Raw genomic sequence first — 57,671 nt, forward strand, 5'->3', positions numbered from 1 at the left:
CCCCGAATGGCGATGGCTTCCATGATACCTGGAACATCATCGGGCTGCAGGACACCGGATCGGTCATCTACATCTTTGACCGTTATGGTAAACTGATCAAGCAGATCAGCCCTGACAGTGATGGATGGGATGGTACCTTCAACGGTACACCGGTACCGGCAACCGACTACTGGTTTACGGTAACCTACCCGGAATATGATGGTACAACAACCGTGATACGTGAATTTAAATCGCATTTCTCACTGAAGAGATAATATAAAATAATCAAAATTATAGTAAGGCCCTGTTTTTATAAAAAGACAGGGCTTTATAATTTTTTATAGAAAAATGACGTTTTAAAAATAATTTTGGCAGGATTTGTGTGGTGTATGGTTTTATATAATATGTTTGCATATTGAAATGAAGTTTAATAAAGTACATATAGGTCATAGAATATTATGGTTAATGATGGCATTGCATATCCTTAACTTTAGTATTGATAACCCGCATACGCTTTTTGAACACAATAAGGTTGATGCAGACTTTGATGAAATTGATAGTGTTGTAGAGCTTGTTGTTGAAGATGTACTTAATATAGACGATGCCATACCGGAGCATCATTCAAAAACTCCGATGTCTCATAAATTCATGGCTAAAAAAATGATTTGGTTATTTGAAGAGCAGATGACCTTAGTTTTTAGTGAACCCACTACAATAAATTTCAGGATTGTGCAATCAAATATTCATTATGCCAATCCAATATATAATTCACCATTGGTGAATATATTTTCTCCGCCTCCTCAGGTTTAAATACTATAACTTTTCCCGGCATAGCAATATATATTTCTATGATTTTTTACATGCTCATTTTTGAGGTAAATCCGGTATATCTATGTTTTGCCCCTCAAGAGGCACAACTAATCCATATATAGTATTTAAACAATTTTATCATGGAATTTAAAAGTAAATTCTTTGTCTGGATAGCAGTTTTGTTCATCCAGACAGTAGGCATGGCACAAACTCCTGAGCCGGTTACGCTTACTATAAAACAGGCTGAAGAATTATTCTTCAAAAACAACTTTATGCTGTTGGCTCAACAATATAATATTGGCAAGGCAGATGCCGCAATCATTCAATCAAAAGTATATCCTAATCCTGAAGTAACGGCAGATATGATTGCTTATCAGGCTCAGGACAATTTATATTTTCCAACAGGTAACAAGGGAAATTTCGCAGCAGGTATTGAGCAGCTTATCATTTTAGGAGGCAAACGTCGTAAAGAAATTGAAATGGCTAAACTTGATAAAAAGATTGCTGAGACCGAACTTACCGATATGACCCGAACCCTTCAATTACAGATATGGGAATCTTTTTATACACTTCACCATCAACAAAAGGTAATTGAGAAATATAACAAGCTTCTGGATAGGCTACAATCTCTAATTACAAGTTATGAGATTCAGGTAGCTAAAAATAATATTGCGCTTAAAGATTTGGTTCGTTTAAAATCGGTTTATGTAAAAATCAATAATGACAAATCAGAAGAGAGTAAGATATTAATAGACGAACAGCAAAAACTGAATATTCTTTTGGGATTAACATCTACAACTCAGACTATTTATACTGCCGGTGATGCTGACCTTTACGCCGGAAAGCCTTTGTTTTATGATAAGTTATTAAACGAATCGCTTGAAAGCAGACCGGATATGAATCAGGCAAAACTGGAAATCGAATCCGCAAAGCTTAATGTTTCGTTGCAGAAAAGAACGGTCATTCCGGATATTACATTGAGAGGTGGCTACAACCAGCAGGGAGATGCTTTTATGAATCAGTACAATGTTGGCCTTAGCATACCTCTTCCAATATTTGACAGGAATCGTGGTAACATTCAGGCAGCAAAAGTTAATCAGGAGCAACAGACTACAAATGCTTCTTATAAAGAGCTTGAAATAAAGAATCAGGTTTTGGCCGCATGGCAAAATTATACCCGAAGCGTAGAGGAGTACAAGCACATTGGTTTACTTATAAACAATGATTTTGATTCGGTTTATAACGGGATGACTTCAAATTTTGAGAAAGGCAATGTTTCAATGATTGAATTTGCCGATTTTTTTGAAGCTTATAATGAAGCGCAAACAGAAGTGGAAAGGGTTAAAAAACAACTTGCTCTTGCTGCAGCCCAGATTAATTATGTAACAGGAACCAACAATTTTTAGAAATGAAAGCATTTAAATATATATACCCAATAATAATATTTACTACAGCATTTGTAAGCTGTTCAAAAAAGGAAGAAGCTCCTGCAGATGAGAAGAAAAAGTTTGTGATGAGTGAAACTATGTTTAATACAAGCACTTTTGCCGATGCTAAGATGGAAGATGCTCAAAATGAAATCAGGCTGTTTGGTAAGGTAACTGCAGAAAACAACAATATGGCACAGGTGTTTCCTGTTGTTGGAGGAAGCGTACTTACCATTAAAGCTGAACTTGGTGATTATGTTAAACAGGGACAGTTACTTGCCAGTATTCAGAGTAGTGAGGTGGCAGGATTTCAGAGCCAGACCAGTGATGCCGATGCCGATGTTAGTATAGCAGAACGTAACCTGCAAAGTGTTAAAGATATGTATGATGGGAAACTAGCGTCTGAAAAAGATCTGGTGATGGCTAAAAAAGAGCTTGAAAAGGCACGTGCTGAAAAGGAAAGAATGACAGAGGTAAATAAGATCTATCGTTTAAAGAGCGGTTCGGTTTATAATATGTATGCACCTATAAGCGGATATGTGGTAGCTAAGGACATCAGTCCTAATGAGATGCTTAGCAACAACAGGGATGAAGCTGTTTTCACTATTGCAAAACTTGATAATGTTTGGGTTTTGGCAAATGTAAATGAAAGCGATCTTGGAAGGATAAAACAAGGGCAGGATGTGAGCATCCAGACAATTGCTTATCCGGACAGGAAAATAACAGGTAAAATAGATAAGATATTTAATGTTATCGATCCTCAGACAAGAGCGGCTAAAGCACTTATAAAAGTTCCTAACAGTGATGGTTCACTTAAACCGGAGATGAACGCAACGGTTACCGTACATTATTTGGATAATGATAAATATATAGCGGTACCATCAGCAGCTGTAGTGTTTGATAAAAATAAAAATTTTGTGATGGTTTACAAGTCGAAAGATGATGTAGAAACACGAGAGGTTAGTGTTTACAGAGCTCTTGATGATAAGACATATCTTAAAGGAGGATTGAAGGAAGGTGAGAAGGTAATTGTGAAAGGCAATTTACTTATATACGACGCTATAAACGACTAAATAAAACAGCATGAACAAGTTAATAAAAGGCATAATAGGGTTTTCCCTACGCAATAAGCTGTTTACCTTTTTCTGGGTAGGTTTAGTGGTTATTGCGGGCATTATAAGCTATAAAAACATTCCGGTTGAAGCATTTCCGGATGTGACTAATACTCAGATAATAATTGTAACGCAATGGCCGGGACGCAGTGCTGAAGAGGTTGAGCGTTTTGTTACTTCACCCGTAGAGATTGCGATGAACTCGGTGCAGAAAAAAGAAAATGTGCGTAGTGTAACCATGTTCGGGCTTTCTGTAATCAAAATTATTTTTGATGATGATGTAGATGATTTTTTTGCAAGACAACAGGTAAATAATCAACTGAAGAATGTACAGCTTCCTGATGACGTTGATCCTGAAGTTCAGCCTCCGTACGGACCTACAGGTGAAATCTTCAGGTACACTTTAAATAGTAAGGAAAAAGATACGAGAGAACTACTTACGATACAAAACTGGGTAATTGACCGCCAACTTAGAGCCGTACCGGGAATTGCCGATGTTGTAGCTTTCGGAGGGCGTGAAAAAACGTATGAAGTAGAAATAGACCCTATTTTATTACAAAAGTATGAGCTTACATCTCCTGAAGTTTATGAGGCGATTAGTAAAGCTAATGTAAATGTGGGTGGCGATATTATTGAGAAAAATGGTCAGGCTTATGTTGTGCGTGGTGTAGGCTTACTGGACTCTCGTGCTGATATTGAAAATACTATTGTAGCCCAGTCTGAAGGAAACCCTATACTTATTAAGAATATTGCCAAGGTTACCGAATCTAATATTCCAAGAGTAGGGCAGGCGGGACTTAATGGTAATGATGATGTGGTAGAAGGTATTGTTGTAATGCGTAAGAATGAAAACCCGTCTGAAGTACTGGCACGCCTTAAAGAGAAAATTGCATACGTTCAGGAAAATGTTTTGCCTAAGGATGTAAAAATGGAAACATTTTATGATCGTGACAGGCTTATGGAATATTGTACACATACAGTAACTCATAACCTGGTTGAGGGTATAATTCTGGTTACCGTGATAGTGTTTTTATTTATGGCCGACTGGCGTACTACGGTAATTGTATCCATAATTATTCCTTTGGCATTATTGTTCGCGTTCCTCTGTCTGAAACTGAAGGGTATGAGTGCAAACCTGCTGTCCCTGGGTGCTGTTGACTTTGGTATCATTATCGATGGTGCTGTCGTTATGGTCGAAGGGCTCTTTGTAACCTTAGACCAACTCCAGCATAAGATAGGTGCCGAACGCTATAATAAGCTTTCTAAACTGGGATTAATTAGAAAATCGGGTACTAAATTAGGGATAGCGATCTTTTTTAGTAAACTGATTATTATTTCGGCATTACTGCCAATTTTCTCATTTGAGAAGGTTGAAGGTAAAATGTTCTCTCCCTTGGCATGGACTTTAGGTTTTGCTCTACTGGGGGCATTGATATTTACTTTGACGCTGGTACCTGTATTGTGTTCGATATTACTGAATAAAAACGTAAAAGAGAAACACAATGTATTTGTTGAATTCTTTAATAAGATAGTATCAAAAGGGCTTAATGTAACCTTTAAAAATAAAAGGATATCTATAATCATTTCTATGGTTATATTAGGTTTAACCTTGTTCTCAACCCGTTTTTTAGGGTCTGAATTCCTTCCTCCGCTTAATGAGGGTGCGCTTTGGGTTACGGCTGAATTACCTATAAGTAATTCGCTTACCGAAAGTGTAAAAATGGCAAAGATTATCCGTAAGGAATTAAAAGAATTTCCGGAGGTAGATGATGTGTTATCCCAAACCGGGCGTAGTAATGATGGTACCGATCCTAATGGGTTTGGTTTCCTTCAGTTTCAGGTAGACCTTAAACCAAAAGACGAATGGAAAAGGGGAGTTACCCAGGATGAGCTTATTGAAGAAATGAACCATAAGTTAAGCCGTTACCAGGGTATTACCTGGAATTACTCGCAGCCGGTCGTTGATAACGTTGCGGAAGCTGTGGCCGGATTTAAAGCATCTAACGCTGTAAAGATATATGGTGATGATCTTGAAACCCTTGACAAACTTGCTAATGAAGTAATGGAGAAGATAAAACATGTTGAAGGCGTTAAAGATGTCGGAGTGCTCCGTAATCTTGGACAACCCGGAATAAGCGTGAAATTTGATGAAGAAAAAATGGCCTTATATGGTGTTCAGAAACAAGACGCCCAAAGTATTATAGAAATGGCGATAGGTGGTAAAACTGCTACCCAGAAATACGAAGGAGAGAAGAAGTTTGACATAAGGCTACGTTATCAAAAGGATTATAGAAAAGATGAGCAGGATATTATGAACTTAATGGTGCCTACACTGAGAGGGACAAAAGTGCCTCTTAAGGAAATAGCAGAACTGACTACCGAAACAGGTCCGGCGCTTATTTACAGAGATAATACCAAACGTTTTATTGGAGTTAAATTCTCAGTTCGTGACCGTGATCTTGGAAGTACGATTGCAGATGCTCAGGCAAAAGTTAAAACCCTTAAAGTTCCAGAAGGATATTCAGTAGGGTGGACAGGAGAGTATGAAAACCAGATAAGGGCAAGTGCGAAACTAGCTCAGGTAGTGCCAATTTCACTAGTGTTGATATTTGTGCTGCTATTCATAATGTTTGCTAACATTAAGGATTCATTACTGGTTCTTGTAAATGTACCTTTTGCAGTTATAGGAGGAATACTTGCTCTTCATGTAACGGGAATTAATTTTGGTATATCAGCAGGTGTTGGCTTTATTGCTTTATTGGGTATTTGTATTCAGAATGGAGTAATACTCGTCTCAGAGTTCCATAGCAATCTTAAGATGAAGATGTCATTGACAGATGCTATCATTAATGGGGTAAAAACAAGAACAAGGCCGGTTATTATGACTGCCCTTATGGCCGCTATAGGCCTTCTGCCTGCAGCCTTATCTACTGGTATTGGTTCAGAATCGCAGAAACCACTTGCAGTATCAATCATTGGCGGACTTGTTACCGCTACAGTATTTACATTGTTAGTATTCCCTAATTTCTTTTATTGGGCAATGCGAAAAAAACATCAGAACCTGATGGAATAAGAAAGTTTTAGTTGATTGGTTAATTTGGAATCGTCCGGAGCACTATGTTTCGGGCGATTTTTTCATTGCCTTATCCATTGTTTCATTTTAGGAAATGAATATTCATCATAAAAAGCGTCATCTTTTGAATATGCCATTCCAAACCATTGTAATAGGGGTAAGCCTATATAATTTTGATTTGTGAAGTTTTCAATATACCAATCCGAATGTCCTTTGTATCCATCTTTATGAAAAACGAATTCACATGGTAGATCTAAATGTTTTAAAGCAGCATAAGACCATAGAATAGCAGCTATTTCATCTCCTTGTGAAGGCCAGTTCTCAGGTATTTGATTCGTTCCGATAAGTGTTCTTTCATTAGATCCTGTGACAGCAATATGTCCTGCTTCATGTAGGATATCACCGGGATATTTTATCTTACTGTGGTCTATGTAAATGGTATTGCTGCCAAGTAAAAGACCGGGAAGAAAACAGGTGTCATCTAATTCTTTTTCGATTACTTTAATACCTATACTTTCAAGAAACTGTATACATTTTTGAAGATATTCTGTGCTATATTTCATGAATTAAGGGCTGTTAATTTGTTCGTTTTCAAAATTAAGATGTAAAACATTTTGAAAAACAGGTGTTTTTACGCATATTTTGAACTACTCAAATATTTAATTTAGTCCTGACAAAAGTGAACCTTACCACTTAAATCAAAGGGGCGGTATCTGAAAAGCCAATGAGTAAGAAACAACTAAAAAAACTTTAATATTATGAGTACAGCTACAGCAGAAAAAGCAACAAGCAAGTTAATTGGTGCTTATCTAGTGAACGGAACAATGGGTAATGTTGGGATGCCTGGTGCACCTATAATGCATTTCTCTTTAGTAGTAGTTCCATCTACTAACAGTGTATCGGGAACTGTTGAAATTACACAAGCTATCCTTGGAGGAGACATTGTAGTAAGAAATGTAACAGGAACAATTCGTGCAACCGGTTATGGAAACGTAACTCAGGTTGTTGCTCTTGAAGGGCAGTATGTACAATCTGTGCCACCACCGGCAATAGGTTCTTACCTTGCAGAGTTCTCTGCTCACATGGCTATCGATAATAACTGGAACGGAAAAGGCGGTTTCAGCTATGGTAACCACAACGTAGAAAATGTTGATGTTAGAAAAGCGTAAATATCACTTTACTTACTATTACAGAAATCCTCACTAAGTGAGGATTTTTTGTTTTATAGCAATAACTGTAGGAGGAAGATAATATTTTGGCTAAATTTCACGAATAATATTTTCATATGGAAAACAAAACTTTTACATACAAACTAACGATCAAAGAATTTCATCTTGACACATTTGGGCATGTAAATAATGCTACTTATTTACAGATATATGAAGAGGCGCGTTGGGAATTTATAACCCAAAATGGTTATGGGCTTGACAAAATCAGATCTACTGGAAAGGGGCCGGTGATTCTGGAAATAAATATACGTTTTATAAAAGAGCTGGGCTTAAGGGAAAACATAACTATATATTCACAAACAGGAGAATATGAAGGTAAAGTAGGTAAGATCAGACAATGGATTGTTGATGAGCAAGGCACTGTATGTTCTGAGGTTGAGATGAAAATAGGCTTGTTCGATACAAAATTACGCAAACTTGTTGCACCGACTGAAGACTGGATGGCGGCGATTAAATAATTTTATAGTGCTAGAAGCAAAGATTATTTCCCCTTCAATAAATTAATACTGACAGTAGCTATATCAGCATCCGGAAAGCGTTTAAAAATTGTGGGATCAGGAAATAGTCCGGCTTCTGCAGCAACAGCATTGAAAACATCAATCTCGACAATATACTGATCCGAAAAACCATGGGTGGCATCATAAGCCGTAGCCGGTGTCTTGCCTAAATTATTGGCTGTGAGTTTAGGGTCAATAGTATGTAATTCAATTAATAACAATCCGAATTTACGAACATAGGGAGACCATTTTTGAAGATGTTCAAGCAGATTGTCTTCAACCAGATTATTGCTGATTCTTTTTCCTCTATAAGCAAAGGCTCCGGTAGATTTACTGATCCTGTTTTGGTTTATGTGTTTAGGATCTTCCCAAATTCTGTTATGATCTAAAAAAGTCCTGACGTTAAGTAAATCTTTCAGATCAATGTTGTAATTCTCTTTTAAGTCCTCAGAAAGTAAGTGGGGTTGTCCGATATCTCCCCAAATTACTTTTGCCCAGATATCAGCCTTAATTAAGTTGGCTCTGGTTACTTTTAACGCTGCTTCATTATAATCTGCACCAACAAGGAATAAAGGGTAATCATCGAGCATTTTGCCTCTTAAGGTTTGTCGGTCTATTACCTCAAAAATATGCTGAAGAAAAGCTCCGTTACCACAGCCCATATCTAAAATACCTTTAGGTTGTTCTTCAATAGGCAGGTTAAAAAGTTTTATGAGAATCTCATCTATAACTTTAAAATAGGTGTCATGAGCCCCGCCGCTTCCCCAAACATTCATCTCGCGGTCTACGTGTATTTCGTTTTCACCTTCAGCAACCATCCGCAGTGCATTAGGATCTCCAAAAATCAGTTCTTCAATTTTGGCAAATGTCGGAAGATAGGATACAGTAACTCCATAAGCACTCGCTCTTCTGGCGTAAAACAAACCAGTATCGGTAAATTGGTAATTGCCTTTTTTTTCCTGAAACCATCCCAGGTGAACAAAAAAGTCTAATATTTTTTTAAAATTTTCAGGTGATCTGTGAAACTCTTCTGGTCTGAAAGAAGTTTCCATAAAGTATTTATGAAACATTCCGTTCATTGCCAGTCGTACTATTGTAGGACCTATTAAATAGCCTTCAATATGCTTCAGGATTTGTTCCTGAATAGTATTAGTAAGCTTGTCATCTGATGGTTCTATCCCATAATTTGCTTTATATTTTTCAAAAATAACGTTTAGTTTTTCAAAAGGAGCATCTTCAAAAAGACGCGGATGAAAGTGAGTCGAAAACTGAAGCAAATCAACTACGTCTTTATACAGATGAAAATTAGAAAAAGCTATTTGTGATCTTTCATTTATCGATATGGTTATTTCCTGTGTATTGTTATCTACTTCATATTCTAAAAATCCCTGTGAGGCCAATACCCTCAGTCCAACATTCAAATAGCCCTGATTTGCTTTATATGTTGTCAGTAGCTCAGATAAAGATATTTGCTTTTTGCTCAATAGTGTTTCCAGGATTCCCTTTTTTTGTAAAGCTATGGCCACCGGTGCAACAGCTAATCCATCAAGGTGTCGGAATATAGAGCTTCTAAGTAGGGATTTATCGTTCATAATAAAGAAGTCATGTATACTCAAAAATAGTGATTTTTTTAAAATAAATGAATTCCTCTCAGTCTCTGAAAAATAAAAAGCTACCTGTTTTAGGTAGCTTTTAAAAATAAACTAAATCAGTCTTACTAATTTCGTCTTAGTTACGATTTTTTAGAAAGTGCTTTTTTCTTTTCTATTTCCTTTTCTGCTTTTTGGAGATCTAGCTTTGCAGCTTCGAGTTGTTTCTGAGCTTCTTTCATTTGTTGTTTTGCCTGCTCCATTTCTTTCATGACCTGCTTCATTTCATGATCTTTTACCCCTGAATCTCTTAAAGATTCATTGATTGATTTTTCGATTTCCTGCCTGTCAATCTGAAGTTCTTTCATAGCCTGTTGTATTTCAATCTGGGCTTTTTTCATCTCTTCCTGAATCTCGTTTCGTTCTTCTTCAGAAACACCTTCAAAAGCAAAGTTCTTTTGCCAGTCAATATTAGCTAATGCATCCATACCTGTACTTACGCCATTTAGAGCTAAAGACATTACTTCATCCATATTTGGCATAGTAAAGTTGAATGAGTTATTCATATTGTCGCTGTTGCCATATGAATAGCTAAAATTAGATTGAATTGGTTGTGTAGTAATCTCAACTGCACCGTTTTTTGCTTTCTTTCCATATTTCTTTTTAGCATCTTTTGCAGTAAGAACGGTCATGTTCATTATTGTCTGGCCTTTTGGTAACTGTAAATCTTTAAGATTATCACCAATTTCTTTTTGTTCAACACCATTTACATAAAATACTGCTCCTTTGTAAAGATTTACAGCATTCGGGCCATTGATATATCCGGTAGAAGACGATGTATTGTAGTTAACATTTGTATGAATCGGTACATTTTCTTTAGCTGATGCTACACTTATCTTATTTGCAGTAACATTAAACGGATTCGGGTTTCCAAAACCAATGATATTGCCATTAGCATTACTATTCTTTTCCATTTCTATTGTAAATGGTTTAATTGGAGTTGTACCGCTAACATAGTGGTCCTGAGACTGGTCTTTGTCTTTGACTGTTGCTTTTATAGCAGTAATTTCACCAGAGGTATTTCGGGCTACATTACTAAATGTAACGTCGGCTTCAAATTCATCTTTAAAAATGTCTGCGTTAGCATTTAGTTCTTCGTCGCTGGTGCTCTTATCAATTGTAATAACAATTTTTGTTTTTTCCTGAGAACTGGTATTTACCTCAGTAGCTTTTTCCTGAGCCACAACTTTTACCTGAAACATTAAGATAAATGCTGCCAGGGCAGGAAGTACAATTCCATATTTCCATGAATTGCGTTTTTTTGATTGCTTTTTGTTTAACATAACGATTCGTTTTTTGATTAATGATTGATAAAAATGATTAGTGATTGATATATATTCCGGCTGAAGTGTAATTTTCAGCAGGGTTTTTTGATATGCTTTTTTGTCGCTCAGCTGCTTTATGGCAACCGCATCGGCAATGAATTCAAGGTTTTGAGATATGGCTTTTTTATAAAGCCATACAAATGGATTGAACCAAAATACAATACAGAATAACTGACTGATAATCATATCAGCTGAGTGTTTTTGACTGCTATGTACTTTCTCGTGATTTAAAATACTTTCAAGTTCTTCAGTTTGTAACGATGCAGAGTTGTAAACGATATAATTAAAGAATGAAAAGGGCGATTGTACCTTTTCGGAATCAATAAGTTTGAAACGACCTTGCTTTATAATACTGTTTCCTTTGAGTATTTTTCGAATGGATAAAAAATCCATAACAAAGCGCATTAGAAAAAATAGTAATCCTATGCTATAAATTGCTATTACTATGTAATACCAGTTTATAGTAAAAGGTTCCGGCTTAGCTGCCATAAACTGTTGCATAACCAAATACTGTTGTAACTGCTCATTACTGATATTCTCAGATACAATAGATTGCTGAACCGGCTCTACAAATATTGTTTTGGTATATTTTACTAGTGGGAGCAGGGTTGAGGTTATTAAACCTGCCAATAAAAAGCCTCTGTTTGAATTGAAAAAAGTTTCTTTTCTCAAAAAGACATAGTATGCAATAAAGAATACGGCAAGTAATCCTGAAGCTTTGGATATGTATATGATAAAGTTTTCCATATCATTCCTTTTTTTCGATCATATCAAGAATCTCGCGAAGCTCTTTGGCGCTAATCTTTTCCTCTTTTGCAAAAAAGGAAATCATGCTCTTGTAAGAATTATTAAAGTAATTCTCTATAGCATTGCTCATAAACCCTCTTCTATATTCTTCTTTTGTTACTAAAGGAAAATATTGATGGGTGTTACCATATGCATTATGGCTAACATAACCCTTTTCTTCAAGGTTTCTTATTATAGTAGAGAGCGTATTGTAATGAGGTTTGTCATCCTCAATTTCCATTAGTACATCTTTTACAAAGGCTTTTTCAAGCTTCCACAAAATGTGCATTATCTCTTCTTCTTTATTGGTCAACTTTTGCATGGTATCATATTTAGTATTCCAAACTTAAAACTATTTTTTTAGTTACACAACTAATTTTATAGTTAAATAACTAAAACAATAGTTTTTTATTGTATGATAACCTTTAAAAAAGTTTTTAAGTATTTTCAGAAAGTAATTTTTTATGAAGCCAAAGCAATGATAATGTTGCTATTATGGCTAAGGTACCCATAAAGATCCAATTGGCAAAATATCCATCTTCTTTATAATAGGCAATAATGGCAAGTCCGGTCTTACCGCTTACAATATGCGCAAGGCTGAACATCATTGTGTAATATGCCATGTACTGGCCTTCGCGCCCGCGGGGAGCACGGTTCATGGCGAATCCGTTAGAAAAAGGAAAATTAAACATTTCGGCATAGGATATTATAAACATGCTAATAACAAGCATGCCTGCCCATCCTTCAAATAACAATGCATAAAAGCTTAAACCCATACAAAATGCGCCCAAAGCAATTACCTTTATTTTTTGGATTCCCTTACGCTCTACATAACCTACGATAGGCATTTCGCAGAGTAATACAAGGAATCCGTTAAAGGACATGAGTAAACCGGTTTGGAACTCTGAAAGACCGTATTGCTTATGATGGTATAAAGGCAAAGTAGAGAAGAGCTGGAAGAATACTGTTGCTGTAATAAAGCTGCAAAACAGAAAAAGCCAGTAAAGCTTATCATTTTTTATAGAACGTTCAATTTTGCTTTCATCTACTGTAACAGCTTCCGGTTTTACTCTTTCTTTTTCTTTGACCAAAAACATAAAGATAAGTATGGAGATAATACACGATGTTCCATCGGCCCAAAACAAACCTTTATAACCTATTCCTAATATTATGAGGCCACCCATTGCGGGTCCGGCCATAAAGCCAAAGTTTACAGCAAGTCTTACAAGAGTAAATGCTCTGGTACGGTTCTCGGGTTTAGCATAAGTACCCAGAGAAACAAACATTGCGGGGCGAAACATATCCGCAATAACCATAATGCTAAACATGGCAATACACAGTCCGGGAAATGTGTTAATATGTTCTATAATAAAGAAAGATGCTCCACTGACAAGCATGCTGAATACCATTACTTTATAGAAGCCTATCTTATCGGTTAATTTACCACCTAACCAGGAACCAATCATAGATCCCGAACCAAAGCAAACCATAACCCATCCTACCTGATCCAGGCTAAAATGCAGGTCTTCATTAAGGTATTTTGAAAGAAAAGGGAATACCATAGTACCGGCACGGTTAATGAAAGTAATGATTGCGAGTATCCATACTTCTCTGGTAAATCCTCTAAAATTATTTATGTAACGGGTGAAAGCCTGCTGAAGCATTTGTTTGATTGATTTCTACAAATTTACAAATGTTAGTGTGCCTAAATAATTATTTTTGCAGAAACCTCATACAGATGAAACTCTTTTTTACAGCTATCGCATTATTCTCATTTATAGCACTCAAAGCACAGGATTGCAGTATCGAAAATTCCATGAAATACCAACAGCAACTGAACAAGGAATATGTAGACCCTTTGGAATCACCGTTGACTCCCAAAGATCTTAAGAAATTCAAATCGCTGGATTTTTATCCTGTAGATATGGCTTATTGCGTAGAGGCAAAATTCGTACGTACACCAGATGAAAAACCTTTTGCAATGCCTACAACAACTGATAGAAAACCTATGTATGTTAAGTATGGAGAGTTGTATTTTACATTACAGGGGAAACAATGCAAGCTGGATATTTTTCAGAATATTGATCTATCAAAAAAAGAAGAGTTTAAAAATTATTTGTTCTTGCCTTTTACTGATTTCACTTCGGGTAATGGTAGTTATGGCGGAGGGAGGTATATAGACCTGCAAAAACCGGATACTGATAAAATAATGATTGATTTTAATACAGCTTATAATCCATACTGTGCTTACAATCATAAATATTCATGTCCTATACCACCTGCTCAAAACGATCTTCAGGTAGAAGTTAAGGCAGGAGTAAAAGCATATGATCATTAAAATAACAAAACCCCATCCGCGGCTGCGGATGGGGTTTGTCTTTTTCATAGCTTTTTTTGGTTGTGAATAGTAGTAGTTTATATTTGAACAGCAATTTCGTTTTGTTGCGCAGCAGTTTCTTTTTCGGTAACAACGTGTTGTAGTATGAACGATCTGTCTCCGGTATTACCTGTCTGTATATCTTTCAGATTTTTAAGGGTTATAGTACCGGTAATATAACCTGATTCATTGTTAGTGTAAGCTTCATCAATAGTTAGAAACTGTTTCTTAAAGGTATCTGCGTCTTCTTTTTTGTGTCTTAGTAATACGCTAAGGTTTACATCGTCAGACAGAACAAGGTTCTCCTTTTGGTTTATCTTTTTATATTCATATCTGTAATCGTAACTAAGAGCAGATATGTCTGATAGCACAGCCGAAGCCGTTGGATGAGCACCTGCGCCCCTTCCTACGAAGAATTGTGTATCGGCAAAGCTTGTTTTGGTAAGTACTCCGTTAAATACATCATCTACGTTAAACAGCCTTTCTTCAGACGATACGAATTTAGGTATTACAAAAGCTGATAATTCACCTTTACTTCCTTTAAAAGCTTGTGCTATCAGTTTTATCTTAAGCCCTTTTTCTTTAGCGTATTTTAGCTCAAGAGGGCCTATGTTATCAATTCCAATATTGAAAAGATCGGCTGGTTTAGCAATGTAACCAAACGAATGAGCTAACAGTATCTGTAACTTGTATTTAGCATCAAATCCGCCTGTGTCAAGAATAGGGTTGCTTTCAGCAAAACCTAAATCCTGTGCCTGTTTTAGTGCATCGTCATACGACAGATTTTCTGCAAATGTCTTTGTAAGGATATAATTGGTAGAACCGTTTACAATTCCTTCGATAGACTCTAAAAGATCGTTATCATAGTACTCTTCAAGATTTCTGATGATTGGAATACTGGCGCATGCAGCAGCTTCATAAAGCAAAGGAACATTGTGTTTTTCCTGTAGTTCTAACAGTTCAGTAAAATGTTCGGCAATCATCTTTTTGTTTGCAGATACTACTGCTTTTCCTCTTTTCAGCGCTTCTGATACGATTTCAAATGCTGCATCGGCATCATCTATAAGTTCTACAACAACGTTAATCTCATCATCGTTAAGGATATCGTTTTTATCGAAAGTAAAATTCTCGCTACCTATTTCCCTCGGCTTGTTTTTGTCCTTGACACAAATGTTTTTGATGTTAGCTTTAAGTCCGGGAGTTTTTTGCAATACTTCGTAAAGACCAAATCCTACGCATCCAAAACCATACAGGCCTATATTTAAAGTTTTTCTTGACATGAATTAAATCTATTATACAGCAGCTGTTGCGTTTTTGTTACTACTTTGTTTTACAGCGATTTCAAGAGCCTGCTTCAGGTCTTCAATAAGATCATCAGCGTCTTCAAGGCCAACTGATAAACGGATAAGGCTATCGGTTACACCAGAGCTGTATCGTTTTTCAGTCGGAATAGATTTATGAGTCATTTCACATGGCAGACAGCAAAGGCTTTTTACTCCACCAAGGCTTTCTGCAAGCTTAAACAGTTTTGTGTTGCTAACAATTGCAGAAGCAATTTCTTTATCATCAATTACAAGGTCGAAAGCAATTACACCGCCAAAATATTTTTGCTGGCTTTTAGCGATCTCATGGTTGTGGTGTGATGGCAGTCCCGGGTAATAAACATTTTTGATTAGTTTTTCTTCCAGCAGGAATTCTGCAATTTTTTGAGCATTCTCGGCATGTTGCTTAATACGAAGTGTTAACGTTTCAATTCCACGAATAGCTAACCAACTGTCAAATGGTCCAAGTATTGCCCCTGATGCATTTTGAATAAATTTGATTTTGTCTCCAAGTTCCTGAGTTGAAGTTACTACAAGTCCGGCAATAAGGTCGCTATGCCCGGCAAGGTATTTAGTAGCACTGTGAATTACAATATCAGCACCAAGAGTAAGTGGTTTTTGAGCAGCAGGCGAAGCAAATGTGTTGTCTACACAAAGAAGTACATCGTTTGCTTTAGCAATAGCTGCAATAGCTTTTATATCAGAAATTTTAAGCGTTGGGTTTGTTGGCGATTCAATCCAGATAAGTTTTGTTTTATCCGTGATTGCATCAGCTACATTTTGTGCATTGGTGGTGTCAACATATTTGATGCTGATCCCAAATTTCTGGTAAATATGAGTAAACAATCTGAAAGCACCTCCGTAAATATCGTCTACTGCAATAACCTCGTCACCTGCTTCAAGAAGTTTGATGACAGCATCGATAGCTGCCAGTCCGCTGGCAAATGCGTAACCGTTTGTTCCGTTTTCAAGTTTAGCGATAGTATCTTCAAGAACTTTACGTGTGGGGTTGTTGCTTCTTGCGTAATCGTAGCCTTTATGAACACCCGGTGCATCCTGAACGAATGTTGAAGTTTGGTATATTGGTGTAGAAATTGAACCTGTTAGTGGATCTACCGGAATGCTGTGTAAAATTTGAGTTTGCTCTTTCATTTTGTTTTTAATTTTAGTTTGTAAATTTTTTCTGTCAGTAAAAAACATCCTAAAACCAGTTATCGAAAGAGCATAAAATAAAAAATGCTCTCCCGATAAGTCAGAAGAGCATATAATATTTTGTGGTATTATGTACAATTTCTAAGCTTATCTTTCCGCTGCCAGGCAACGGTTGAATGTGGCACCTTATACGCACGATTGCGAACAGGTTGCCAAGACGTCATAGGGTCAATTCCCTCGGTCTTTCTGGATAAGAATAATTTTTTAAAGAACTTGCTGCAAATTTAGGTCACAAAAAATGTAAAAACCAAATAAAATTTAAAATATTTTTTAGTTATCTGATTTAAAACGTTTTAGTGGTGGTTTTTTTATTTGTAAATTTGAGAAAAGGTGATTAAAATTATGGCAACAAGTGCCAAAGAAAGACCTAAAAAATTCAATTTGGATAACTTTTCCTTAAAAATGAATATTCCAACAAGGCTTCCAAGAACAATTACCCCCATATTCATGGCAGCAAAAACCGTTGATGGATTTTCTGAAAATTCTTTATGTGCCATCAGATAAAAGAGAATATTACCGAAGTTAAAGATGCCTACCAATGATCCAAAAGCAAAATTTATAAGGTCTATTTTAACTCTTTCAAAGATTATTTTATACAGTGCTATAATAGAGATTACTAAAAGTGCACCGCAAAAAACAACAAAAAGGGAAGTTGTAAAGGGTAGTGAGGTTTGTATGGCTATTTGTTTAAAAAGCACATCTATTATACCAAAACCAATGAGAACCACGGCAGGGTATATCCATTCTTTATTAGTATTTTCATCTTTTTTGGAAAGGATAAGCAGAATTGCCGGGAAACCTACGCCAAGTCCTATAATTTTAAGTAAATTAAAATCTTCTTTGAAAATGAAACATGCAGCAAGTATCGGTATAAAAAGGGAGAGACGTTGGGCTGCATCTGTTTTTACGATGCCCATCCGGTTTATGGAAGAAGCCAGAAAAAGGAATATCGCAGGCAATAACACCATTAATGGTAAATAAATTTGCCAGGGAGCGTTGGTGTCTACATGTTTTAGATCAGGATTAAAGAAAAGGTGACAAAAAAGCAGAGCAAAAACGTAATTCCATAGTACTACCTGGGTCAGAGAAATACCATATCGTCTTGCCGTTTTAAAAATTATGCCTACAGATACGCTGCAGACAATACTGAGTATTAAAAAGAACATTGTATTCGTTTTTTTGGTAAACAAAAATAGTGTTTTGTAGTATTCATCGCTGTTTTTAATCGATTCTTTTGTACATTTGATAGATAATTGCCCCTTTTAATGAATAAGCTTAAAGTACAAATTTATGACAGATCCCGGGGAATGATAGCATTCTGTATCTCTTATCTCAATGGGAACTTGCTGAAATTTGGGCAGAAATCAGAGTAGTGATGAAAAAGGTTATGTTGTTGATACTACTGTTTACAAGTGCTTTAGGTTTCGCACAGGAAGATGCCTGGATTTATTTTAAAGACAAACCGGATGCTGATTATTACTTAGCCAATCCGACTGAGATGCTATCCCAAAAAGCTTTGGATAGAAGGGCAAGGCAAAATATTCTCCTTGATGAAAAAGATATTCCAATTCATGCAGATTATCTAAATGTGATTAAAGAATCGACCGGTGTTACCGTCATGTCTAAATCGAAATGGCTTAACGCTATCCATGTACGTGGTGAAAGAGACAATATTGAACTGCTAAAGGCTAACAGCTTTGTAGATCATATTGATTATGCGGATAAATCTCTTAATACGTCAAGAATCAGTATTCAAAATCAGGTTGTGTCAGCCAATAAAAATCTTGAAACACAAATTGATTTTAATTACGGAAATTCTGCTAATCAGATACAAATGCTTAACGGACAATTGTTGCATCAATCAGATTACACAGGCAAAGGAATTACCATTGCTGTGTTAGATGCAGGCTTTCCGGGAGTAAATACAACACAGCCATTTCAGCGAATGCGGGATAATGGTCAGATTAAAGGAGGTTATGATTTTGTAGCGCGTTCTGAGGATTATTATCAGGGAGGTACGCATGGCACACTAGTATTGTCTACAATGGCAGGTTATGTAGAGGGACAATTGACAGGTACAGCCCCTGATGCTTTTTATTACCTTTTCAGGACTGAGGATGCTACCAGTGAAAATCCGGTAGAAGAATCTTACTGGGTTGAAGCAGCAGAAGCAGCCGACAGTCTTGGTGTAGATATAATCAATACATCATTAGGTTATTTTGTATATGATAACGGACGTTACAGCCATACTTACGAACAAATGGATGGCCAAACGGCATTTATTACTCGTGGTGCTGACATTGCAGTTTCGCGAGGGATATTTTGTGTGGTTTCTGCCGGGAACTCTGCCAATACGATAAATCCGCATATTCCAGCTCCCGCAGATGCTCCCGGGGTACTCACTGTTGGGGCTGTAGACCTAAACGAAATGTATGTGAGTTTTAGTTCCATAGGTCCTACAGCTGATAACCGCCTTAAGCCCGATGTTATGGCGAAAGGTTATCAGGCAACTTTAGCAACTCCAGAGGGTACTATTGGCGTTGCAAGCGGAACATCATTTTCGAGCCCTATAACGGCAGGATTGGTTGCTTGTTTATGGCAGGCATTACCTGATAAAACCAATACAGAATTACGTGAACTCATAAAAGAGTCTGCTGACAGGTATAGTGAGCCCAATAATCAATACGGTTACGGTATTCCTGATTTTAGCCTTGCAATGCAAAAAGCTATGGGACTTACCGATGGGAATTTTATAGTATACCCAAATCCTGCTAATGATATAGTACATCTGCTTTTTCCTAAAAATATCCAAAGAACAACGGTAACTATTTTTAATGAGCTAGGGCAAAGGGTTTCGCAGCAAAATGTTACCTTAGCCAATCCTTCATTTGATGTTTCCCAACTGGCTACAGGTATTTACAGTTATAGCATGGAAGGAACATCACAAAAAGGAAGGATTATTAAACAGTAACTATGGTGAAAAATCTTTTTGTTTTATTTCTTGTAGTATTTTTTTTATCGTGTGAAAAGAAACCTGTTACACCTCAGGAAATGATATTGGGTAACTGGTCTGTGGTAAATAAAGATAGTGTTATGCCTTGGGAAAGAGACATAAGGGGATTCGAGTTTTTGGCTGATAGTACCTGCGATTATAAGGTAGGTTTTTGGGACTGGCATAAATATCAAGAAGAAAGGAATAGAGCTATTAAGAATAAACAGTCTTTAGATGATAAAATTTTAAATTATTTAGGAACTAAAACTAAATATAAGATTACAAAAGACAGTCTTAAGATATTTAATCTCACTGAAAAGATATGGGAGCTTTATCAAATCAAAAAGTTCAATAAAGACACCCTTATCGTAAAAAGGGATACTATTGTATCTACCTTCACAAAGAAAAAGTATGATATTGGTATGTCGCCTGATTTTGATGCAGTTGTTTTTTCTTCATCGCTTTGTTATGGATCATGCCCGGCCAATGATCTTGTAATCTCAAAAACAGGAGAGGTCTTATATAAAGGAAGCTATCATGTTCTTAACGAAGGATGGTATACTGCCAAAATTCCTTTAACAGAATTTGAGAAAATACAAAGAAGATTCAAAGAAGCGGATTATATGGGACTAAAGAATGATTACTATACCATGGTTACAGATAGCCAGCAGATATCTGTATCGTTTATTAAAGATGGAAAGATTATAAAGACAATAAGTGATTATGCTGATTCTGCGCCTAATGAATTTATCTGGGCCTATACTCCTCTAATGTATCTTGGGCAAAAACTTGACCTGAAATCAAAAGAGAACAAAAAGTATCTCGACAACGACTTTTTCCATTCTTCATTTGTTACGGTTGATGAACAGAAAGGAATGAATTTAACACAATCTGAGGTATTTTATCTAGTTACACTTTTGATGGATGCAAAAAATGTAGATGTCAGGTTTGACGAAAAATATCTGTTACGTTATGATAATAATTATATAAAAGAAGTAAAAACAGATGGGAGGTATTATAAACTCTATCTTAAAAATGGTAAAACTGAAATTAAGGATATCGGTTTTAATTACATAACAGACAATAAACTAAGTGAGAAAATTGAAATTATAAAAAGATAATGAACAGAATAACCCAACTTTTTAATATTCAGTATCCTGTGATACAGGCAGGGATGATATGGGCGAGTGGCTATAAACTGGCAAGTGCCGTGAGTAACGCCGGCGGACTTGGTATAATCGGTGCCGGGTCTATGTATCCTGAAGTTTTGCGAGAGCATATACAGAAATGTAAAAAAGCAACTGATAAGCCTTTTGCTGTAAACGTACCAATGCTGTACCCGAATATTGAAGAGATAATGAATATCATTGTTGAGGAAGGTGTAAAGATAGTATTTACTTCTGCCGGAAATCCTAAAACATGGACAGCATGGCTAAAAGAAAAAGGTATTACGGTGGTGCATGTGGTAAGCAGTGTGAAATTTGCCCTTAAAGCTCAGGAAGCTGGAGTAGATGCTGTTGTAGCTGAAGGTTTTGAGGCAGGAGGCCATAATGGGCGAGAGGAGACTACTACGTTTACGCTTATTCCAATGGTCAAGGAGCAGCTTACTGTGCCGCTTATTGCTGCGGGAGGAATTGCTACAGGCCGTGGTATGCTGGCTGCTATGATACTCGGGGCCGACGGTGTTCAGGTAGGAAGCCGTTTCGCGGCTTCGGTAGAGTCGTCGTCGCATGATAACTTTAAACAGGCAATTGTGGATGCCCAGGATGGTGATACGCATGTAACTCTGAAAGAACTGGCTCCGGTACGACTAATCAAAAATAAGTTCTTTCATGATGTAGTAGCATTGTATGCAAAAGCGCCAACTGTAGATGACCTGAAAGCTTTATTAGGCCGTGCCCGTGCTAAAAAGGGTATGTTTGAAGGAGATCTTGAAGAAGGGGAACTTGAAATAGGCCAGATTGCGGGTCTTATCCATGAGATAAAACCCGCCGCTGAAATCCTGAACGATATCATTACAGATTTTGAAAAGGCTAAACAGGAAGCTGTGAGTTTATAATTCTTTAGCCATGAATTCCACTAATTAATTTGTGTTAGTTGAATTCGTGGCTGAATTTCTATTTTTCTATTACTGTAGTTAACAAATCACTCTCAAACATCGCAGCTGGCGATATTACTTTTTCATGTTCGGGAATAGCGTTTCCGTAACGTTCTTTAAGCTTTGCCTTTACAGCAGGATTACTCAGGTCGAAATCTTTAAGTTCCTGTAGTTTTCCAATTTCCAGTCCTGTACCTTCTTTGTAAATTTTCCATATCAGTTCTGAGCAGTAAATCCTGTCATCGCTCCATTCAAAGTAAAGGTCATAATCTTTACCACCCATTTTTTGAGCGGTTGTTTTCATTTTTGAAAAGTTAGCATCTGTAAGTACTTTATCTGCATTTTTCAGGCGTTTTACGACATAATGACTGTCTTTTCCGCGTGCGATCCAGTTATCAAGCGGTGTTTTTTGAACAGGCTGAATGGCTTCGAAAACAAACCATTTATCATCTTCTTTATATATGATGCCACAATGCGAATATTTTGACTTTGTAGCCAGCTGTATGGCTTGGCTTTGTGCCGATTGCGATGTCTGGAAAATCAGGTCGCCATTGTGCAAATCTTTGCTTATAAATGCCGATTCTTTTCTTTGGCAGCTGCCAAAAATCAAAATTATTAAGAGGGTGAGTATGCTAAATCTCATTGTTTATACGGTTGAATTTTTTACCTGTTTTGTAAGCACTGTAAGCTAAACCTATAACAAACACAGCTAGGAAAACAAACATATATACCGGCTGCATTATGAAGTAAGCGGTTTCAATTTTTTGAGGAGCAGCACTCAATGGAGGGGAGATTGTCCAGCCACCGTCTATGCTTAACCTTTCGTTAAGGGTTATCAATACAACCCATAAAATGATAAATAAGATGTTGTATAGTAATAAAATAAGGTTACTCGCTTTATCCCTGAACTTTAAAAATATACAACGGATAGTGTAGCACAAATATCCGGCTGCAATCAGTATACTAAAAGCGACATAAATGCTGTTGATGACATAATAAGTATCATAGAAATTGATAACATATTTTTGGCCGTTAAAAACATAAAACAGCATTGCCACTGCTACAGGTAGCAATGAAAAAGATATGGCTTCTTTAAGGTATCGGGTCATAACTAAGAATTATCATGCAATATAAAAAAAGGCGCTCATTGAGCGCCTTAGTATACTGTAAAAAATCTAGAATTTGTTTTCTACTTCTGCAGCCTGAAGCATCAGGTAGTGCAGATCGGTATTTTTAACGAATGGCTTAAGGAGTTCACTGCCCGGGCCAAACATTGCCAGTTCTACATAATCGGCCGAGTGATCCATACTTATCCATCCAACCGAGTTATGTTTTTGCTGTATCTGGGCAAAGGTTTTGAATGGTACTTTTTTGTAATTGTACAATCCGCCTTCTTCCTTATGTAAACCATCATAGTAAGTAAGAACAGTTTTTGCATCTTCTTCAGAAATAGCAGTTGCGTTTGCACTTTCCACAATTTCTCTAACCTGAGCGATTGTATTGTCAGGTTTAATACTGTTCAGTATCCATTCGTTAGTGTGAGTGTATTTCTGAATGCTATCAAAGTTATTATTGGAATCCTTGCCATAAATAACTCCCGGGTTAGCGTTACCGTGGTCGGTAGTGATGATAACAAGGGTTTCACCGTCTTTAGAGGCAAAGTCTATCGCTACTTTAATAGCTTCGTCAAAAGCTACCTGATCGTATAGTAATGCGCCTATGTCGTTAGCATGTGCACCCCAGTCGACCTTACCGGCCTCAATCTGAAGTACAAAGCCGTTTTTGTTTCCTTTCATTCGGTCAATAGCTTTCTGAGCCATTTCTGCAAGGGTAGGAGTGGTATCGGTTAAAGACTTATCGTTTGTCCTGTCTATGTTGTATGGAAGACCGTCATCGGCAAATACACCAAGTACAGGCTTGCTGTTATCGGCAGCAATCATTTCCTGGCGGGTACGGGCTACCTGCCAGCCTTTGGCTTTATATAGTGCGTAAATGTCTTTCTTATCTTTTCGGATATCGGCACTGAAGTAATTATTGCCGCCACCCATCATGATGTCAAAGCCAAGCTCAAGGTATTGCTCGGCAATATCTTCCTGTGCGTTGCGGCTTTTGCTGTTTACGCAGAATCCGGCAGGTGTAGCGTGCGTAATAGGTACCGTGGTTACACAGCCGGCCATTTTACCTGCTTTCTTAAATTTTTGCCAGATAGGCATGTGCATTTCACCATTAGGACCAACGTTTAAGGAACCATTGTTCACCCTGAAGCCGCCTCCCCATGAAGAACTTCCTGCCGATGAATCGGTTACGATTGAGCTGGCCGAAGCAGTATCCATCAAGGCTCGGTTTATGCGTTGTTCCTTATATAGCTGTAGCCAGTTAGATCCTTTTCCTGTTTTACGGTTCAGGTAAAGATCGGCCATGTTAAGGGTTCCGGTACTCATACCGTCGCTAACCATAAAGATAATGTTCTTAGCCTTTTTATTTTTATTTATAGTTTGAAGGTCAAGAATGTTTGCAGTACTCTCAAACGGACTGATTAATGCCGTTCCGAGTGTAAATAGCGAGCCATTCCTGAAAAACTTTCTTCTGTTCATTGTAAATTAATTAGAAAGCCAAAGTTAACAAAGTAAACTATAATGCGGTTTTGATGTATATTATTTAACTGTTATGGATTGAGGGGAAAATCACTTAACGATTATGAATTTTGGTTTTTCAATCCTGTCGGCTTCATCTTCATCCCAAACCTGTTCTATAATTTTTATTTTGTGATTGTTTATTTTCGTAATATATTGTTTGTAGTTATCATCTTCACAAACATTTCTTTCAGCGTAATCTAAATGTTTCCATTTTCCTTTCTTAAAAGTATAAAAATGGAGCCTTCCCCAACAACCGATCCACCAACCCGGAACGACAATAATTTCTGAAAAACCATCATTGTCAATATCACCAATATTTTCAACATAAGCGCCCACTGCATTATCATTTGTAATATTAGGAACATTACATGAAAAGCTAATATTGATATTATAAAATTTAGGATCGCCCCATCCGTCTTCTTCATTGACCCACTTTGGACCCTTCACAAATGCAGTATCAATTATTTTGTCATTGTTTATATCTCCAATGACTATGGTGTCGGTTTCAGTTTCATTAAAGACTGTAGGCTTAATGCCTTCTTTTTTATGAAATGAAAACATTAATGTAATTATGATCAGTGTAGGGATGAGTTTCATTTTTTGAAATTAATTTTAATCAAACATAATGAATAACATAAACAAAAAACCGCACTTCTCAGTGCGGTTTTAAATATAGTTTTCAGTAAGCTTTATGCAATGACAGCTTCCTTGGTTTCAGTTTTTTTTTCTTCAAAATCAATGATTACCTGATTACGGATGATGTCTTCAAAGGTTTCTCGCTCTCTGATAACATGGCCTTTACCCTGATACCAAAGAATTTCTGCCGGGCGAACGCGTGAGTTATAGTTACTGCTCATAGAGAAACAGTAAGCCCCTGCATTACGGAAACAAAGGATATCACCTTCTTTTATTTCAGCAATTTTGCGGTTGCTTCCAAAGGTATCCGTTTCACATATATAACCTACTACTGAATAGAAACGGTCTTTTCCTTTCGGATTTGAAATATTATCAATATTATGGTGCGAACCATAGAACATTGGACGGATTAGATGGTTAAAACCACTGTCAATACCTGCAAATACGGTAGATGTTGTTTGTTTTACCACATTTACTTTGGCAAGGAAAACCCCTGCTTCACTAACAAGGAATTTACCAGGCTCGAATGTTAGGGTAAGGTCACGGCCGTATTCTTCGCAAAATGCGTTGAAGCGTTTTCCTAATTTTTTACCAAGTTCTTCAACATCAGTCTGGATGTCGTCTTTTTTATAAGGAACCTTAAAGCCGCTTCCAAAATCAAGAAATTCAAGTTCTTTAAAGTTGCGGGCAGCTTCAAATAATATTTCGGCAGCATAAAGGAATACCTCAATGTCAAGGATATCAGATCCGGTATGCATGTGTATACCGTTTATGTGCATGCCTGTATTTTGAACGATACGTAACAGGTGAGGCATCTGGTGGATAGAAATACCAAATTTACTATCGATATGACCTACTGATATGTTGCTGTTTCCACCCGCCATTACGTGAGGGTTTATACGGATACATACAGGAGTTTTTGGATGCTTGGCTCCAAATTGCTCCAGTATAGAAAGGTTATCTATATTTATCTGTACACCAAGGGCAGCTACTTCTTCAATTTCTTCCATAGATACACCATTAGGGGTATATATGATCATTTCAGGTGAGTAACCGGCAAGCAGACCAAGCTGCACTTCCTGAATTGATACGGTATCCAGACCGGATCCCATTTGTTTTAATAGCTTAAGTACAGATATATTTGATAATGCCTTTACAGCATAGTTTATTCTTAGATGATTTACCTTTGAAAAGGCTTTTTCCAACCTTAAATACTGAGATTGTATTTTCTCCGCATCATACACATATAGCGGGCTCCCGAATTCTTCTGCAAGTTGCAGTAATTGTTTAGTGTCCATCTTCGTTAATCACTTAATTAGAATACAAAAATACTGATAGTATGGTACTTAAAAAAGTAAACAACAGAACATTAACAAAATATAACAAAAAGTTATAAATATAACAAAATAAAAAACTATTTCGATTTCAAATCACAGAAAACCTAGTGTTTACTAGTGTTATGGAATTAGGTTAGCTCTTTCGGAGGTATATTTCAGGTCATCAATAGGGGAGTCGTCGAGCAACAGCTGACCGTTAGAGTCGATAGTATAACAAAAGAATGTATACTCATCTACCTCCATTGATTTAGGACAATATTCAATTTGTGCAGTATTATCTTTTACTAAAAATTGGTAGTTACCTGAGTCTAATGCGTCAGGTTTATTTTCATCAGTATTATTGTAGTTATCAAAACCGAACATCGGCTTTAAATCTCCATCGAATTACTCCTTATTCAAAAGTATAATCTGTACCGGTAAAACCACCACCGACCTTAATGAGTGTCCATTGATGAAGCAGTGGATCAATTGCTTTTCTGTCATCTTCATTATTACAGCCACTTAAACTGAAAAGGAGCAATGACATTAAAGCGAGTAATAGTCTTTTCATGGCAATTTGTAGTTTTATTTAAAAAAAATCCGGACTTTATCTATAAGCAATGCGGCTTGACTTATGGTTTAAGTCCGGAAAATACAGAAGTAATAGCAATTAAAAGTTTTATTTCAAATCAGATACTTGATTTTCTTCGTTTTCCTAAATAAATCAGGGTTAGGGCTATGGTGGTTACTAAGCAGAGAATTGTTTTCATGGATATAAGAGTTTATGGTTAGTTATCAGTTTAGTTAATAAATTATCGTTTAAAAGTAAGAGTATACATATCTGCTCCTACCGGAGTTATTGTCATAATGTTGCCTTCCATATTTATACATCCAAGATCTAAAGCCTCAATATTGAGGGTTTTATCACAAGATTCGGGAGAGACCTCGTTTGGTATCATACTATAATTATATATAGCTGTTGGGAAATTTATACCATCAGTTCCTTCGGAGTTATTTTCAATGGCAACAATTTCATTTTCAGAGTTGAATGTCCATACAACCTCGCCGGTTTCAAAGTCAAGTGAATGTCCCTGAAATCCACCTCTCTGATTTACAAGATTCCATTTACCTGATATACCTTCAGGAGTAATCAAGGTACTATTTGCGTTATCATCATTGCAAGCTGTTGTAAGTAATGCAGTGAGTAATAAAAAAGGTAATATTTTTTTCATAGCATTAAATTATCTGATTGTCTATCTTCTAAAGAAAAGATGGCAAACATTGTAAATGGTTGCGTTAAGTTAGGTAAATTTTAACAAATGTTAGTAATTTAATAACAAAAAATAATAAGCGGCCTAAAAAATGCAATGTGATTTCGGTACTGGTTAGCTGTATAAATACCTTTATTATAGGAATAGAAATTAATAGAAATTGTCCAATGGAGAAAAAATTAAAAATACTTATGGTCGTTGGATGTATTTTGCTATTTTTGTTCCACTTTTAATAAGATAAATGCAATACTTATGAATTTACACGAATATCAGGGAAAAGAAATACTAGCCGGCCATGGTGTACGCGTTCAGCGTGGTATCGTTGCTAACAGTCCTGCTGAAGCGGTAGCAGCTGCAAAACAGCTAACTGCAGAAACAGGAACTTCATGGCATGTTGTTAAAGCACAGATACACGCAGGTGGCCGTGGAAAAGGCGGAGGCGTTAAGCTTGCTAAAAACCTTCAGCAGGTAGAAGAGATCGCAGGACAAATAATAGGTATGGACCTTATTACTCCTCAAACTCCACCTACAGGTAAAAGAGTACACAAAGTACTTATCGCTGAGGATGTATACTACCCGGGAGAAAGTGAAACTTCAGAATTCTATATGTCTGTTCTATTGAACAGAGGACGTGGCCGTAACATGATTATGTATTCTACCGAAGGTGGTATGGATATCGAAGAGGTTGCTGAGCACACTCCACACCTTATCTTTACAGAAGAGATTGATCCTGCTGTAGGTCTTCAGGGCTTCCAGGCAAGAAGAATTGCTTTCAATTTAGGTCTTAGCGGAAATGCCTTCAAAGAAATGACTGCTTTCGTTGCTGCTCTTTACAATGCATACATTGACAGTGATGCTTCAATGTTTGAGATCAACCCGGTGTTAAAAACATCTGATGATAAAATTCTTGCTGTAGATGCTAAAGTTGTTCTTGATGATAATGCACTTTACAGACAAAAGAAATACGCTGACATGCGTGATATCCGTGAGGAGAACCCAATCGAGGTTGAGGCTAAAGAAGTTGGCCTTAACTATGTTGACCTTGACGGTACGGTTGGTTGTATGGTAAACGGTGCTGGTCTTGCTATGGCAACTATGGACCTTATTAAATATGCAGGTTTTGAGCCGGCAAACTTCCTTGACGTAGGTGGTACTGCTGATGCTAAACGTGTTGAAACAGCTTTCCGTATTATCCTTAAAGATCCAAACGTAAAAGCCATCCTTATTAACATCTTTGGTGGTATCGTTCGTTGTGACCGTGTTGCTCAGGGTGTTGTTGATGCTTACAAAAATATGGGTGACTCTATTAAAGTGCCTATCATTGTGCGTCTTCAGGGTACTAATGCTGATATCGCTAAAGAACTTATCGATAACTCTGGTATGCCAATCCTTTCTGCTACATTGTTCCAGGAAGCTGCAGATCAGGTTAAAGCTGCTCTTAGCTAGTAGATACAAAATATCCTATATAAAAACCACGCTCTAAGCGTGGTTTTTTGTTATGTTTTAATCATTTTTTCCGTGGCAGTATGCGGTTATAATGACAGAATTGCAAACTGATTACTTCTTCTCCAGAATCCTCTTTACTTCATTTAATAATAATGGATAGGCGGGGTAAGCCATATTATGCCCGTAACCATCTAGTTCCATTAATTTGGTTTCTTTATGTCCGTTTAGTTTCATGGCACGAGCCATAAAAGCATTCTCTTCATAACGTCCCAGTAGTTCAAGTTCTCTGTCACCCGTAATCAGGAGTAGAGGTGGGGCGTCTCCGCGTACATGATAAAGAGGAGCCATCTCGTCCACTAACGGTTGAGTATCCTTAATGCCTTTTTCTTTTCTGACGGTAAAGTGTGTTATGCATTGCCCGCTAAAAGGAATAAGTCCGGCTACTTTGTTAGCGTCAATATTATGTTTGGCAAGATATTTTTTATCAAGAACACTCATCATGGCTAAATATCCGCCGGCTGAATGTCCGGAAATGAATATTTTGTTTGCATTGCCACCATATTTTTCAATGTTATTGAAAACCCAGGCAATTGCTGCTGCACTATCTTCAATGCAATTTACAGCTTTTACGTTAGGACTCAGTCTATAACCAACACCAATAATACAATATCCTTTATCTTTTAAGTCGTCGGGAATTTCTTTATGCCATTCAGTTAGCCCTCCACCGTGAAACCAAATAATGGTTGCAAAATTTTTTGCATCATTTGGGTAGTAAATATCTAATACACATCGCTCGGAGGCATGGCTATCTCCTTTATAAATGTTTTCAGGGTAATACCTGATGTTTGATTTTGTTATGTAGTCAGTTTTTTGTGCGAAAGCACCAAATGAAGTGATAAGCAGTGCTATCAAAAAGTGTTTCATGGTAAATAGTATTTATCCAAATATAAAGAATATGCAGCATACTCTAAATTTACCAATGCAATTTAGTGTGAGAATTTGACTATTGTTTTTTAGAGGAAAAGGTATTGATGTTTTCTTTCCAGAAATCAATAAGATTTTTTATTTTTTCTTTATAGCGATTATAGTCGTTAGTTTTTTGAATATAGCCCTGTATGAAAAGTTTGTTGGCTTGTTTAATGGAATACTCGTCCTGAGCGTTAGAAATAAATATATATGGAATGTCTTTATCTGCTAAAACTTCTTCTTCAAGTATCATATCCCTCAACTCAAAGCCTCCAAGTTTAGGCATATTAATATCTGATATGATTATAAAAGGGTTAACTTCGGGTTTTCTGATATATTTAAGAGCTTCGGTGCTGTCAGAGAAAAATATGATATTGTTTTTATATCCCAAATCTCTGAAAATTTCTTCCAATATCTCCCTGTCATCTTCATCATCTTCTATAACAAGTATATCCCTGTGCATTTTCATAATAAATCGTATTGTTTAGTGGAGGGGGCATTCTAGCTGCAAAATAAACATTTTTGCTTAAATATTAATTACGGTTTTTCCGCAATTCTTCATTTAAACAGGATAATTTATATAAGTAAATTCTTAAATTGCAACGTCAAATTTATTTTCTTAAAATTACTCAAAAATGAAGTTAAGATTAATTTTTTCCGGTTTGTGTTTGATTGTTAGTTTTTTTACCGCTAATGCTCAGGAAGAAGCTTCAGTATTAATGAAACAGGCATATGCTCAGGCATCCAAAGACAATAAGAAAGTGTTTGTAATGTTTCATGCCTCATGGTGTGGGTGGTGTAAAAAAATGGATAATAATATGAAAGCTGCTTCTACAGAAAAGCTTTTTACAGATAATTATGTATTGGTGCATTTGGATGTAAAAGAATCACCTAAGACTAAAAATTTAGAAAACCCAGGAGGAGAAGAGCTTTTAAAGAAATTTAAAGGAGAGCAGGCAGGCTTGCCTTTTTGGGTGATTTTAGATGCAAGAGGTAATCTGCTTACCGACTCATTTAATGCAAATCTTGAAAACTTAGGTTGTCCTTCAAGTCCGGATGAAGTAACTGAATTTACTGCTAAATTAAAAAAGACTTCTAAGCTTACTGATAAACAACTTGCAGTAATAAGGGAAACGTTTGTAATAAAGAAATAAATATTATAAGGTAAAACGCTTATTTTTACATAAACTTTTACGTGATGAAAAAACTGATTTTTATTTTAATGTTTGCCGGAATGTTTGTTTCTTGTGAAGCACAACAGCAAAAAGGGGTTGAACTTGTTTCTGTGAAGCAATTTACTGAAGATATAGCTAAAGATAAAGGTCAGCTTATTGATGTTCGTACGCCAAAAGAATACAAAGCAGGGCATATAAGTGGAGCAACTAATATACATTTGTACGACAAGGATTTTAATGAGCGCATTAATAAGCTTGATAAAGATGAAACCGTTTATGTGTATTGTAAAGCCGGCGGAAGAAGTTCTGAAGCGGTAGACTTATTAAAAATTAATGGCTTTCAGCATATTGTAGAGTTACGTGGAGGTACTGATGCCTGGACCGAAGAAGGGCAGCCCCTTGAATAATACTGGCTTTTTTTCAGTTCATAATTCTCAATACTTTTTATAAAATGTATACTACCTTAAACGTTATACTTACAATTACTATTGTGGTGCTGTTTGTGCTGCTTATTTGGATTATTGTGAGGATGCGTAAAGCAGAGAAAGTTAAGCAAGTATTGGAGACACGCTTTGTAGAACTTGAAAATAAAACGAATACTTTGCATTTACAAACACTTGAAGCAAAGTTAAACCCGCATTTGTTTAAGAATATACTCAATTCGATACAATCGCATGCTTATCAAACTTATTTTGCAATGGATAAGCTTTCAAATGTTTTAGACTATATTCTTTATGAAAGCCAGAATCGTTTTGTGAGCCCACGAGAAGAGCTTGAGTTTGCCTTTAACCTAATAGAGATTAATAAGATTAAAATAAGCCCTCTTTTCTCAATTACGGTGAAGAAAAAGATTGATGAAGCGGATGCATTATATGATCAAAAGATATTGGCACCTTTAATTTCTATTGATCTGATTGAAAATGCTTTTAAACATGCTGATTTGCAAAGCCCAGATGCTTTTATAACTGTTGCTATCGAATTTAAGGATAGTCAGTTTTCTATGATGGTATCTAATAAAATATCTCCTAAATCAACATTTCTTAAAGAGCATAGTGGAATAGGGACAGCGACATTAGAACAACGTCTTAAAATTATATATAATGGCTGCTTTAAGCTTGAGCGTTATGTAGAGGAAGATGTATATATTGCTAAACTAAAAATAAACCTGCTTGAACACAAAAATAAAATGCTTACTACTTGATGATGAGCTTCCGGGATTAGCTTTTTTAAAAATGATATGCGAACAAATGGACGAACTTGAGGTTGTAAAAGCCTTCAATAGCCCTGATGCTCTTTTAAATGAGTGGCAATCACTCGATTTTGATTTGCTTATCACAGATATTGAAATGCCTGGTATGAACGGTTTGCAGGTGGCAGATGCCATTAAAGGAAAAGCAATTATTTTTACTACGGCTTATAAAAACTTTGCAGTTGATGCTTTTGACCGTGATGCGGTAGATTATGTTGTTAAACCTGTTAAACAGGAACGCCTGCTTCAGGCTGTGCAAAAAGTTGCAGCCCGTATGGCGAAACCTGCTGAGGTTACAAAACAAATCCAGCTTAATACCGATAAGGGGAAGGCATTAATAAATACAGGGAAAATATTCTGTATGGTTACATCTACTATTGACAGCCGTGACAAAATACTGTTTTTAAATGATGGCTCTAAAACTATTGTAAAGAACATTTCTTTTGAAAAATTACTGGAAATGCTTCCTGCCGCTGAGTTTTGCCGTATAAATAAAAAAGCTGTTATTGCCCTAAGACATGTGCAGTTTTTTAGCCATGATGAGATTGTTGCAGATATGGTGTATCCGGATGGGAAAAACTTTACTTTCCCTCTGAGCGAGATTTATCGTAATGATTTCATGAAGCGGGTTAAGAATTGAGAATTGAGAATTGAGAATTGAGAATTATCTTAAGCATCTAACTTCTATTATCTAACGTCTATCATCTCTTCATCTCCAATCTCAAAACTATTTTTATTACATAATTTATCCATTATATTACAAAAACTTTAAGCCTAACTGTTAATATCTTGTTAAGTTCTTATTTCTGTGTAGTTTTGCGGCTTATAAACAACTTGCCAAAAAACAAATGATTAAAAAATTCAAAACAAGCCTCTTTTATATAGTTGTAGTCGCTTTTTTCTCATCGTTAATTTACTGGGCTCTTAAGAATGGAAAAAAACTCGAGGAAGGACAAAATATAATTGATAAAACTTCCGGACATGGACAATGGCAGGATTTTTTGGACTCCTTGTTACATAATTTAACGCATCCGCTTGCACTATTACTTGTGCAGATTATAACAATAATATTTGTAGCCCGTTTTTTTGGATGGATATGCCGTAAAATAGGACAGCCAACTGTTATTGGAGAAATGATAGCCGGTATTGTTTTGGGACCTTCACTTGTAGGAACCATTTTTCCGGAATATTCAGCATTACTTTTTCCTGATAAATCTTTGGGTAATCTTCAGTTTCTTAGTCAAATTGGGCTTATATTGTTCATGTATGTGGTTGGTATGGAACTTGATCTTAGCGTACTAAAGAACAAAGCAAAAGATGCCGTAGTAATAAGCCACGCCAGTATTATAATTCCATTTACATTAGGTATAATACTTGCCTATTTCATTTACAGGGATTTTGCTCCCGAAGGTGTTGCTTTTTCCTCTTTTGGATTATTTCTGGGTATTGCCATGAGTATAACTGCATTTCCTGTACTAGCCCGTATTGTTCAGGAAAGGGGGTTGCATCGTACAAAAATTGGAGCAATGGTTATAACCTGTGCTGCTGCCGATGATGTTACAGCCTGGTGTATATTGGCTGCTGTAATTGCTATTGTAAAAGCAGGTTCATTTATAAGTTCATTATATATCATAGGCTTATCAATTGCTTATGTAGGTCTTATGCTTTTGGTGGTTAAACCTTTTCTTAAACGTATTGGCGAACTTTATACCAATAAGGAGACACTTTCTAAATCGGTTATAGCTATATTTTTTCTTACGCTCTTAATATCATCTTATGCAACAGAGCTTATTGGTATTCATGCATTGTTTGGAGCATTTATGGCTGGTGCCATCATGCCTGAGAATATGCGTTTCAGGAATATTTTTATCGAAAAGGTTGAAGATGTATCGCAGGTAATGCTGTTACCTTTATTCTTTGTGTTTACAGGACTTCGTACCCAGATAGGGCTTTTGGATGATCCATACCTATGGAAAGTTTGCGGGCTTATTATTGCTGTAGCTGTTGTAGGTAAATTTGTTGGGAGTGCCATTACAGCCAGATTTGTCGGACAAAATTGGAGGGATAGTTTTACCATAGGTGCACTTATGAATACAAGAGGTCTTATGGAGCTTATAGTACTTAATATAGGTTATGACCTTGGAGTGCTCTCAGCAGAAATTTTCTCCATGATGGTTATCATGGCATTGGCTACAACATTTATGACAGGGCCTGCGCTTGATTTAATTGGATATATTTATAACAGGAAGAAAAATTACATTCCAACCGAAATAAGACAGGAAAGTAAATTTAAGGTATTGGTTTCTTTTGATAGTCCTGAGAATGGGAAGTCGTTGCTTAGATTAGGTAATGCATTGGTAAAAAAAATGCGTAGTAACGCTATGCTTACCGCAATGCATATTTTGCCCAGCAGTGAGATTCATACTTTTAATTTGGAAGAATATGAAAAGGAAAGCTTTAAACCTGTACTTGCAGAAGCTGATGAACTTGGGCAAAAGGTAACAACACTTTTTAAAGCTTCGACAGATATTGATAGTGATATTGCTACTGTAGCTAATAAGGGACAATTTGATCTGGTTCTTGTTGGAATAGGACAGAGCATCTTTGAAGGAACACTTTTAGGGAAAATATTAGGCTTTACCACAAGAATAATAAATCCTGAAAGCTTAGTGAATACAATTACGGGTAAAGAGAAACTTTTTGAAAACTCTCCTTTTGATGAACGTACTCAGCATATATTATCAAAAAGTGAAGCTCCGGTTGGGATTTTAGTTGATAAAGAATTTCAAAGTGCTGATAGGGTTTTTGTAACTATTTTTGATGTTGACGACGCATTTCTTATAGAGTATGCTCAAAAACTCATAAGTAATGTTGGTGCTCAGGTTACTGTTTTAGACGCTGAAGGCTCCATAAAAAATAATCCTGAGATTAAGGAAACTATCCGCAGTATTGAACACAATGTGCCAAATCATATAAAACTGATTAGTCAGCGTACGCTCGAAAAAGAATTCCTTCAGCAGCAGGATTTGATGATAATAAGTGTAGACAGCTGGAAAAAGCTTGTAGAATCGCGCAGTCCATGGCTTAACGATACACCTTCTCTTCTTATTATTCAGAAATAAGCTTTTATAATTAAGAATCCCCGAAAAGCATAGCTTTCCGGGGATTCTACCAAACAAAATAACCTGGAGAAAATCCTGATTAATCTTTTATATTTTAGTCCCGTCTTTCAATTCTTCATTGGCTGATTTTACTAACTTATCATTAGCATTCAGTTCTCCAAAAATCTCTACGCTTTCAGCAGTCTCACGCCCTTTTTTTACTTCAACACGTTGTGTTTTGTTGTCTTTTATGCGTATAACAAATACTCCTTCAGAAGTATTGATTACAGCAGATTTAGGTACTACAAATGTGCTGTCCTGTGCTTTAAGCGGAAGCAATACTTCAGCAACCATTCCCGGTAAAAGTTTATTGTCACTATTAATAACATCCATCTCTACACGTTCAGAACGTAGTCTCAGATCCAGGGCACCAGACATACGTTGTATTTTTGCTTTAAAGTTATCATTAGGTAGTGAACGAACATTAAAACCAATCTCGTCACCATTTTTCAGGTAGCCTGTATACATTTCCGGAACTGATACCGCCAGTCTCAATTTCTTTTGGTCCTGAACTGTAAGCAGTGGCAAATCCGATCCTTTTCCTGCAGATCCTACATAGGCACCGGTATTTACATTACGTGCAGTCACTATTCCGGTAAAAGGAGCACGTATCTGCAAATAACTTTGATTAACCTGTATCTCGCGCACGGCAGCCCTTGCAGCCTGTAGCTGTGCATAGTCAGAACTTTTACGGGCCAATGCCTGATCGAGGTCATTTTTAGAAATAGTACCTTCAACTTTGCTTGTTTCGAGGAAACGGTTATAGTTGGCATTACTACCGGTGTAAACTGCTTCGAGTGAATGCAGTCTTGATTGTGCAGCAGCAAGCTGAGAGCTGATCTCTGGTGCTTCAAGCTGTATCAATAGCTGTCCTTCAGTAACCTGAGAACCTATATCTACCTTTAATTCTTTTACATAGCTGGCAACCTTAGCATAAAGGTCTACCTGTCGGAAACCTGATAACTCTGCAGGCAAGCTGATTTCAGATGATAATTTTTCTTTTTTAAGGTCGAATGTTTCTATAACCGGGGCAGTATCAAAAGGTACTGCTTCTCTTTTTTCCTCGCCGCAACTGTTGAGTAGGATTGCTGCCAGCAATAGTGCCGATGGGATGAATGTCTTTTTCATTTTATTTTATTGGTGTTCTATAGTAGGTACATAAAATTTACTTTCTTTATCTTCTGGATCAAGAGATACTGACTGTGTAGTAGCCTTGCCCTGTGCCCACGCAAATATCAGCGGAAGAATAATAAGCACGGCAAATGTAGAGAACAATAATCCTCCAATAACTGCACGACCAAGTGGTGATACCTGCTCTCCGGCTTCTCCGTGGCCAATTGCCATTGGAAGCATACCGGCAATCATCGCAACTGATGTCATGATGATAGGGCGAAGGCGGAGCGATGCCGCTTCCCTAGCAGATTGCAGCGCGTTACCATTCTTTCTTCGTAGTTGTTCTGCATTGGTAATTAGAAGTACTGCGTTAGCAATAGATACTCCAACTGACATAATGATACCCATGTACGACTGAAGGTTAAGTGTAGAACCTGTAGCAAGCAGCATAAGCAATGCACCAAGTACTACCGCAGGTACAGTTGTTAATACAACCAGTGATACCCTGAACGACTGGAAGTTTGCAGAAAGCATAAGGAAGATAACAACTACAGCAACGAGTAGTCCCGATTCCAGACTGCTCATGGTTTCGGTAAGTACTTTACTTAAGCCTATTGGTTCAATAAACAATCCTCTTGGAAGCTCGCCCAGATTACCTATTATTTTGTTTACGTCTTTAGTTGCTGAGCCAAGGTCAGTATGATGAATATTTGCTGTTACTGAGATATAAGGCATAGCACCAAGGTTGTCGTTCTCTCCGTGAGTTTCAGATGGTGTTATCAGCGCAACATCACCCAGTACAGGTCTTACAGCATTTTTAAGTAACGGAATTTCATTGATATCATTTTTAGATGTCATATTGTTTAGAGGTACCTGTACCTGTACACTGTATGATAATCCTGCTTTTTCATCAATCCAGGTATTCTTTTCCGTATAACGTGAAGAAGAAGTAGATGCGATAAGCGAGCGTGAAATATCATTCATATCCACACCTAATTGTGCAGCTCTTGTACGGTCTATATTAATGTCAAGGGCAGGATAGTGAATAGGCTGTGCAATTTGTACATCTCTGAAATAATCTTTTTGTTTCAGTCCTGCTATTATTTTGTTAGCGTATTCCTCATTTAATTTTTTATTTTTTCCTGCAATACGAATTTCTACGGGAGTAGGCGATCCCTGACTAAGAACTTTGTCAGTAAGTTCTATAGGTTCAAATGATATTGTCGCTTCAGGGATATTCTTTTTAATACGTGCTCTAAGCTCATCTTTAAAGTTATCCATATCGCCATTATGATAATCTTTTAAAGCAATCTGGAATACTGCCTCATGAGGCCCTGCCATGAACATATATATAGGGGACACAGAGAAGAGTGACGGGTGCGTACCAACATAAACTGATGATATACCCACGTGCTCTTTACCAACCATTTGTTCAATCTCATTAAGTACATCGTGTGCTTTTTCTTCAGTACGTTCTATCCTGGTACCATTTGCTAAACGCATTCTTATCTGGAACTGACTGGAATTTACTTTAGGAAATACATCCTGTCCTATAACGTTTAGAAGCAATACTGCTAAAGCAGATATACCAATCAGGTACGTTATACCAACAAATTTACGTTTTGGCATTAGTTTGTCTATCATTTTCATGAAACCTATTCTAAAACGTTCAAATCGGCTTAACTTTCCGTCGTCATCATAATCTTCTCTTTCGGCAAAATCATTTTTATCATTTGTTGGATGTTCTTTTCCGTGACCTCCGGCCTTCATCAGCCAGTTAGCCATAACAGGGACAAAGGTTTGTGAAAGCAGGAATGATATTACCATCGAGAATCCTATTGCCATTGCCAAAGGAAGGAAAAGAGCTCCCGGTATACCTTTCATGGTAAATGCAGGTGCAAATACCGCGATGATACATAGTAGTATCAATAGCTTAGGTAACGCAATCTCTTTACAGGCATCCCATATGGCAAGGGCTTTTGGCTTGCCCATATCGAGGTGCTGGTGAATATTCTCAATGGTTACCGTACTCTCATCTACAAGGATACCAATGGCAAGCGCAAGCCCGCTCAGGGACATCAGGTTAATGGTCTGCCCAAATAATTTAAGGAATAATACCCCTGATATAACCGAAATAGGGATTGTAAGGATAACGATTAGGGCAGCCCTTCTGTCTCCAAGGAATAATATTACCATTAATCCGGTTAGCACCGCTCCAATGATACCTTCAGTGATCAAACTCTTTACAGAATTTATAACATACACCGATTGATCAAATTCGTAAGATATCTTAACGTCCTCGGGTAATGTACTCTGTATTTTAGGTAGACTTGCTTTAAGGTTTTTTACTACTTCCCAGGTAGATGCATCACCAGCTTTAGCAATACTTACATATACCGAGCGCTTACCATTTATAAGAGCATATCCGTTAGTAACATCGGCGCCATCCTTAACTGTTGCTACATCTCCCAAAGAAAGGTTTTGCACACCTCCTTTAAACAAAGGAATCTTTTCGAAATCTTTGATTTCTTTTATAGTATTGTTTGTGGGTGTAAGGTAGTTTTTGTCACCTATCCTAACATTACCCGATGGTGCAGTCTGGTTGTTTATTCTTATGGCTTCAACAATCTGGTCAGGCGTTAGGTTATGGGCACGTAGCTGAGCGGGATCCACATTTATTTCTATTGTCCTTGGGCTACCTCCAAACGGTGGGGGTGAAAGTAATCCGGGAATAGAGGTAAATGAGGCTCGTACATATACGTTGGCTAAATCCTGAAGCTCATTATTGGTACGTGTTTTACTGCTCAGTACCAATTGTCCTACCGGAAGTGAAGAGGCGTCAAAACGGATAACAAATGGCGGTTGCGATCCGGGTGGGAAAGCTGCCTGAATCCTGTTTGACAGGGCACTTAGCTCGGCAGCTGCCTGAGCCATGTTAGTATCTTCATAGTAGGTAACCTTCATGAGGGTAAGTCCCTGTATGTTTTTAGTTTCTATCGATTTTACGCCATTGGCAAACAACATAATGTTGATGTAGTTCTTGGCGAAATAGGATTCCATCTGGTCGGGGGTGTACCCACCAAAAGGGTGTGCAAGGTAAATAACGGGAAGGTTCATCTTAGGTAGGATGTCAACCTTTACGTCCCTGATAGCTCCGATACCGAAAAAGAATAATCCGGCAACGAGTACTAGTATCGAGATAGGTTTGCGGAGTGCAAAACGTATTAAATTCATATCTAACAGTAAATTAGAATTCGTTGATAAAAAGGTTAAAGTCGCCGGTTGCAGCTGCTTTCATAAGCAACGCCTGCCATACATTGGTATAAATAATGTCGCGGTCAGTCTCAGCGCGGTTAAGCGTATACATGGCCTGTGTGACATCTACCAGGTTGGTAAGGCCATTGTTATAAAGTGTAGTGCGTTGCAGATAAGCCTGTTGTGCTGCGCGTACCTGTTTTGGTGCTTCGCTGAAATTTTGCATCGCATAATCAAAGCGAACATCGGCTGCATCCTCCTGTGCTTTAAGCTGTAGGTCTATAGCCTGATATTCATCTTTAAGACCTTGTGAAATAAGTTTTTGGGAACTTACTTTTTTAGATGAACGTGCAATTGAGGTAAGATTCCATGTCATACCAACTCCTAATAGATAGTTTTGGCGTGTTGGGTCGATACCGTCAAAGTAGTTTCGGGTAAAGGCCGTCTGGTCTGAAGCATAATTACTGCTGAATCCGGAAGCCCTTGTCTGGAATATACCAAACATACTAAAAGTAGGGTAGTACTCTCTTTTATACAATCCCAGTTGGGTGTCGCTCAGTTCAATTCTGCTTTTGTAGAACTGACGTACAGGATTATTAAGGCTGTCGGCCTGATTGGTGCCTGTAATTCCTGCTTTGGGTATTGCAGCTACAAAAGTAGTATCGGCTGTAAAATCGGCAGGTTCAACTCCCATAAGCTCTACCAGTTTATTGTTTTGTAGCTTAACCTGTTCCTTGATCTGGTTCAGGGCAATTTTAGCACGTGATACTTCAGCTGCTGCCAAAGTTGAATCTACGCCAGCTAATAAGCCATTTTTAACCCTGATAGCTGCATTTTTATGAACAACTTCAGCTCTTTGCAGGTTTTTGATCTGAGAGCGTTCAAGTCGTTGACTGGCAAGCAGGTTTAGATATGCTCCTGCGATTTTTACCTTTTGCTGAAATTGTTCTTGTTCAAAGTCTTTTTGCTGCCTGTTGGCATCGGCTTTGGCAATGTTGATGCGTTGCTGCATTCTGCCAAACGTAAAGAAGTCCCAGTTCATGTTAACCAGATACAGAGCTCCAAAGGCAGCATTCCAGTTTTGTTCGGCGAGTGGTAATCCCGATGAGGCTACTCCAAGTCCGCCAAGTCCGTAAAGCGGGCCATTCTGACCATTTACAGTGCCGTAATCCTGCTGAGCTGAAAGATTCAGATTAGGCAGGTAGTCACGTTTGGCCTGTTTTACTGTTTCCTGTGCTGCTTTGGCATAGCTTTCTTTGGCTTTTACAAAGCCGTAGTTGGCAATACCTTTGTCTACCGCATCCTTTAGCGAAAGCTTTGTCTGGCTAAAACCGGATAGTGAGCACAACAGCAGGAATAATGTTAATTTTGTTGAGTGCATTGAAATAGGTGGATTATAGTAAGTCGTTTTTTGGAAATTATTGGCAAAAGTAAAACAGCTATTTTGGCTAAGCCGATTTTTAATGATGAATTGAATTCGTCATACAAATTGTTACAGTTATGTATATTAGTGCTTACTTTGCAGTAAGAAATGAAATGAAATGAATAAGATTTACAGGAATGTAATAGAGAATAAATGGTGGCAGGAGTTTTTTATACTGGCATTCTCTTTCATTCTTTTTACCCTTAACGACTGGATACTTATTAAGTCATGGCGCGGCATTTGGTCGGGTTGTGCTTATTTCCTTATGTTATATGCACATGCGCAGTTAAATCGCTTTTTGCTACTTCCGATATTGCTTAAAAAGCACAAGATATTCCTGTATGTATTTCTTTCAGCAGTACTTGTCTTTGGTTTTTCGATAATCATGTATGAAGTTGCTTCATTGTGGATATACAAAAACTGTTTCCTCTACAAATCCTCAGAACAAAAGAGCTACGTATTTCAGGCTGCTACACTTGTTGCCACACTTATTTGTATTCTCTCGGTACACATGATATTGAAGTTTTATCGTGATCGTAAAAACCTTGATGAGGAAAAGCTTTTGTATAACCAGGCGCAGCTTAATTCGCTAAGGGAGCAGCTTAATCCGCACTTTTTATTCAATACGTTCAATACGCTTTATGGTATTAGTCTTCAATATCCGCAGCGTACACCGGGGCTTATTATGCATGTCTCTCAGTTAATGCGCTACCAGCTGGAGAGTAATGAAAGACAATGTGTTGCCCTTGAAGATGAAATAAGCTTCATTAGCAGTTATATAGAATTGGAGAAGGAGCGAGTAGGCTATCGTTGCAATATCAGTTTCAATAGCGATATTGATGATGCTAATTCATACAAGATTCCACCAATGTTACTTATCTGTTTTATAGAGAACGCATTTAAGCATGGTACCTGTACCATAGAGAAATGTTTTGTAGATGTTGATATTACAGTAAAAGTAGGTAAGCTTGAAATGGTAGTGAGAAATTCACTGCCGGAAAAGAAAACTGAAGTTGTATCTACAAAAATAGGTATCAAGAACACCACAGAACGATTAAGGCTGCTTTATGGGGCTAATTATTCGCTGGATATAGAGCAAACAGATATTTATACCGTAAATTTACAGTTACAGCTAAAAAGGTATGAGCCAGTCCGTTAAAAAATGTATCATTATTGACGATGAACCCGCTGCACACTATGTGCTGGCAAATTATATCAGTCAAAATCCTTTACTGGAATTGGTATTTCAGGGGTATAATGGGGTTGAGGCTCTGGAATATCTTGAGAATAATACTATTGACCTTATGTTCCTTGATATTGATATGCCGGAGATTTCGGGTATAGAAATGCTGCAAAAATTAGATAAACCACCACGTACCATTCTTACTACAGCTTATAGCGAATTTGCTTTAGAAAGTTATGAGTATGGCGTTCTTGATTATTTACTTAAACCAATATACCACCCTCGTTTTCTAAAAGCAATCGATCGTTTTTTTGAACTTGAAGGGGCTGTACAACAACCTCAGGAGGAAGAAGAAGTGTCAGGTAGCATTTATGTAAAAGTAGATAGCGATACTATACCTATCGAACTAAACAGCATACTGTATGCACAGAGTTATGGCAATTATGTAAAGATCATTACCCAAAAGCGTAATTACCTGGCAACAATTACCACCAATGATATGGAAAAGATGTTGCCTTCTTCCCAGTTTATGAGATCGCATAAATCATATATCATTGCCTTAGACAAGGTTGATGAGGTAATGAAAGACCATGTGGTGATTAAAAAAAATCCGGTTCCTATTGGAATTACTTATCGTAGGGAACTGGCTGAAAAACTGAAACATTTGATCAAAAACTAAATAAATAACACAAAAAACAATCTAAAAACTATGATTCAGGTAAAAGCTTTTGCGGCCTATGATGCGGAGACGCCTCTTAAGCCCTTTGAATTTGAACGTAAAGAAGTAGGTCCTAACCAGGTGCAGATAGAAATATTGTACAGTGGTGTTTGCCACTCTGATATCCACACTGCTAAAGGTGACTGGGGTCCTGCAATATATCCATTGGTTCCGGGACACGAAATTGTGGGAAGAATTATTAAAACAGGCGAGAAAGTAACTAAATTTTCTGTTGGAGAACTTGCAGGTGTTGGATGCTTTGTTGATTCTTGCCGTACATGTGCCAGCTGTAAAGAAGGTGAAGAACAATACTGCGAAGAAGGTATGACCGGAACATACAACAGCTACGAGCGTGGTACCAAAACTCCTACATATGGAGGATACGCTACTGCGATTACTGTAGATGAGAGCTATGTACTTCATGTATCTGAAAAACTTGATCTTAAAGGGGTAGCTCCTTTATTATGTGCAGGTATCACTACTTATTCGCCATTACGTTACCTTAAAGTAGGTAAGGGAGATAAAGTAGCTGTACTTGGATTAGGCGGACTAGGCCACATGGCAGTAAAATTTGCAGCATCTTTTGGAGCTGAGGTTACTATGCTTAGTACATCGCCATCGAAAGAGGCTGATGCAAAAGATTTGGGAGCACATCATTTTGCCCTTACTTCAGATCCTGCTGTTATGGCATCACTTACCAACAAATTTGATGTTATCATCAATACAGTTTCGGCGAAGCATGATTATAATACTTACCTGAACCTGCTGAACAAGAATGGTACCATGGTAATTGTAGGATTACCACCGGCCGGTGAACCAATACAGGCTTTTAATCTGGTAATGAAACGCAGAGCCATTATGGGTAGTCTAATCGGTGGTATAAAAGAAACGCAGGAAATGCTTGATTACTGTGCTGAGCACAATATTACTTCTGATGTTGAAATTATTGATATGGATTATATTAATGAAGCCTATGAAAGAATGGACAGAAGCGATGTAAAATATCGTTTTGTTATCGATATGGCTTCAATGAAATAAAAAGTAGCAGGGAGAGTTCATTTAAGGTTATATGCTTTCCTGAAAGCTTTTTGAAAAGGGCAACCATAACGGTTGCCCTTTTTTATTGAATCAGGGCAATAGCTATACTGCTTAATCCAAGATAGAGGCAAAGTGGCGAGAAATAGCGGTTGTCGTTTTTAGCGAAAAGCGTTTCCTTTATGGTTTTGAAAAAGCCAACATATTTAAAATCACCTACGGCTCTCAGCAGGAATAGTATACCTATTGCCAGTGTAGCGTATTTAATAAAATCATCAGAAAGGTATTCGTCATAAATACCAAGGTCACCCACTGTAATGAAAGCGAAAATTCCAAGTGATGCAGCTACTGCAAAAGTACCAACTACACCCGGTTCAAAAACTGCTTTTCCATCAGGCAGGGTAGGTATTACGCCTTTTTTACCCAGGCTATCGTTCATAGCCCAGTATACATGGATAAAAGAAAGCATGATAAAGATTACTGTATTTATAAGTATAAAAAAAATCATCAGATTGTGGTTTGCTTAAAGGTAAGCAATCCTACTGATGATTCTTTTAATACTTTGCTAAAATGCCTTTATCTATTTTGATAGTACATCGTGTATTTCAGGAGTCTTATCAAACATTTTTTTAGCGAAAGGACAAAGCGGAATTATCTTTTTATTATTCTCCCTCGCATAGGTTACTGCTGCATCAAGAAGTTTTCTGCCTATGCCTTTAAATTCGGGATTGCCTTCGGTATGATCGATGATGAATGTATTTTCGTTAGACCATACATAGGTCATTATACCGGCTTTTACTTCGCCTTCTTTGGCACTGAAGTAGCCTTTTTTGCCATCGTCTGAGTGTTTTATTTCCATTGGTATTGGGTTATTTTTTAATGTTAAAATTAGGGTTTTGAGGTGGTAAAGGAACATATCCTGTTTCACCCGGAATTTTAGGGAATGTCTGGTCTATCCAGCGTTGTTTAGCATCTTCTATCATTTCAGAAGTAGTAGCCACAAAATTCCAGTAAATGTGTCTTGGTTCAGGGAATGCTTCTCCACCAAATATATAAACGGTTGTATTCTCGTTCATGGTAAATTCACAGATGGAAGCGTCTTTGGCAACCAACAGTTGTTTAGGTTCAAATGTGGTACCATCGCTTTCAATGCTGCCTTCCAGTATATACAGACCGCTTTCACCATACAGGTCTTTACCAATCTGTAGTTTTTCTTTGCTTTTGCTTTTCAGTTCAATAAAATATAACGGACTGTAAACAGGCACTTCCGATTTTTTTCCGAAAGCTTCCCCTGCGATAAGTTTAGCATCTACTGAACCTATTTTCCAGGTTGGCATACCATCTTCTTCTATATGGGCAAATGATGGTTCCATCTCTTCCAGATGCTTGGGTAAAGCTACCCAAATTTGTAATCCGTGCAATGGTTTGTCCGAATGGCGAAGGTATTCCGGTGTACGTTCAGAGTGTACTATCCCTTTTCCTGCGGTCATCCAGTTTACCTGTCCGGGTTTTATTTCTACTTCAGTTCCTAAACTGTCGCGGTGCATAATACTGCCTTCGAATAAATAGGTAAGAGTAGAAAGTCCAATGTGTGGATGTGGACCAACATCCATATTCTCACGTTCGCTTAGCATAACAGGTCCCATATGATCGATAAAGGCAAATGGACCTACCGTTCTTTTTTCACGGAAAGGCAGTAATCTCCCAACAAGGAAATTACCTATATCGCTTGGGCGTTCTTCTATTATAAGGCCAATGTTTGACATAGTGGTTGTTTTTTTAGAGTCGGTTAAAGTTAGTGATTTTGCCTGACTTTTAAAGCAGGGTTACTTTAAGGTTACTGTATTAAAAAGAGAAGCAGCTAACGGGCTGCCTCTCATTGGTAACTAAAAACTAATAAACTAAAAATTATAGTGTTATAAATACTGATGACCTTATAGCATCGGTAATATTCTTTGTTTTGTGGCCTTTGCCGGTGGTATCTTCTACTAAAAGGACTTCTCCGGCGTTAAAGGTACGTTTATCACCCAGGGAAGTTTCAATTTCTATTACACCATCCATAAGCAATATATATTGTCTTGCAGGCGCATTATGAAAATCATAATCGTATTGCTGCACAACTTTCCGGAATATTACTGTACCTGCTTTTTGTGCTTCAGAAAGAAAACCAATTTCTCCGGCCTCATTCAACGGAATGCTAACGTCTTCAAAGCGACTGTCTCCGTTTTCATCAGCATAAACACGTGTTACAGCAAAAGATTCCATTAATTGAAGTTTTTTTCCAGCCATTCGGCAGAAAGTTTTATATCGTCCATAGTCAGGTTATGTCCTGTAGGCAATTCATGGTAGTCTACTTTAAAGCCCAGCTCTTCCAGAGTCAATACATAAATTGGTGTCGCTGAAGGCTCAATAGTCGGATCGGCTATACCTGAACTGAAAAATACAGGAATAGCACGTTCAGTACCTTGAGATTTGATTGTTTTGAAAGGTTGCATAGGTCGGTACAATACCGCACCCGCTAAAAAGTCGGGATACTTAACTAGTGTAGAGCCGGCAATATTGGCACCATTAGAGTAGCCAAGCGCAATAACCTTGCTACTGTCAAAATCTTCTTTTATGGCTATTTCTTTAATGAAAGCAACGAGTTCATCGGTACGGAAATCAAGATCCTGTTCATCAAATACTCCCATACCCAAGCGTTTAAAAAAGCGAGGCATGCCGTTTTCGCTAACATTACCGCGTACGCTCAAAATGTTATAACATTTGCCAAAATTTGCGGCAAGGGGTAAAAGATCGTTTTCATTTCCTCCTGTGCCATGTAGTAAAAGGATGGTATAAGCATCGGCATTTGCCGATGCTTTATAGATATATTTTAATGGCTGAAAATCCATAATATTAATTTTTATAATGAATTGATAGGTACTAAATGAGCTTCAATAGCAGCACGCTGGCTTTCGTATTGTTCAGGAAGTTTAAGACCTTTACCAAGGTTTTCAAGCTCCTCATCTACAGTAAAGCCCGGATTATCGGTGGCAATTTCAAAAAGTACACCTCCTGGTTCCCTAAAGTATAAAGAATGGAAGTACTGTCTGTCTATTTGTGGGGTTATGCTAAGGCCGATACTGGCTACTTTTTCCCGGAAGTACATCAGTATCTCGTCATTTTTTACCCTGAAGGCTACGTGGTGTACAGAGCCGTTTGCTACATGGCCGCGTTTTTCAGACGGTAATTCTACAAGGTCTACTATTGCAGCCTGATTAACCGTATCTGTAGCATAACGGTAACGATTGGATTCCTGAGCTACTAATCTGTAACCGAAAATGTTGGTTAATACATTAGCAGTTCCTTTAGTATCATTAAGGGTAATAGTTACGTTGTGAAAACCTCTTGTGGCATGTGCAGCTTTCACTTCATCGGTTTCCCATGGTTTTCTGTCGTCATTTTCCTGTTCGATAAGTTCCAGTTTCAGTCCGTCAGGATCAAGGAAGGTTAGATATCTTTCACCAAACTTTTCAGCAGGCTTGTTGTAAATAACGTTATATTTTTCAAAACGTTCTATCCACCACTCAAGGCTTCCTTTAGGTACAGAATAACCTATTTCGGTAGCCATTCCTGAACCTCTTCTGCCTTGTGGTATGCCTTCGCCCCAAGGGAAGAAAGTAAGTATGGTACCTGCACTACCTATTTCGTCACCAAAATAAAAATGGTAAGTTCCGGGATCATCAAAGTTTACAGTTTTTTTGATAAATCGTAAACCTAAAATATGAGCATAAAAATTAAAGTTACGTTTGGCATCGCCGGCAATAGCTGTTATATGGTGAATGCCTAAAATTGTATTTTCCATGATTATATATGTTTTAATTTGATAGTGTAAAATTACCTCCGGACTTAATTTTGCGCATTGAACTGGGACAAGAAAGTAATTATAGCCTCTTAGGCAATTAGCGTTCCTTTTTTATAAAATGTTGTTTTATATGGCTGGGTAGGCTTTTAATGGAATTTTAGTTAACGATATATCGTTAATTGTCAATACCACTGCGATAATCAGCAAATTGTATTATTCCATATATTTACATAAACTAAATTATATGTTCGATAATTTTATTAATTACCTGCAATCTAAAATTACGCTGACACCGGAAGATATTGCAATGGTTGAAAGCGTTTGCAGATTGAAAAAACTAAGGCGTCGACAATATTTGTTGCAGGAAGGCGATGTTTGGCACTATAACGCCTTTGTGTCTAAGGGGCTTGTAAGGACATACAGGGTAGATGATAAAGGTGTAGAGCATATTTTTCAGTTCTCTCCCGAAAACTGGTGGGCCGGCGACAGGCATAGTTATTTATATGGTGATCCTGCAAAGTTTAATATAGAGGCTTTAGAAGACAGTGAGATCATTCTTATAGCAAAAGGAGATTTTGAGAACTTGCTGGAAGCAATTCCCGGATATAATACTTTTCAACGCAATTTGCTGGAGCGTAGTTTTGTGGTATTACAGCATCGTATTCATATGGGAAATAGTTATACTGCCGAAGAAAAGTATAACGAATTTATTAAAACATATCCAAATATATTAAACAGAATACCACAGCACATGATAGCATCCTTTGTTGGCGTTTCTCCTGAAACACTAAGCCGGATACGGAACAATGCTACTAAGAAATAATACTTTATTATATAGTATAACTCCTGATGATTTCAGGAGTTTTTTTATGCTCTGAATTTTGTTGATATAGGTCAATAGTTTTTTCTGATTTGAGTCAATGTTTTGAGGACGCCTTCCGTTGCAACTTTGTAACAGAAAAACCAACGAAATGGTTGCTCTGAAAAAACAAAAAATCATTAATAATTAAATTACTTATTATCATGTCAACTTTAGTAAATAAAACAGCATTAGTAACAGGCGGAAGCCGTGGAATAGGAGCAGGAATTGTTAGAAGGTTAGCGCAGGACGGTGCCGATGTAGCCTTTACTTATGTATCAGGAAAAGAACAGGCTGAAAATCTTGTAAAAGAGATTGAAGCTTTAGGTCGTAGAGCAGTAGCCATTCAGGCAGATGCTGCCGATGCAGTATCGGTTGCAGCGTCTGTAGAAACTACAGTAGCCAAACTTGGAAAACTGGATATACTTGTAAACAACGCAGGGGTAGGTATTATGGGAACTCTGGATACTTTTGCCCTTGAAGATTTCGACAAAACCTTTGATATTAATGTACGTGCCGTATTTGTTGCCATTAAAGCTGCTCTTAAGCATATGACGAGTGGTAGCCGAATAATTACCATAGGCAGTACAAATGCTACCCGTATGCCTTTTGAAGGAGGCTCAGTTTATGCAGCGAGTAAAGCCGCGATACAAGGTCTTACAACAGCACTTTCAAGAGATCTTGGTCCATTAGGGATAACAATCAATAACGTTCAGCCCGGCCCGGTAAATACCGACCTTAATCCTGAAAACGGAGAGTTTGCCGATTTCCTAAGAACACAACTTCCGGTAGGGCGTTATGCTCAGGTAGACGAGATTGCAGCCTTTGTTTCTTTCATTGCAGGACCTGAAGCAGGTTATATTACAGGAGCAAGCCTTAATATTGATGGTGGTTTTAAAGGTTAATTCTTAACCTTATGATAATGGAAGGACAGCCTTAAAGCTGTCCTTTTTTATTTGATGTATCATAGAATTTCTATCTTTGAAAAACCAACTAAAACCTTACAAATCATGAAATACCTTTCCATTTTCTTAAAGTCTGTGTGGCTTAACATAGGAGGAATTCTTTCAGTAATAGCGATTTACTATTTACTTACTGTTATCGATCAGGGAGTAGATGTTGTAATACAGTCAGGAGAAAACCTTTCACCGGCCTTGTGTACTATAGCAGGATGTATACTTTGGGCAGGAATTTTATGGTATAGCGGCCGAATGCTTAGTTATATCAAACAGCAAAAGCGATATGATAAGAATCCGGTAGATATGAATACTGTTGATGCCAAACAGAGGGCAGTGATCATGTTTACTACACGTCTTCAAAAACATATGCCAAGGCTTATAGCTTTTAATTGTTTTGTATGCCTGCAGGCGGCTATCATAAGTTTACCTACAGCATCCCCAACGCTTGATGGCTGGTTTTTGGTGCTTTTTATTTTGGCTCATAATGCGTTCTATTTTTTATTGAATACATCATTTAAGGCGGGTGCAAGCCGTGCCAAACGCATTCTGACTTTTACTTTTATTGCTTTTTATAGTTTTGTGGTTATTACTTTTATTACCAAATCGGCAGTTGGAGATATTGCGATAGGCGCCAACAGGCATATCTTCTGGCTGTTTTGCTATATGCTTATTTTCTTTTTATTGGAGTGCTTAGCGGTATTCTTTTTTATAAAAAGGAGGGAACGTATAGACGGGGATAGGGCTGAAGATGAATCTTTTCCTGAAAACGGGATTACCAAAATAATGAACTTCCTGAAAATAAGGGAGGATTTTATTGGAGCTGAACAATGGGGGTTTAAGCTGTTTACAGCTTTTGCCATCGTTGCAGCCGGAATGTATTTTTCGGGGATATTTTCTATTGATATTTCCTGTTTTATGGGAGCTCTTTCTTTTGCATTACTGGCAATGGCTATTATTATTGGGATTGCTAATATCATTACCATGATCAATATCCGTACAAGGATAAATTTCTTTTTGTTTATCTATATATGGGCTTTTATTGTGGGAAGTTTCAATGATCCATATAAAGTAAGAACTCTAAAGGCAAAAGAAGATTTTACCTATGCCGCCATACGTCCTTCAACCGATAAATATCTTAATGACTGGTTTTATAAACGTATGAAGCTAATGGAAAAGAGTGAGGTATATAAGAACAATCCCGATAAGAAGTTTGATGTATATGTAGTGCTTTCTGACGGAGGCGCATCAAGAGCAGGGCAGTGGTCAAGTAGTGTGCTTTGCGATTTGCAGGACATGAGTGTTACGCAAGACCCGAATAATACTTTTAAAGATCACTTATTGTGCCTTGCAGGAGCATCGGGAGGGACTATAGGCAATACGGCATTTTATTCTTTACTAAAAGCCGATGAAGAGCATCCTATAGAAGGCTACCGAAAATACAGTGACAGCTTTTTTGAAAAGGACTTTTTAACCTTTACTTTAGGAAGAATGCTGGGGCCTGATATATTTCAGTATATCATCCCGTTTTGTTTTGATAACAGGGCAGATGCATTGGAGAGAGGATTTTCAGGAAGCCCTGCTGAAGACAATATAGCACATGAAATTGATACGCTGATACCTCATTTTTATGATAGACCGTTATCTAAAGTATATGATTATTCCGGAAAGTTACCTTTGTTATTTATTAATGTTACACAGGTTGATAATAGTTATCCGGGAGTAATAAGTCCCATAATACCCAGAAGAGAAAAACAGAAATGGTATCGTACAGATGTACTGGAACTGGTAGACAGTCTTAAAAGGAAAGATTCCAGAACAGACATTCGCTATAGTACTGCTGCAGCATTAAGTTCAAGATTTCCATATGTTTCACCGGCAGGAAAGATACATGACAGGTATTTTGTAGATGGGGGCTATTATGATAACTCAGGTGCAGGTACAACAATGGAATTCCTTAAGCAATTAAAGGTATATCTTGACAGTAAAAAGGGAACTCCTATTTATGACAGGTTTACCTATCATATACTGCATCTAACCAATTCTGATACTAAGAAAAAGCCATCCGGCAGGATACATCCGCTAACGAATGATTTGGCAACACCATTGCTTACTGTACTAAAAACATCTGATACAGGTACCGGTTTTGGTAACGATGTGCTTAAGGAGTATTTTAGAGAGAATTTCAATAAGGATACTATTACTTCCTATATAAATTATAGCCTTTATAAAACGAAGTTTAAAAAAGGAGATAAGGATGACATGCCATTTCCGATGAGTTGGGTAATTTCTGATTATCATCTTAAAAGAATGGTAGATACGCTACAGAGGGAGCATAAAAATAACAAAGGTAAATTTGAGTTTTTGAAGAAGTAATGTTTATAATGTATTGATATAGTGGAGTTAATTTAGTAAAAATTTAAGATTATTCAATTATTAAAAAATTACTTTTGGCACTATCACTAATCATTTAATAAGAGAAATCATGAAAATCACATTTTTAAGAAGCATGCTAATGGCTGCTGTAATTGTTGGAGGGCTTAGCCTGACATCTTGTAAAGAAAAGACATCAACGGAAGTAGATACTGAAATGGAAACTACCATGGATGGAGATACTACCACTACAGTAACTGAAACGGAAGTAGACGCTCCGGGCGCAGCTCACGATACTACAATGACTGACACAGTTACTAAAGTAAAATAATATAAAGACAGCTTTGGCTGTCTTTTTTGTTTACCAATTTACCTAACATTAAATTTTAAAACCTTAATTTATGAAAGTTACATTTTTAAGAAATGCTTTTATGGTTACTGCCCTTGTAGCAGGACTTAGTCTTACTTCATGCAAAAAAGAAACAACTGAAACGACCGAAACAACTGTTATGGATGGTGACACAACTTCGACAACCACCTCCGAAACTACTGTTGTTGATGAAGTAGGTGCAAAAGATACTATCTCAGTTACTACTGATACAGTAAAAGTGGTAAAGCCATAAACGATTTCATTACAATACTAAAAGGACGGCTCATAATAAGACCGTCCTTTTTTATTTATATGTGGTGCTGTTTGATTAGCTTCTGAAAGATGATGGTGTAGCGTTGGTAAACTTTTTAAAGAAATGGTTGAAATGAGCCGATTCATCAAAGCCCAAGGCATAACTTATTTCAGATATATTCCAGTCTGTATGTCGCAACAGTGCTTTAGCCTCACTTAGCAAACGTTCAAAGATATGATCGGATGTTGTTTTTCCTGTAGTCGTTTTTATAGCACGGTTAAGGTGATTAACGTGAACATTCAGCTGTCCGGCAAAGTCTTTTGCACTTCGTAAAGAGAACTGCTGACTAGGCGATTCTATTGGGAATTGTCTTTCAAGTAGTTCCGTAAATACTGCTGTAATACGTGAATTGGCATCTATGTGGGTATATAATGTCTCAGTCGGGCGCATTTTTATAGAATAATGCACCATTTCCATAATGTAGTTTCTTATCAGGTCAAACTTAAACTGATAATCACCCTGCATTTCATCTACCATTTTAGTAAATACATTAGCAATATAATCATATTGACTATCATCAAGTACATAGGCAGGGCTTGCACCCGGAGTGTACATAGGTAAGTCTTTCAGGCTGCCACGCATATGCTCGCTGAAGAAAGCATCTTTAAAGATGCAAAAAAAGCCGGTAGAGCTTGGGGTGACCGCTTCGAAAGTGTAGGGTACACTCGGATTAAAGAATAATAATACATTTCCATTTACCTCAAGGCTTTTATCGGCATAGTGGTAAATATAATGACCGCGAATAAGTGCTATTTTATAATAATCCCTTCGGGTATACTTTACGGGTTCCTTGCCGGGACCTACACAGTCTTCGTGACGGAAAACATTAAAGTGGCCAAGGTCTTTTTGAAGCCCTTCGGGCATCCAGTTAAATTTTTGCTTGTATAAATCTTCAAGAGTTTCTGTCCTTTCCATGATTTACAGTGCTTTATAGTAGTTTAATGATCGATTTTGTTTTACAAAAGTAATCTGCTACTCACTATAAAGGTATGTAAAAAGCAAATCAAAGATTGCAAAATTCAAACAATTTTTTAATTTTTTGCTTGTAAAAGACTGTTTGAAAAACACAAGTAATGGTTTGATTCGTGTAAAAAAACTTGTAACTCATGCTGTAAATTTGTACTGTTAATAAATGAATTATAAGGTCATGATACAATTGAGCATTACAGAAAATAACTGATAATATGTATAATCTTCATTATCATATTTACCAGTTGCCACAACCTGATATACATAAAAAAGGATGGTATAGCTTTTGTCTGTTTAACGACAAAGGAGGCAAAAGTGCGTTATTGCTGTTAGATGCTTCATCGGTCGAAATTCCAAAAGGGCTTAAGGAGGGAATTGTGTTTTCAGTTCAGGAAGACCAGTTACCAAATCAGGTAAGGGAGAGCCTTAAAAATTATCCGTTGTTTTATCAGAACGGGCATGGACCGTTTGTTTTAGGTGAAGCACAACAGAGTGATGTAAAGAAACTTTTTGAAAAGATAGGTTCTCAGATAAACACATCTTATATCTATAAGGATTACCTGCTTGCCAATTTTGCATTACAGCTTATTCATTTTGGAATAAAACATTTTGTATTAGCCAATGCACTTTGAAACAATTGTTTGATTTATGTAATCAATGCTTTGTTTTATACAATAATTAGGATGGTTTGTGAATCTACTTTTGTATCATCTAAAAATTAACAATTCTAACCAAAAAATTCAGTCAAAATGATAAATGAAACAAATGCTGCTGTGATACAGGGATTGTATGCTGCTGTCAACCAAAGAGACTTTGAATACCTTAATACACTATGTGATGCCGAAAGTGAATGGTTTGACATTCCATTTGACAAAATGGCATTTGGTGTTACTTCGGTTAGTATGGCTTGGCATAATAGGTTTGCTATTTTTCCTGATATTAGCTGTGAAATTAAGAATCTTATTGCTCATGATAATTACGTAATTGTACAGGGGGTAGAAAGAGGTACACATGAAGGCATATTTACCATTTATGAAGAAGAGGCAGAACCTACCGGGCTTTATGTTGAGGTTGGTTTTTGCGATGTGTATTACATGAATGACGGTAAGATAATGAAAGCAAACTCTAATCTGGATGTGTATGCGCTCTTTACCCAGATCTATGGGGATTGTGTAGCATGAAAGAATCACATAAAATAAAAAAAAGCCGCTCTAAAGCGGCTTTTTTTATTAAAAAGTATAAGAATTATTCGACTTGTTGTTTATGGGCAAACTGCTGTTAGCCAATTTTATACGTTTGTTTTTTAACAAATAGCTATATTTTATTTAACAGTAAAATATATACTGAAATTCTAAGTATATTCGCGCTTATTTTAAATGCCAATTTAAACCAAAACCACATGATTAAAAAACTACTCTACGATTTTAAATTAGTTATACTCCTTATGCTCTGTAGTATTGCTAAAGCACAAACAACCCCAATTAGTTATTCGGCATCACCATCTTTTAGCAACGTAGTCTCAGGTCAATCATTTACATTTTCAAATATTTCAACCTGTCAAACTAGTGTGACTTTAGATGTAAGTAATTATTGGTCGACTTTTTTTAATATCTCTGCATGTACTGTTAATTATAAATTTAAAGTTCTTGTAAATAATATAGAGATTGGAAATAATTACTGCAGCGCTACACTTGATTTATCAAGTTATATACCTGTCAATTCAGTGCAGATCGTTCCTTACCATAGCGGAGCCGGTAACGGTAACACCGGTGCAAAAATGGATGTAGCATTAACCGTTAATTCACCTACCGCTTCCATGCCTCCTCTGGCTACAACAAGTGATGTGTTTTATTGCTATAATGCTATAGCATCTCCACTATCGCCAACTTTAGTAGGTTCAGGGGCATCATTCAAATGGTATACTGTTGCCACAGGTGGTCTACCATCAACAACCGCACCTACACCAAATACAAATATATCTAATACTCTTTCTTACTGGGTTTCGCAGGTAACAGCAACTGGTTGTGAGGGAGAGAGAAAAGAAATACAGGTAACGATAAATCCGGCAATAGTAACTTCGGTGGGTAATCAGGTAAATGTTCTTTGCCATGGCAGTACTACAGGTTCGGCTACAGTAAATGTAACAGGTGGTACTGGAACATACACTTACAGCTGGAATACAACACCGGTACAAACTACGGCTACGGCAACAGGCCTTGCAGCCGGTACCTATACCGTAACGGTAACTGACGCTACCCTTTGTTTTAAAACACAAAGTTTCACGATTACAGAACCTTCAGTACTTACAGCTTCAGCGGGTACTCAGGTGAATGTCCTTTGTCGCGGAAATGCTACAGGTACAGCTACAGTAAATGTAACGGGAGGTAATGGGGCATACAGCTATAGCTGGAATACTACACCGGTACAAACTACGGCTACGGCAACAGGCCTTGCCGCCGGTAATTATACAGTAACCGTAACCGATGCTAACCTTTGTACAACAACGCAAGGCTTCACAATCACACAACCTGCTACTGCACTTGTTGCGACAGCAGGAACTCAGGTAGATGTACTTTGTAATGGCAATGCAACGGGTGAAGCTACAGTAACCGCAACAGGCGGTACAGGAGCTTATACCTATAGCTGGAATACGACTCCGGTACAAACAACCGCTACGGCCACGGCTCTTGCAGCCGGAACGTATATCGCAACAGTAACTGACGCTAACCTATGCACAGCAACACAAAGCTTCACTATTACAGAGCCAGCAGTACTTACTGCTACGGCAGGTACTCAGGTAGATGTTTTATGTAATGGTAATGCTACAGGAGAAGCTACGGTGAACGTAACAGGAGGAACAGGAACATATACCTATAACTGGGATACGACCCCGGTACAGACAACTGCTACGGCTTCGAACCTTTCGGCAGGTACATATATAGCAACAGTAACTGATGCTAACAATTGTACTGCAACACAGTCATTTACCATTACAGAACCAATAGTACTTACTGCTTCAGCAGGAACTCAGGTAAATGTGCTTTGCCGCGGCAATGCAACAGGTGAAGCTACAGTAACCGCTACAGGTGGTACAGGAGCTTATACGTATAGTTGGAATACTACTCCGGTACAAACAACAGCTACAGCTGCAGGACTTGCGGCGGGAACATATATAGCTACGGTAACCGATGCTAACAACTGTACAGCAACGCAATCATTCACCATTACAGAACCTGCTACTACGCTTACAGCTTCAGCAGGTACTCAGGTTGATGTACTGTGCCACGGCAATGCAACGGGTGAAGCTACAGTTACCGCTACAGGAGGTACAGGAGCTTATACCTATAGCTGGAATACGACTCCGGTACAAACAACAGCTACAGCTACAGGTCTTGCTGCAGGAACTTATATAGTAACTGTAACCGATACTAACAATTGTACAGCAACGCAATCATTTACACTTACGGAACCTGCTTCTGCACTTGCATTAACACCAAATACAACCCAAACCGATAT

56 protein-coding genes and 1 riboswitch (1 of these 57 running past the window's edge) are annotated in these 57,671 nt (G+C 37.4%); of the genes, 28 read left to right on the forward strand and 28 right to left on the reverse strand.

What is annotated here, in order from left to right:
• From ACFSR3_RS14965 to ACFSR3_RS14985, 5 genes are all read left to right on the forward strand, one after another.
• Positions 1 to 254 (forward strand): T9SS type B sorting domain-containing protein (locus tag ACFSR3_RS14965; protein WP_379822116.1); only part of this gene is annotated, 254 nt, incomplete at its 5' end.
• Between the two features lie 145 nt (positions 255 to 399).
• A complete protein-coding gene (locus ACFSR3_RS14970; protein WP_379822119.1) occupies positions 400 to 789 on the forward strand; it encodes a hypothetical protein in 390 nt (129 codons plus the stop codon).
• 140 nt (positions 790 to 929) lie between these two features.
• Positions 930 to 2,195: a TolC family protein gene (locus ACFSR3_RS14975; RefSeq protein ID WP_379822121.1), complete on the forward strand. Its 1,266-nt coding sequence runs from the start codon at positions 930 to 932 to the stop codon at positions 2,193 to 2,195.
• A gap of 2 nt (positions 2,196 to 2,197) precedes the next feature.
• Positions 2,198 to 3,289 (forward strand): efflux RND transporter periplasmic adaptor subunit, encoded by a 1,092-nt coding sequence (locus tag ACFSR3_RS14980; protein ID WP_379822123.1) that lies wholly within the window; start codon positions 2,198 to 2,200, stop codon positions 3,287 to 3,289.
• Between the two features lie 10 nt (positions 3,290 to 3,299).
• A complete protein-coding gene (locus tag ACFSR3_RS14985; protein ID WP_379822124.1) occupies positions 3,300 to 6,401 on the forward strand; it encodes an efflux RND transporter permease subunit in 3,102 nt (1,033 codons plus the stop codon).
• Between the two features lie 62 nt (positions 6,402 to 6,463).
• On the opposite strand, the gene ACFSR3_RS14990 is transcribed toward ACFSR3_RS14985, so the two are convergent.
• Positions 6,464 to 6,964: a hypothetical protein gene (locus tag ACFSR3_RS14990; RefSeq protein ID WP_379822125.1), complete on the reverse strand. Its 501-nt coding sequence runs from the start codon at positions 6,962 to 6,964 to the stop codon at positions 6,464 to 6,466.
• A gap of 195 nt (positions 6,965 to 7,159) precedes the next feature.
• On the opposite strand from ACFSR3_RS14990, the gene ACFSR3_RS14995 reads away from it, so the two are divergent.
• On the forward strand, positions 7,160 to 7,570 hold the full coding sequence (locus ACFSR3_RS14995) for a DUF1842 domain-containing protein (protein ID WP_379822127.1): 411 nt from the start codon (positions 7,160 to 7,162) through the stop codon (positions 7,568 to 7,570).
• Between the two features lie 116 nt (positions 7,571 to 7,686).
• Entirely contained in the window at positions 7,687 to 8,088 is a 402-nt protein-coding gene (locus ACFSR3_RS15000) for an acyl-CoA thioesterase (RefSeq protein WP_379822129.1), read from the forward strand.
• Positions 8,089 to 8,111: 23 nt separating this feature from the next.
• Here the strand turns inward: ACFSR3_RS15000 and ACFSR3_RS15005 are convergent, their stop codons facing one another.
• From ACFSR3_RS15005 to ACFSR3_RS15020, 4 genes are all read right to left on the reverse strand, one after another.
• Positions 8,112 to 9,719 carry a class I SAM-dependent methyltransferase gene (locus ACFSR3_RS15005; RefSeq protein ID WP_379822130.1) on the reverse strand — a complete coding sequence of 536 codons (1,608 nt, stop codon included), beginning with the start codon at positions 9,717 to 9,719 and terminating at the stop codon, positions 8,112 to 8,114.
• A gap of 140 nt (positions 9,720 to 9,859) precedes the next feature.
• Positions 9,860 to 11,848 carry a M56 family metallopeptidase gene (locus tag ACFSR3_RS15010; RefSeq protein WP_379822133.1) on the reverse strand — a complete coding sequence of 663 codons (1,989 nt, stop codon included), beginning with the start codon at positions 11,846 to 11,848 and terminating at the stop codon, positions 9,860 to 9,862.
• Between the two features lies 1 nt (position 11,849).
• Positions 11,850 to 12,209: a BlaI/MecI/CopY family transcriptional regulator gene (locus ACFSR3_RS15015; RefSeq protein WP_379822135.1), complete on the reverse strand. Its 360-nt coding sequence runs from the start codon at positions 12,207 to 12,209 to the stop codon at positions 11,850 to 11,852.
• 115 nt (positions 12,210 to 12,324) lie between these two features.
• On the reverse strand, positions 12,325 to 13,551 hold the full coding sequence (locus tag ACFSR3_RS15020) for an MDR family MFS transporter (protein ID WP_379822136.1): 1,227 nt from the start codon (positions 13,549 to 13,551) through the stop codon (positions 12,325 to 12,327).
• Between the two features lie 74 nt (positions 13,552 to 13,625).
• On the opposite strand from ACFSR3_RS15020, the gene ACFSR3_RS15025 reads away from it, so the two are divergent.
• A complete protein-coding gene (locus ACFSR3_RS15025; RefSeq protein WP_379822138.1) occupies positions 13,626 to 14,225 on the forward strand; it encodes a DUF1684 domain-containing protein in 600 nt (199 codons plus the stop codon).
• Between the two features lie 77 nt (positions 14,226 to 14,302).
• Here the strand turns inward: ACFSR3_RS15025 and ACFSR3_RS15030 are convergent, their stop codons facing one another.
• The 3 genes from ACFSR3_RS15030 to ACFSR3_RS15040 form a co-directional block, all read right to left on the reverse strand.
• A complete protein-coding gene (locus tag ACFSR3_RS15030) occupies positions 14,303 to 15,544 on the reverse strand; it encodes a homoserine dehydrogenase (RefSeq protein ID WP_379822139.1) in 1,242 nt (413 codons plus the stop codon).
• Between the two features lie 12 nt (positions 15,545 to 15,556).
• Positions 15,557 to 16,738: a trans-sulfuration enzyme family protein gene (locus ACFSR3_RS15035; protein WP_379822140.1), complete on the reverse strand. Its 1,182-nt coding sequence runs from the start codon at positions 16,736 to 16,738 to the stop codon at positions 15,557 to 15,559.
• A gap of 144 nt (positions 16,739 to 16,882) precedes the next feature.
• Positions 16,883 to 16,995, reverse strand: a riboswitch (SAM riboswitch).
• Between the two features lie 111 nt (positions 16,996 to 17,106).
• A complete protein-coding gene (locus tag ACFSR3_RS15040) occupies positions 17,107 to 17,964 on the reverse strand; it encodes a DMT family transporter (protein WP_114756942.1) in 858 nt (285 codons plus the stop codon).
• 209 nt (positions 17,965 to 18,173) lie between these two features.
• On the opposite strand from ACFSR3_RS15040, the gene ACFSR3_RS15045 reads away from it, so the two are divergent.
• The 3 genes from ACFSR3_RS15045 to ACFSR3_RS15055 are packed head-to-tail and all read left to right on the forward strand — an operon-like array spanning position 18,174 to position 21,849.
• Entirely contained in the window at positions 18,174 to 19,769 is a 1,596-nt protein-coding gene (locus tag ACFSR3_RS15045; RefSeq protein ID WP_379822141.1) for a S8 family serine peptidase, read from the forward strand.
• A gap of 2 nt (positions 19,770 to 19,771) precedes the next feature.
• A complete protein-coding gene (locus ACFSR3_RS15050) occupies positions 19,772 to 20,911 on the forward strand; it encodes a DUF6438 domain-containing protein (protein WP_379822143.1) in 1,140 nt (379 codons plus the stop codon).
• Positions 20,911 to 21,849, forward strand: coding sequence for an NAD(P)H-dependent flavin oxidoreductase (locus ACFSR3_RS15055; RefSeq protein ID WP_379822146.1), 939 nt, complete (start codon positions 20,911 to 20,913; stop codon positions 21,847 to 21,849). Before ACFSR3_RS15050 ends, ACFSR3_RS15055 begins: the two co-directional genes overlap by 1 nt.
• Before the next feature lie 58 nt (positions 21,850 to 21,907).
• Here the strand turns inward: ACFSR3_RS15055 and ACFSR3_RS15060 are convergent, their stop codons facing one another.
• The 8 genes from ACFSR3_RS15060 to ACFSR3_RS15095 form a co-directional block, all read right to left on the reverse strand.
• A complete protein-coding gene (locus ACFSR3_RS15060) occupies positions 21,908 to 22,531 on the reverse strand; it encodes a YiiX family permuted papain-like enzyme (RefSeq protein ID WP_379822148.1) in 624 nt (207 codons plus the stop codon).
• On the reverse strand, positions 22,521 to 22,997 hold the full coding sequence (locus ACFSR3_RS15065; protein WP_379822150.1) for a hypothetical protein: 477 nt from the start codon (positions 22,995 to 22,997) through the stop codon (positions 22,521 to 22,523). The genes ACFSR3_RS15060 and ACFSR3_RS15065 overlap by 11 nt, the downstream gene beginning before the upstream one ends.
• 66 nt (positions 22,998 to 23,063) lie before the next feature.
• Positions 23,064 to 24,482, reverse strand: coding sequence for an alkaline phosphatase (locus ACFSR3_RS15070; protein WP_379822151.1), 1,419 nt, complete (start codon positions 24,480 to 24,482; stop codon positions 23,064 to 23,066).
• Positions 24,483 to 24,572: 90 nt separating this feature from the next.
• Complete coding sequence (locus tag ACFSR3_RS15075; RefSeq protein ID WP_379822153.1) at positions 24,573 to 25,121, reverse strand: hypothetical protein; 549 nt, start codon at positions 25,119 to 25,121, stop codon at positions 24,573 to 24,575.
• A 92-nt stretch (positions 25,122 to 25,213) separates the two neighbouring features.
• On the reverse strand, positions 25,214 to 26,458 hold the full coding sequence (lysA, locus tag ACFSR3_RS15080) for a diaminopimelate decarboxylase (protein WP_379822156.1): 1,245 nt from the start codon (positions 26,456 to 26,458) through the stop codon (positions 25,214 to 25,216).
• Positions 26,459 to 26,617: 159 nt separating this feature from the next.
• Positions 26,618 to 26,860, reverse strand: coding sequence for a hypothetical protein (locus ACFSR3_RS15085; RefSeq protein ID WP_379822158.1), 243 nt, complete (start codon positions 26,858 to 26,860; stop codon positions 26,618 to 26,620).
• Positions 26,861 to 26,888: 28 nt separating this feature from the next.
• Positions 26,889 to 27,023 carry a hypothetical protein gene (locus ACFSR3_RS15090; RefSeq protein WP_379822160.1) on the reverse strand — a complete coding sequence of 45 codons (135 nt, stop codon included), beginning with the start codon at positions 27,021 to 27,023 and terminating at the stop codon, positions 26,889 to 26,891.
• A gap of 265 nt (positions 27,024 to 27,288) precedes the next feature.
• Positions 27,289 to 27,708, reverse strand: a complete 420-nt coding sequence (locus tag ACFSR3_RS15095; protein ID WP_379822162.1) for a hypothetical protein — start codon at positions 27,706 to 27,708, stop codon at positions 27,289 to 27,291.
• Positions 27,709 to 27,999: 291 nt separating this feature from the next.
• On the opposite strand from ACFSR3_RS15095, the gene sucC reads away from it, so the two are divergent.
• Positions 28,000 to 29,193 carry an ADP-forming succinate--CoA ligase subunit beta gene (gene sucC, locus ACFSR3_RS15100; protein WP_114756933.1) on the forward strand — a complete coding sequence of 398 codons (1,194 nt, stop codon included), beginning with the start codon at positions 28,000 to 28,002 and terminating at the stop codon, positions 29,191 to 29,193.
• A 111-nt stretch (positions 29,194 to 29,304) separates the two neighbouring features.
• Here sucC and ACFSR3_RS15105 read toward each other — a convergent pair whose 3' ends face one another.
• Positions 29,305 to 30,117, reverse strand: a complete 813-nt coding sequence (locus ACFSR3_RS15105) for an alpha/beta hydrolase (protein WP_379822164.1) — start codon at positions 30,115 to 30,117, stop codon at positions 29,305 to 29,307.
• Between the two features lie 79 nt (positions 30,118 to 30,196).
• On the reverse strand, positions 30,197 to 30,628 hold the full coding sequence (locus ACFSR3_RS15110) for a response regulator (protein WP_114756931.1): 432 nt from the start codon (positions 30,626 to 30,628) through the stop codon (positions 30,197 to 30,199).
• Positions 30,629 to 30,794: 166 nt separating this feature from the next.
• On the opposite strand from ACFSR3_RS15110, the gene ACFSR3_RS15115 reads away from it, so the two are divergent.
• From ACFSR3_RS15115 to ACFSR3_RS15135, 5 genes are all read left to right on the forward strand, one after another.
• On the forward strand, positions 30,795 to 31,313 hold the full coding sequence (locus ACFSR3_RS15115; protein WP_379822166.1) for a thioredoxin family protein: 519 nt from the start codon (positions 30,795 to 30,797) through the stop codon (positions 31,311 to 31,313).
• 44 nt (positions 31,314 to 31,357) lie between these two features.
• Entirely contained in the window at positions 31,358 to 31,741 is a 384-nt protein-coding gene (locus ACFSR3_RS15120) for a rhodanese-like domain-containing protein (RefSeq protein ID WP_379822168.1), read from the forward strand.
• A 44-nt stretch (positions 31,742 to 31,785) separates the two neighbouring features.
• The gene (locus ACFSR3_RS15125) at positions 31,786 to 32,535 is read left to right on the forward strand and encodes a sensor histidine kinase (RefSeq protein ID WP_114756928.1); all 750 of its coding nucleotides are present in this window, start codon (positions 31,786 to 31,788) and stop codon (positions 32,533 to 32,535) included.
• Positions 32,504 to 33,223 carry a LytR/AlgR family response regulator transcription factor gene (locus ACFSR3_RS15130; RefSeq protein WP_379822170.1) on the forward strand — a complete coding sequence of 240 codons (720 nt, stop codon included), beginning with the start codon at positions 32,504 to 32,506 and terminating at the stop codon, positions 33,221 to 33,223. The genes ACFSR3_RS15125 and ACFSR3_RS15130 overlap by 32 nt, the downstream gene beginning before the upstream one ends.
• A gap of 211 nt (positions 33,224 to 33,434) precedes the next feature.
• Positions 33,435 to 35,705, forward strand: a complete 2,271-nt coding sequence (locus ACFSR3_RS15135; RefSeq protein WP_379822367.1) for a cation:proton antiporter domain-containing protein — start codon at positions 33,435 to 33,437, stop codon at positions 35,703 to 35,705.
• A gap of 87 nt (positions 35,706 to 35,792) precedes the next feature.
• Here ACFSR3_RS15135 and ACFSR3_RS15140 read toward each other — a convergent pair whose 3' ends face one another.
• From ACFSR3_RS15140 to ACFSR3_RS15150, 3 genes are read right to left on the reverse strand one after another with little or no spacing between them, the layout of a single operon-like run.
• Positions 35,793 to 36,872, reverse strand: coding sequence for an efflux RND transporter periplasmic adaptor subunit (locus ACFSR3_RS15140; protein WP_379822172.1), 1,080 nt, complete (start codon positions 36,870 to 36,872; stop codon positions 35,793 to 35,795).
• Between the two features lie 6 nt (positions 36,873 to 36,878).
• On the reverse strand, positions 36,879 to 40,091 hold the full coding sequence (locus tag ACFSR3_RS15145) for an efflux RND transporter permease subunit (protein WP_379822173.1): 3,213 nt from the start codon (positions 40,089 to 40,091) through the stop codon (positions 36,879 to 36,881).
• 13 nt (positions 40,092 to 40,104) lie between these two features.
• Positions 40,105 to 41,493 carry a TolC family protein gene (locus ACFSR3_RS15150; protein WP_379822175.1) on the reverse strand — a complete coding sequence of 463 codons (1,389 nt, stop codon included), beginning with the start codon at positions 41,491 to 41,493 and terminating at the stop codon, positions 40,105 to 40,107.
• A 160-nt stretch (positions 41,494 to 41,653) separates the two neighbouring features.
• On the opposite strand from ACFSR3_RS15150, the gene ACFSR3_RS15155 reads away from it, so the two are divergent.
• From ACFSR3_RS15155 to ACFSR3_RS15165, 3 genes are read left to right on the forward strand one after another with little or no spacing between them, the layout of a single operon-like run.
• Positions 41,654 to 42,694 carry a sensor histidine kinase gene (locus ACFSR3_RS15155; protein WP_379822176.1) on the forward strand — a complete coding sequence of 347 codons (1,041 nt, stop codon included), beginning with the start codon at positions 41,654 to 41,656 and terminating at the stop codon, positions 42,692 to 42,694.
• Complete coding sequence (locus tag ACFSR3_RS15160) at positions 42,678 to 43,397, forward strand: LytR/AlgR family response regulator transcription factor (protein WP_379822179.1); 720 nt, start codon at positions 42,678 to 42,680, stop codon at positions 43,395 to 43,397. The genes ACFSR3_RS15155 and ACFSR3_RS15160 overlap by 17 nt, the downstream gene beginning before the upstream one ends.
• A gap of 30 nt (positions 43,398 to 43,427) precedes the next feature.
• Complete coding sequence (locus tag ACFSR3_RS15165) at positions 43,428 to 44,474, forward strand: NAD(P)-dependent alcohol dehydrogenase (RefSeq protein WP_379822181.1); 1,047 nt, start codon at positions 43,428 to 43,430, stop codon at positions 44,472 to 44,474.
• A gap of 82 nt (positions 44,475 to 44,556) precedes the next feature.
• Here ACFSR3_RS15165 and ACFSR3_RS15170 read toward each other — a convergent pair whose 3' ends face one another.
• The 6 genes from ACFSR3_RS15170 to ACFSR3_RS15195 form a co-directional block, all read right to left on the reverse strand.
• Complete coding sequence (locus ACFSR3_RS15170) at positions 44,557 to 44,979, reverse strand: DUF3995 domain-containing protein (protein ID WP_379822183.1); 423 nt, start codon at positions 44,977 to 44,979, stop codon at positions 44,557 to 44,559.
• A 72-nt stretch (positions 44,980 to 45,051) separates the two neighbouring features.
• Complete coding sequence (locus tag ACFSR3_RS15175; protein WP_114756918.1) at positions 45,052 to 45,330, reverse strand: GNAT family N-acetyltransferase; 279 nt, start codon at positions 45,328 to 45,330, stop codon at positions 45,052 to 45,054.
• A gap of 10 nt (positions 45,331 to 45,340) precedes the next feature.
• The gene (locus ACFSR3_RS15180) at positions 45,341 to 46,237 is read right to left on the reverse strand and encodes a pirin family protein (protein ID WP_379822185.1); all 897 of its coding nucleotides are present in this window, start codon (positions 46,235 to 46,237) and stop codon (positions 45,341 to 45,343) included.
• A gap of 142 nt (positions 46,238 to 46,379) precedes the next feature.
• Positions 46,380 to 46,736, reverse strand: coding sequence for a hypothetical protein (locus tag ACFSR3_RS15185; RefSeq protein ID WP_379822186.1), 357 nt, complete (start codon positions 46,734 to 46,736; stop codon positions 46,380 to 46,382).
• Positions 46,736 to 47,362, reverse strand: a complete 627-nt coding sequence (locus ACFSR3_RS15190; RefSeq protein ID WP_379822188.1) for an alpha/beta hydrolase — start codon at positions 47,360 to 47,362, stop codon at positions 46,736 to 46,738. Before ACFSR3_RS15190 ends, ACFSR3_RS15185 begins: the two co-directional genes overlap by 1 nt.
• A gap of 11 nt (positions 47,363 to 47,373) precedes the next feature.
• On the reverse strand, positions 47,374 to 48,315 hold the full coding sequence (locus ACFSR3_RS15195) for a ring-cleaving dioxygenase (RefSeq protein WP_379822190.1): 942 nt from the start codon (positions 48,313 to 48,315) through the stop codon (positions 47,374 to 47,376).
• Between the two features lie 244 nt (positions 48,316 to 48,559).
• Here ACFSR3_RS15195 and ACFSR3_RS15200 point away from each other — a divergent pair, with 244 nt between their 5' ends.
• From ACFSR3_RS15200 to ACFSR3_RS15220, 5 genes are all read left to right on the forward strand, one after another.
• A complete protein-coding gene (locus ACFSR3_RS15200; RefSeq protein WP_379822192.1) occupies positions 48,560 to 49,138 on the forward strand; it encodes a Crp/Fnr family transcriptional regulator in 579 nt (192 codons plus the stop codon).
• Between the two features lie 200 nt (positions 49,139 to 49,338).
• Positions 49,339 to 50,079 carry an SDR family oxidoreductase gene (locus tag ACFSR3_RS15205; RefSeq protein ID WP_379822193.1) on the forward strand — a complete coding sequence of 247 codons (741 nt, stop codon included), beginning with the start codon at positions 49,339 to 49,341 and terminating at the stop codon, positions 50,077 to 50,079.
• Between the two features lie 105 nt (positions 50,080 to 50,184).
• Positions 50,185 to 52,506 carry a hypothetical protein gene (locus ACFSR3_RS15210; protein WP_379822196.1) on the forward strand — a complete coding sequence of 774 codons (2,322 nt, stop codon included), beginning with the start codon at positions 50,185 to 50,187 and terminating at the stop codon, positions 52,504 to 52,506.
• 109 nt (positions 52,507 to 52,615) lie between these two features.
• Positions 52,616 to 52,834, forward strand: a complete 219-nt coding sequence (locus ACFSR3_RS15215) for a hypothetical protein (protein ID WP_379822197.1) — start codon at positions 52,616 to 52,618, stop codon at positions 52,832 to 52,834.
• 70 nt (positions 52,835 to 52,904) lie between these two features.
• Positions 52,905 to 53,126: a hypothetical protein gene (locus ACFSR3_RS15220; RefSeq protein WP_169519286.1), complete on the forward strand. Its 222-nt coding sequence runs from the start codon at positions 52,905 to 52,907 to the stop codon at positions 53,124 to 53,126.
• 75 nt (positions 53,127 to 53,201) lie between these two features.
• On the opposite strand, the gene ACFSR3_RS15225 is transcribed toward ACFSR3_RS15220, so the two are convergent.
• Positions 53,202 to 54,101 carry a helix-turn-helix domain-containing protein gene (locus tag ACFSR3_RS15225; RefSeq protein WP_114756909.1) on the reverse strand — a complete coding sequence of 300 codons (900 nt, stop codon included), beginning with the start codon at positions 54,099 to 54,101 and terminating at the stop codon, positions 53,202 to 53,204.
• Between the two features lie 269 nt (positions 54,102 to 54,370).
• Here ACFSR3_RS15225 and ACFSR3_RS15230 point away from each other — a divergent pair, with 269 nt between their 5' ends.
• The 3 genes from ACFSR3_RS15230 to ACFSR3_RS15240 form a co-directional block, all read left to right on the forward strand.
• Positions 54,371 to 54,787 (forward strand): hypothetical protein, encoded by a 417-nt coding sequence (locus tag ACFSR3_RS15230; RefSeq protein ID WP_379822199.1) that lies wholly within the window; start codon positions 54,371 to 54,373, stop codon positions 54,785 to 54,787.
• 117 nt (positions 54,788 to 54,904) lie between these two features.
• Entirely contained in the window at positions 54,905 to 55,336 is a 432-nt protein-coding gene (locus ACFSR3_RS15235) for an ester cyclase (protein WP_379822201.1), read from the forward strand.
• Positions 55,337 to 55,554: 218 nt separating this feature from the next.
• Positions 55,555 to 57,671, forward strand: partial view of a T9SS type A sorting domain-containing protein gene (locus ACFSR3_RS15240; protein ID WP_379822203.1) — the 5' portion only. The gene runs 3,100 nt beyond the window's last position; 2,117 of the gene's 5,217 nt are visible here — the first part of the coding sequence; the start codon lies at positions 55,555 to 55,557; the stop codon falls past the right edge of the window.

Origin of the sequence: Flavobacterium suzhouense, assembly GCF_042684765.1 — a bacterium.
Taxonomy (GTDB): Bacteria; Bacteroidota; Bacteroidia; order Flavobacteriales; family Flavobacteriaceae; genus Flavobacterium; species Flavobacterium suzhouense.

Excerpts from the sequence above, each read along its gene's own strand:
- ACFSR3_RS15055 (WP_379822146.1), top strand. The coding sequence starts at position 20,911 with ATGAACAGAATAACCCAACTTTTTAATATTCAGTATCCTGTGATACAG.
- ACFSR3_RS15160 (WP_379822179.1), top strand. The coding sequence starts at position 42,678 with ATGAGCCAGTCCGTTAAAAAATGTATCATTATTGACGATGAACCCGCT.
- ACFSR3_RS15120 (WP_379822168.1), top strand. The coding sequence starts at position 31,358 with ATGAAAAAACTGATTTTTATTTTAATGTTTGCCGGAATGTTTGTTTCT.
- ACFSR3_RS15220 (WP_169519286.1), top strand. The coding sequence starts at position 52,905 with ATGAAAGTTACATTTTTAAGAAATGCTTTTATGGTTACTGCCCTTGTA.
- ACFSR3_RS14975 (WP_379822121.1), top strand. The coding sequence starts at position 930 with ATGGAATTTAAAAGTAAATTCTTTGTCTGGATAGCAGTTTTGTTCATC.
- ACFSR3_RS15025 (WP_379822138.1), top strand. The coding sequence starts at position 13,626 with ATGAAACTCTTTTTTACAGCTATCGCATTATTCTCATTTATAGCACTC.
- ACFSR3_RS14980 (WP_379822123.1), top strand. The coding sequence starts at position 2,198 with ATGAAAGCATTTAAATATATATACCCAATAATAATATTTACTACAGCA.
- ACFSR3_RS15085 (WP_379822158.1), bottom strand. The coding sequence starts at position 26,860 with ATGTTCGGTTTTGATAACTACAATAATACTGATGAAAATAAACCTGAC.
- ACFSR3_RS15190 (WP_379822188.1), bottom strand. The coding sequence starts at position 47,362 with ATGGATTTTCAGCCATTAAAATATATCTATAAAGCATCGGCAAATGCC.
- ACFSR3_RS15145 (WP_379822173.1), bottom strand. The coding sequence starts at position 40,091 with ATGAATTTAATACGTTTTGCACTCCGCAAACCTATCTCGATACTAGTA.
- ACFSR3_RS15070 (WP_379822151.1), bottom strand. The coding sequence starts at position 24,482 with ATGAACAGAAGAAAGTTTTTCAGGAATGGCTCGCTATTTACACTCGGA.
- ACFSR3_RS15205 (WP_379822193.1), top strand. The coding sequence starts at position 49,339 with ATGTCAACTTTAGTAAATAAAACAGCATTAGTAACAGGCGGAAGCCGT.
- ACFSR3_RS15215 (WP_379822197.1), top strand. The coding sequence starts at position 52,616 with ATGAAAATCACATTTTTAAGAAGCATGCTAATGGCTGCTGTAATTGTT.
- ACFSR3_RS15175 (WP_114756918.1), bottom strand. The coding sequence starts at position 45,330 with ATGGAAATAAAACACTCAGACGATGGCAAAAAAGGCTACTTCAGTGCC.
- ACFSR3_RS15155 (WP_379822176.1), top strand. The coding sequence starts at position 41,654 with ATGAATAAGATTTACAGGAATGTAATAGAGAATAAATGGTGGCAGGAG.
- ACFSR3_RS15110 (WP_114756931.1), bottom strand. The coding sequence starts at position 30,628 with ATGAAAATGCACAGGGATATACTTGTTATAGAAGATGATGAAGATGAC.
- ACFSR3_RS15210 (WP_379822196.1), top strand. The coding sequence starts at position 50,185 with ATGAAATACCTTTCCATTTTCTTAAAGTCTGTGTGGCTTAACATAGGA.
- ACFSR3_RS15015 (WP_379822135.1), bottom strand. The coding sequence starts at position 12,209 with ATGCAAAAGTTGACCAATAAAGAAGAAGAGATAATGCACATTTTGTGG.
- ACFSR3_RS15150 (WP_379822175.1), bottom strand. The coding sequence starts at position 41,493 with ATGCACTCAACAAAATTAACATTATTCCTGCTGTTGTGCTCACTATCC.
- ACFSR3_RS15005 (WP_379822130.1), bottom strand. The coding sequence starts at position 9,719 with ATGAACGATAAATCCCTACTTAGAAGCTCTATATTCCGACACCTTGAT.
- ACFSR3_RS15105 (WP_379822164.1), bottom strand. The coding sequence starts at position 30,117 with ATGAAACACTTTTTGATAGCACTGCTTATCACTTCATTTGGTGCTTTC.
- ACFSR3_RS15035 (WP_379822140.1), bottom strand. The coding sequence starts at position 16,738 with ATGAAAGAGCAAACTCAAATTTTACACAGCATTCCGGTAGATCCACTA.
- ACFSR3_RS15200 (WP_379822192.1), top strand. The coding sequence starts at position 48,560 with ATGTTCGATAATTTTATTAATTACCTGCAATCTAAAATTACGCTGACA.
- ACFSR3_RS15045 (WP_379822141.1), top strand. The coding sequence starts at position 18,174 with ATGAAAAAGGTTATGTTGTTGATACTACTGTTTACAAGTGCTTTAGGT.
- sucC (WP_114756933.1), top strand. The coding sequence starts at position 28,000 with ATGAATTTACACGAATATCAGGGAAAAGAAATACTAGCCGGCCATGGT.
- ACFSR3_RS15165 (WP_379822181.1), top strand. The coding sequence starts at position 43,428 with ATGATTCAGGTAAAAGCTTTTGCGGCCTATGATGCGGAGACGCCTCTT.
- ACFSR3_RS14990 (WP_379822125.1), bottom strand. The coding sequence starts at position 6,964 with ATGAAATATAGCACAGAATATCTTCAAAAATGTATACAGTTTCTTGAA.
- ACFSR3_RS14995 (WP_379822127.1), top strand. The coding sequence starts at position 7,160 with ATGAGTACAGCTACAGCAGAAAAAGCAACAAGCAAGTTAATTGGTGCT.
- ACFSR3_RS15125 (WP_114756928.1), top strand. The coding sequence starts at position 31,786 with ATGTATACTACCTTAAACGTTATACTTACAATTACTATTGTGGTGCTG.
- ACFSR3_RS15000 (WP_379822129.1), top strand. The coding sequence starts at position 7,687 with ATGGAAAACAAAACTTTTACATACAAACTAACGATCAAAGAATTTCAT.
- ACFSR3_RS15170 (WP_379822183.1), bottom strand. The coding sequence starts at position 44,979 with ATGATTTTTTTTATACTTATAAATACAGTAATCTTTATCATGCTTTCT.
- ACFSR3_RS14970 (WP_379822119.1), top strand. The coding sequence starts at position 400 with ATGAAGTTTAATAAAGTACATATAGGTCATAGAATATTATGGTTAATG.
- lysA (WP_379822156.1), bottom strand. The coding sequence starts at position 26,458 with ATGGACACTAAACAATTACTGCAACTTGCAGAAGAATTCGGGAGCCCG.
- ACFSR3_RS15225 (WP_114756909.1), bottom strand. The coding sequence starts at position 54,101 with ATGGAAAGGACAGAAACTCTTGAAGATTTATACAAGCAAAAATTTAAC.
- ACFSR3_RS15040 (WP_114756942.1), bottom strand. The coding sequence starts at position 17,964 with ATGTTCTTTTTAATACTCAGTATTGTCTGCAGCGTATCTGTAGGCATA.
- ACFSR3_RS15180 (WP_379822185.1), bottom strand. The coding sequence starts at position 46,237 with ATGTCAAACATTGGCCTTATAATAGAAGAACGCCCAAGCGATATAGGT.
- ACFSR3_RS14985 (WP_379822124.1), top strand. The coding sequence starts at position 3,300 with ATGAACAAGTTAATAAAAGGCATAATAGGGTTTTCCCTACGCAATAAG.
- ACFSR3_RS15195 (WP_379822190.1), bottom strand. The coding sequence starts at position 48,315 with ATGGAAAATACAATTTTAGGCATTCACCATATAACAGCTATTGCCGGC.
- ACFSR3_RS15020 (WP_379822136.1), bottom strand. The coding sequence starts at position 13,551 with ATGCTTCAGCAGGCTTTCACCCGTTACATAAATAATTTTAGAGGATTT.
- ACFSR3_RS15140 (WP_379822172.1), bottom strand. The coding sequence starts at position 36,872 with ATGAAAAAGACATTCATCCCATCGGCACTATTGCTGGCAGCAATCCTA.
- ACFSR3_RS15050 (WP_379822143.1), top strand. The coding sequence starts at position 19,772 with ATGGTGAAAAATCTTTTTGTTTTATTTCTTGTAGTATTTTTTTTATCG.
- ACFSR3_RS15090 (WP_379822160.1), bottom strand. The coding sequence starts at position 27,023 with ATGTCATTGCTCCTTTTCAGTTTAAGTGGCTGTAATAATGAAGATGAC.
- ACFSR3_RS15075 (WP_379822153.1), bottom strand. The coding sequence starts at position 25,121 with ATGAAACTCATCCCTACACTGATCATAATTACATTAATGTTTTCATTT.
- ACFSR3_RS15010 (WP_379822133.1), bottom strand. The coding sequence starts at position 11,848 with ATGGAAAACTTTATCATATACATATCCAAAGCTTCAGGATTACTTGCC.
- ACFSR3_RS15095 (WP_379822162.1), bottom strand. The coding sequence starts at position 27,708 with ATGAAAAAAATATTACCTTTTTTATTACTCACTGCATTACTTACAACA.
- ACFSR3_RS15030 (WP_379822139.1), bottom strand. The coding sequence starts at position 15,544 with ATGTCAAGAAAAACTTTAAATATAGGCCTGTATGGTTTTGGATGCGTA.
- ACFSR3_RS15230 (WP_379822199.1), top strand. The coding sequence starts at position 54,371 with ATGTATAATCTTCATTATCATATTTACCAGTTGCCACAACCTGATATA.
- ACFSR3_RS15115 (WP_379822166.1), top strand. The coding sequence starts at position 30,795 with ATGAAGTTAAGATTAATTTTTTCCGGTTTGTGTTTGATTGTTAGTTTT.
- ACFSR3_RS15235 (WP_379822201.1), top strand. The coding sequence starts at position 54,905 with ATGATAAATGAAACAAATGCTGCTGTGATACAGGGATTGTATGCTGCT.
- ACFSR3_RS15185 (WP_379822186.1), bottom strand. The coding sequence starts at position 46,736 with ATGGAATCTTTTGCTGTAACACGTGTTTATGCTGATGAAAACGGAGAC.
- ACFSR3_RS15060 (WP_379822148.1), bottom strand. The coding sequence starts at position 22,531 with ATGAGATTTAGCATACTCACCCTCTTAATAATTTTGATTTTTGGCAGC.
- ACFSR3_RS15065 (WP_379822150.1), bottom strand. The coding sequence starts at position 22,997 with ATGACCCGATACCTTAAAGAAGCCATATCTTTTTCATTGCTACCTGTA.